This is a genomic window from Mesorhizobium sp. P170090 (assembly GCF_057786115.1).
In genome coordinates this window covers 1,174,421-1,232,091 of the sequence record NZ_JBYNWH010000001.1, presented here as the reverse complement: position 1 = coordinate 1,232,091, position 57,671 = coordinate 1,174,421, and the positions used below count along the sequence as shown (strand labels likewise).

Annotated in this window: 48 protein-coding genes (2 of these 48 running past the window's edge); 28 read left to right on the top strand and 20 right to left on the bottom strand. The window is 63.6% G+C overall.

Going from position 1 to position 57,671, the window contains the following annotated elements:
* From xdhA to xdhC, 3 genes are all read left to right on the top strand, one after another.
* Positions 1–1,285, top strand: the 3' portion of a protein-coding gene (gene xdhA / locus AC3EML_RS06135) for a xanthine dehydrogenase small subunit (protein ID WP_352521760.1). It extends 197 nt beyond the left edge of the window; only the last 1,285 of its 1,482 coding nucleotides appear in the window; its start codon lies beyond the left edge, outside the window; it ends in the stop codon at positions 1,283–1,285.
* Entirely contained in the window at positions 1,285–3,651 is a 2,367-nt protein-coding gene (gene xdhB / locus AC3EML_RS06130) for a xanthine dehydrogenase molybdopterin binding subunit (RefSeq protein ID WP_023671377.1), read from the top strand. The genes xdhA and xdhB overlap by 1 nt, the downstream gene beginning before the upstream one ends.
* 74 nt (positions 3,652–3,725) lie before the next feature.
* The gene (xdhC, locus tag AC3EML_RS06125) at positions 3,726–4,745 is read left to right on the top strand and encodes a xanthine dehydrogenase accessory protein XdhC (protein ID WP_488505169.1); all 1,020 of its coding nucleotides are present in this window, start codon (positions 3,726–3,728) and stop codon (positions 4,743–4,745) included.
* Between the two features lie 12 nt (positions 4,746–4,757).
* On the opposite strand, the gene AC3EML_RS06120 is transcribed toward xdhC, so the two are convergent.
* From AC3EML_RS06120 to AC3EML_RS06110, 3 genes are all read right to left on the bottom strand, one after another.
* Entirely contained in the window at positions 4,758–6,008 is a 1,251-nt protein-coding gene (locus AC3EML_RS06120) for an LLM class flavin-dependent oxidoreductase (RefSeq protein WP_352520573.1), read from the bottom strand.
* Positions 6,005–6,946 carry an LLM class flavin-dependent oxidoreductase gene (locus AC3EML_RS06115; RefSeq protein WP_352520574.1) on the bottom strand — a complete coding sequence of 314 codons (942 nt, stop codon included), beginning with the start codon at positions 6,944–6,946 and terminating at the stop codon, positions 6,005–6,007. The genes AC3EML_RS06120 and AC3EML_RS06115 overlap by 4 nt, the downstream gene beginning before the upstream one ends.
* Positions 6,947–7,053: 107 nt before the next feature.
* The gene (locus tag AC3EML_RS06110) at positions 7,054–7,974 is read right to left on the bottom strand and encodes a LysR family transcriptional regulator (protein ID WP_023671373.1); all 921 of its coding nucleotides are present in this window, start codon (positions 7,972–7,974) and stop codon (positions 7,054–7,056) included.
* A gap of 135 nt (positions 7,975–8,109) precedes the next feature.
* Between AC3EML_RS06110 and AC3EML_RS06105 the strand changes: the two genes are divergently transcribed.
* From AC3EML_RS06105 to AC3EML_RS06090, 4 genes are all read left to right on the top strand, one after another.
* Positions 8,110–9,327 carry a urate hydroxylase PuuD gene (locus tag AC3EML_RS06105; RefSeq protein WP_023742584.1) on the top strand — a complete coding sequence of 406 codons (1,218 nt, stop codon included), beginning with the start codon at positions 8,110–8,112 and terminating at the stop codon, positions 9,325–9,327.
* A 2-nt stretch (positions 9,328–9,329) separates the two neighbouring features.
* Complete coding sequence (gene guaD / locus AC3EML_RS06100; RefSeq protein WP_352520575.1) at positions 9,330–10,646, top strand: guanine deaminase; 1,317 nt, start codon at positions 9,330–9,332, stop codon at positions 10,644–10,646.
* A 312-nt stretch (positions 10,647–10,958) separates the two neighbouring features.
* Positions 10,959–11,465, top strand: coding sequence for a heme-degrading domain-containing protein (locus tag AC3EML_RS06095; protein WP_023671370.1), 507 nt, complete (start codon positions 10,959–10,961; stop codon positions 11,463–11,465).
* Positions 11,466–11,633: 168 nt separating this feature from the next.
* The gene (locus AC3EML_RS06090) at positions 11,634–12,914 is read left to right on the top strand and encodes a glycerate kinase type-2 family protein (protein ID WP_352520869.1); all 1,281 of its coding nucleotides are present in this window, start codon (positions 11,634–11,636) and stop codon (positions 12,912–12,914) included.
* A 266-nt stretch (positions 12,915–13,180) separates the two neighbouring features.
* Here AC3EML_RS06090 and AC3EML_RS06085 read toward each other — a convergent pair whose 3' ends face one another.
* The 4 genes from AC3EML_RS06085 to AC3EML_RS06070 form a co-directional block, all read right to left on the bottom strand.
* Positions 13,181–14,647, bottom strand: a complete 1,467-nt coding sequence (locus tag AC3EML_RS06085) for a UdgX family uracil-DNA binding protein (RefSeq protein ID WP_023700412.1) — start codon at positions 14,645–14,647, stop codon at positions 13,181–13,183.
* Between the two features lie 2 nt (positions 14,648–14,649).
* Complete coding sequence (locus AC3EML_RS06080) at positions 14,650–15,885, bottom strand: putative DNA modification/repair radical SAM protein (RefSeq protein ID WP_352520576.1); 1,236 nt, start codon at positions 15,883–15,885, stop codon at positions 14,650–14,652.
* Positions 15,886–16,004: 119 nt separating this feature from the next.
* On the bottom strand, positions 16,005–17,390 hold the full coding sequence (locus AC3EML_RS06075; RefSeq protein ID WP_352520577.1) for a glutamine synthetase family protein: 1,386 nt from the start codon (positions 17,388–17,390) through the stop codon (positions 16,005–16,007).
* 35 nt (positions 17,391–17,425) lie between these two features.
* Positions 17,426–18,808, bottom strand: a complete 1,383-nt coding sequence (locus AC3EML_RS06070; RefSeq protein ID WP_023806217.1) for an aspartate aminotransferase family protein — start codon at positions 18,806–18,808, stop codon at positions 17,426–17,428.
* A gap of 155 nt (positions 18,809–18,963) precedes the next feature.
* On the opposite strand from AC3EML_RS06070, the gene AC3EML_RS06065 reads away from it, so the two are divergent.
* Positions 18,964–19,416: a hypothetical protein gene (locus tag AC3EML_RS06065; protein ID WP_023806218.1), complete on the top strand. Its 453-nt coding sequence runs from the start codon at positions 18,964–18,966 to the stop codon at positions 19,414–19,416.
* A gap of 1 nt (position 19,417) precedes the next feature.
* On the opposite strand, the gene AC3EML_RS06060 is transcribed toward AC3EML_RS06065, so the two are convergent.
* A complete protein-coding gene (locus tag AC3EML_RS06060; protein WP_023711331.1) occupies positions 19,418–20,392 on the bottom strand; it encodes a WD40 repeat domain-containing protein in 975 nt (324 codons plus the stop codon).
* Positions 20,393–20,641: 249 nt separating this feature from the next.
* Positions 20,642–21,697: a CobW family GTP-binding protein gene (locus AC3EML_RS06055; RefSeq protein ID WP_352520578.1), complete on the bottom strand. Its 1,056-nt coding sequence runs from the start codon at positions 21,695–21,697 to the stop codon at positions 20,642–20,644.
* 421 nt (positions 21,698–22,118) lie between these two features.
* Here AC3EML_RS06055 and AC3EML_RS06050 point away from each other — a divergent pair, with 421 nt between their 5' ends.
* A complete protein-coding gene (locus tag AC3EML_RS06050; protein ID WP_023671361.1) occupies positions 22,119–22,589 on the top strand; it encodes a MarR family winged helix-turn-helix transcriptional regulator in 471 nt (156 codons plus the stop codon).
* A 10-nt stretch (positions 22,590–22,599) separates the two neighbouring features.
* On the opposite strand, the gene AC3EML_RS06045 is transcribed toward AC3EML_RS06050, so the two are convergent.
* The gene (locus tag AC3EML_RS06045; protein WP_023714566.1) at positions 22,600–23,463 is read right to left on the bottom strand and encodes an AraC family transcriptional regulator; all 864 of its coding nucleotides are present in this window, start codon (positions 23,461–23,463) and stop codon (positions 22,600–22,602) included.
* 46 nt (positions 23,464–23,509) lie between these two features.
* Between AC3EML_RS06045 and AC3EML_RS06040 the strand changes: the two genes are divergently transcribed.
* Positions 23,510–23,917 carry a DUF2000 family protein gene (locus AC3EML_RS06040; protein ID WP_023714565.1) on the top strand — a complete coding sequence of 136 codons (408 nt, stop codon included), beginning with the start codon at positions 23,510–23,512 and terminating at the stop codon, positions 23,915–23,917.
* Here AC3EML_RS06040 and AC3EML_RS06035 read toward each other — a convergent pair.
* A complete protein-coding gene (locus AC3EML_RS06035; protein WP_023689240.1) occupies positions 23,914–24,702 on the bottom strand; it encodes an alpha/beta fold hydrolase in 789 nt (262 codons plus the stop codon). The genes AC3EML_RS06040 and AC3EML_RS06035 overlap by 4 nt on opposite strands.
* A 128-nt stretch (positions 24,703–24,830) precedes the next feature.
* Between AC3EML_RS06035 and AC3EML_RS06030 the strand changes: the two genes are divergently transcribed.
* From AC3EML_RS06030 to AC3EML_RS06010, 5 genes are all read left to right on the top strand, one after another.
* Positions 24,831–25,733, top strand: a complete 903-nt coding sequence (locus tag AC3EML_RS06030; RefSeq protein ID WP_023694713.1) for a LysR family transcriptional regulator — start codon at positions 24,831–24,833, stop codon at positions 25,731–25,733.
* Positions 25,734–25,914: 181 nt separating this feature from the next.
* Positions 25,915–26,799 carry a DMT family transporter gene (locus AC3EML_RS06025; RefSeq protein WP_033003853.1) on the top strand — a complete coding sequence of 295 codons (885 nt, stop codon included), beginning with the start codon at positions 25,915–25,917 and terminating at the stop codon, positions 26,797–26,799.
* A gap of 65 nt (positions 26,800–26,864) precedes the next feature.
* A complete protein-coding gene (locus AC3EML_RS06020) occupies positions 26,865–27,887 on the top strand; it encodes a LacI family DNA-binding transcriptional regulator (protein WP_023671355.1) in 1,023 nt (340 codons plus the stop codon).
* Complete coding sequence (locus AC3EML_RS06015) at positions 27,884–28,867, top strand: 2-hydroxyacid dehydrogenase (RefSeq protein WP_023834803.1); 984 nt, start codon at positions 27,884–27,886, stop codon at positions 28,865–28,867. The genes AC3EML_RS06020 and AC3EML_RS06015 overlap by 4 nt, the downstream gene beginning before the upstream one ends.
* 82 nt (positions 28,868–28,949) lie before the next feature.
* Positions 28,950–29,360, top strand: coding sequence for a hypothetical protein (locus tag AC3EML_RS06010; protein ID WP_023671353.1), 411 nt, complete (start codon positions 28,950–28,952; stop codon positions 29,358–29,360).
* 10 nt (positions 29,361–29,370) lie between these two features.
* On the opposite strand, the gene AC3EML_RS06005 is transcribed toward AC3EML_RS06010, so the two are convergent.
* Positions 29,371–30,144 carry a gamma-glutamyl-gamma-aminobutyrate hydrolase family protein gene (locus AC3EML_RS06005; RefSeq protein ID WP_023834802.1) on the bottom strand — a complete coding sequence of 258 codons (774 nt, stop codon included), beginning with the start codon at positions 30,142–30,144 and terminating at the stop codon, positions 29,371–29,373.
* Positions 30,145–30,438: 294 nt separating this feature from the next.
* On the opposite strand from AC3EML_RS06005, the gene AC3EML_RS06000 reads away from it, so the two are divergent.
* Entirely contained in the window at positions 30,439–31,548 is a 1,110-nt protein-coding gene (locus AC3EML_RS06000) for a TRAP transporter substrate-binding protein (RefSeq protein WP_023671351.1), read from the top strand.
* 251 nt (positions 31,549–31,799) lie between these two features.
* On the opposite strand, the gene AC3EML_RS05995 is transcribed toward AC3EML_RS06000, so the two are convergent.
* The 4 genes from AC3EML_RS05995 to AC3EML_RS05980 form a co-directional block, all read right to left on the bottom strand.
* Positions 31,800–32,828 (bottom strand): zinc-dependent alcohol dehydrogenase family protein, encoded by a 1,029-nt coding sequence (locus AC3EML_RS05995; protein WP_023683515.1) that lies wholly within the window; start codon positions 32,826–32,828, stop codon positions 31,800–31,802.
* A gap of 33 nt (positions 32,829–32,861) precedes the next feature.
* Positions 32,862–34,640, bottom strand: a complete 1,779-nt coding sequence (locus AC3EML_RS05990) for a TRAP transporter large permease (protein WP_352557151.1) — start codon at positions 34,638–34,640, stop codon at positions 32,862–32,864.
* Positions 34,637–35,242: a TRAP transporter small permease subunit gene (locus AC3EML_RS05985; protein WP_352520580.1), complete on the bottom strand. Its 606-nt coding sequence runs from the start codon at positions 35,240–35,242 to the stop codon at positions 34,637–34,639. The genes AC3EML_RS05990 and AC3EML_RS05985 overlap by 4 nt, the downstream gene beginning before the upstream one ends.
* Positions 35,243–35,439: 197 nt before the next feature.
* On the bottom strand, positions 35,440–36,345 hold the full coding sequence (locus AC3EML_RS05980) for a branched-chain amino acid ABC transporter permease (RefSeq protein WP_352520581.1): 906 nt from the start codon (positions 36,343–36,345) through the stop codon (positions 35,440–35,442).
* An 89-nt stretch (positions 36,346–36,434) separates the two neighbouring features.
* On the opposite strand from AC3EML_RS05980, the gene AC3EML_RS05975 reads away from it, so the two are divergent.
* The 10 genes from AC3EML_RS05975 to AC3EML_RS05930 all read left to right on the top strand — a co-directional run bounded on the left by AC3EML_RS05975 (position 36,435) and on the right by AC3EML_RS05930 (position 48,503).
* Positions 36,435–37,046: a CGNR zinc finger domain-containing protein gene (locus AC3EML_RS05975; protein WP_352520582.1), complete on the top strand. Its 612-nt coding sequence runs from the start codon at positions 36,435–36,437 to the stop codon at positions 37,044–37,046.
* Complete coding sequence (locus AC3EML_RS05970) at positions 37,039–37,569, top strand: hypothetical protein (protein ID WP_023671345.1); 531 nt, start codon at positions 37,039–37,041, stop codon at positions 37,567–37,569. The genes AC3EML_RS05975 and AC3EML_RS05970 overlap by 8 nt, the downstream gene beginning before the upstream one ends.
* Positions 37,570–37,790: 221 nt before the next feature.
* Positions 37,791–41,261, top strand: a complete 3,471-nt coding sequence (locus AC3EML_RS05965) for an indolepyruvate ferredoxin oxidoreductase family protein (protein ID WP_352520583.1) — start codon at positions 37,791–37,793, stop codon at positions 41,259–41,261.
* Positions 41,262–41,403: 142 nt separating this feature from the next.
* Entirely contained in the window at positions 41,404–43,716 is a 2,313-nt protein-coding gene (locus AC3EML_RS05960) for a putative bifunctional diguanylate cyclase/phosphodiesterase (RefSeq protein ID WP_352500132.1), read from the top strand.
* A gap of 167 nt (positions 43,717–43,883) precedes the next feature.
* Complete coding sequence (locus AC3EML_RS05955; RefSeq protein ID WP_023671342.1) at positions 43,884–44,651, top strand: N-acyl amino acid synthase FeeM domain-containing protein; 768 nt, start codon at positions 43,884–43,886, stop codon at positions 44,649–44,651.
* Positions 44,652–44,755: 104 nt separating this feature from the next.
* Positions 44,756–44,905, top strand: coding sequence for a DUF3096 domain-containing protein (locus AC3EML_RS05950; protein WP_023671341.1), 150 nt, complete (start codon positions 44,756–44,758; stop codon positions 44,903–44,905).
* Between the two features lie 164 nt (positions 44,906–45,069).
* Positions 45,070–45,294: an aa3-type cytochrome c oxidase subunit IV gene (locus AC3EML_RS05945; protein ID WP_023671340.1), complete on the top strand. Its 225-nt coding sequence runs from the start codon at positions 45,070–45,072 to the stop codon at positions 45,292–45,294.
* 102 nt (positions 45,295–45,396) lie between these two features.
* On the top strand, positions 45,397–46,674 hold the full coding sequence (locus tag AC3EML_RS05940; protein WP_352500072.1) for a Re/Si-specific NAD(P)(+) transhydrogenase subunit alpha: 1,278 nt from the start codon (positions 45,397–45,399) through the stop codon (positions 46,672–46,674).
* Positions 46,674–47,099 (top strand): proton-translocating transhydrogenase family protein, encoded by a 426-nt coding sequence (locus AC3EML_RS05935; RefSeq protein ID WP_032885960.1) that lies wholly within the window; start codon positions 46,674–46,676, stop codon positions 47,097–47,099. Before AC3EML_RS05940 ends, AC3EML_RS05935 begins: the two co-directional genes overlap by 1 nt.
* A 6-nt stretch (positions 47,100–47,105) precedes the next feature.
* On the top strand, positions 47,106–48,503 hold the full coding sequence (locus tag AC3EML_RS05930) for an NAD(P)(+) transhydrogenase (Re/Si-specific) subunit beta (RefSeq protein WP_352520584.1): 1,398 nt from the start codon (positions 47,106–47,108) through the stop codon (positions 48,501–48,503).
* Positions 48,504–48,593: 90 nt separating this feature from the next.
* Here AC3EML_RS05930 and AC3EML_RS05925 read toward each other — a convergent pair whose 3' ends face one another.
* Entirely contained in the window at positions 48,594–49,511 is a 918-nt protein-coding gene (locus tag AC3EML_RS05925) for a membrane protein (RefSeq protein ID WP_023700421.1), read from the bottom strand.
* A 331-nt stretch (positions 49,512–49,842) separates the two neighbouring features.
* Here AC3EML_RS05925 and AC3EML_RS05920 point away from each other — a divergent pair, with 331 nt between their 5' ends.
* Positions 49,843–51,288, top strand: coding sequence for a hypothetical protein (locus tag AC3EML_RS05920; protein WP_352520585.1), 1,446 nt, complete (start codon positions 49,843–49,845; stop codon positions 51,286–51,288).
* Positions 51,289–51,324: 36 nt separating this feature from the next.
* Here AC3EML_RS05920 and gyrB read toward each other — a convergent pair whose 3' ends face one another.
* The 3 genes from gyrB to AC3EML_RS05905 form a co-directional block, all read right to left on the bottom strand.
* Entirely contained in the window at positions 51,325–53,796 is a 2,472-nt protein-coding gene (gene gyrB, locus AC3EML_RS05915) for a DNA topoisomerase (ATP-hydrolyzing) subunit B (protein ID WP_023671333.1), read from the bottom strand.
* Positions 53,797–53,941: 145 nt separating this feature from the next.
* A complete protein-coding gene (locus tag AC3EML_RS05910; protein WP_023683525.1) occupies positions 53,942–56,572 on the bottom strand; it encodes a caspase family protein in 2,631 nt (876 codons plus the stop codon).
* A gap of 76 nt (positions 56,573–56,648) precedes the next feature.
* Complete coding sequence (locus AC3EML_RS05905) at positions 56,649–57,218, bottom strand: NADPH-dependent FMN reductase (RefSeq protein WP_023683526.1); 570 nt, start codon at positions 57,216–57,218, stop codon at positions 56,649–56,651.
* Positions 57,219–57,435: 217 nt separating this feature from the next.
* Here AC3EML_RS05905 and AC3EML_RS05900 point away from each other — a divergent pair, with 217 nt between their 5' ends.
* Positions 57,436–57,671: the beginning of a cytochrome P450 gene (locus tag AC3EML_RS05900; RefSeq protein WP_023671330.1), read on the top strand. Its footprint extends 1,135 nt past the window's final position; only the first 236 of its 1,371 coding nucleotides appear in the window; it begins with the start codon at positions 57,436–57,438; its stop codon lies off the right edge, out of view.

Sequence of the window (57,671 nt, the reverse complement as noted above, 5' to 3'; positions counted from 1 at the left end):
GCTGGTTTATGAAAGCGTCAACGCCTGCATCCGTTTCCTCGGTTCGCTCGACGGCACCCATGTCGTCACCGTCGAGCATCTGCGCGGCGCGCCTGGCCAATTGCATCCGGTGCAGCAGGCGATGGTCGATTTCCACGCTTCGCAATGCGGCTTCTGCACGCCGGGCTTCGTCATGTCGCTCTACGGCTTGTGGATGAAGTCGCCGGACCCGTCGAATGCGGCGATCGAGAAGGCCTTGCAAGGCAATCTTTGCCGCTGCACCGGCTATGAGGCAATCATGCGCGCCGCGCGTGCCATCTCCAGCTACGGCAAGGCGGCGAAGGATCCGCTGGCGGCCGAGCGCAAGGCGATCACCGCCAGGCTCGAGGCTATGCATGACGGTGCCCGCGTCGAAATCGGCGCCGGCAAGCTGAGGTTGATCGTCCCGGCCAACGCCGATGATTTCGCCGCTGTACTGGATAAGGAACCCGACGCCACTGTTGTCGCCGGCTCGACCGACGTCGGCCTGTGGGTCACCAAGCACATGCGCGACATCTCACCGGTAGTCTTCATCGGCAATCTCGAGGGGCTGTGCGCGATCTCCGAAGACAATGACGTCATCACCATCGGCGCCGGCGTTACCTACACCGACGCCTTCGCGACACTGGCCAAGCGCATCCCCGCGCTCGGGCCATTGTTCGACCGCATCGGCGGCGAACAGGTACGAAACATGGGCACCATCGGCGGCAACATCGCCAATGGCTCGCCGATCGGCGACACGCCGCCGCCCCTGATCGCGCTTGGTGCGCAACTGACGCTGCGCCGCGGCAAGAAGCGGCGCACCATCGCGCTCGAGGATTTCTTCATCGCCTATGGCAAGCAGGACCGGCAGCCAGGCGAATTCGTCGAGGCCGTGCACGTTCCCGTGCCGGCCAAGGGCACGAAGTTTGCCGTCTACAAGATCACCAAGCGCCGCGACGAGGACATCACCGCAGCCCTTGGCGCCTTTTTCCTCGACTTGGCCAAGGACGGAACCGTGGCCGATATATGCATCGCCTATGGCGGCATGGCGGCCACCCCGAAGCGGGCTTTCGGTGTCGAAAAAGCGCTGCTCGGCAAGCCGTGGACGGAGACAACGGTGGAAGCGGCCATGGCTGGATATGCCGGCGATTTCACCCCGCTGACCGATATGCGGGCATCGGCCGAGTACCGGGCGCTGGCGGCCAGGAACCTGCTGCTGCGCTTTTTTGCCGAAACCAGCGGCAGCAAGGCGCCGTTCCAGGTGTCACGCAACGAGGCGGCCTGATGAACAAGCACGCCTCTCCAGATCTCAAGGCGCAGAAGATTTCCGGTGGCGTCGCCGCCGACCAGCGCCACGATTCCGCGCACAAGCATGTCAGCGGCAGCGCGGTCTATATCGACGATATGCCGGAACCGGCGGGCATGCTGCATGGCTGCCTCGGCCTGTCCACGGCGACGCATGCGACGATCAGCAAAATGGATCTGTCGGCGGTGCGCGCGGCGCCGGGCGTCGTCGATGTGCTGACGGCCAAGGACGTTCCGGGCGAAAATGACATTTCGCCGACCGGTCGACACGACGAGCCGGTGCTGGCCGACGACAAGGTGCAGTTTTATGGTCAGCCGATCTTCTGCGTTATTGCCAAGACGCGCGAACAGGCGCGCCGCGCCACCCGGCTGGCCAAGGTCGAATACAGTCCATTGCCTTTCGTCACCGACATTGGCGATCTCGACCCCCGCAAGGACAAGCTGGTCACGCCGCCGCTCACGCTGAAGCGTGGCGATGCCGCTGCCGCGATCAAGGCGGCGCCCCGCCGGCTGAAGGGCAAGATGCGCATCGGCGGCCAAGAGCATTTCTATCTCGAAGGCCATATCGCAGTGGCCATTCCTGGCGAGGACCAGGACGTCACCATCTATTCCTCGACCCAGCATCCGAGCGAAGTCCAGCATATGGTCAGCCATGCGCTGGGCGTGCCGAGCAACGCCATCACAGTGGAAATCCGCCGCATGGGTGGCGGCTTCGGCGGGAAGGAGACGCAAGGCAACCAGTTTGCGGCATTGGCTGCGATCGCCGCCAAGAAACACCATCGCGCGGTCAAGATCCGGCCCGACCGTGACGACGACATGATTGCCACCGGCAAGCGCCATGACTTCCTCGTCGACTACGAAGTAGGTTTCGACGACGCCGGCAACATTCTTGGCGTCGACTTCATGTTCGCGGCGCGTTGCGGCTTTTCCTCGGACCTGTCCGGCCCGGTCACCGACCGCGCGCTGTTCCATTGCGACAACACCTATTTCTGGCCGGCGGTGCATGCGCAATCGGCGCCGCTTTACACCAACACCGTGTCGAACACGGCGTTTCGCGGCTTCGGCGGCCCGCAGGGCATGGTCGGCGCCGAACGCGTCATCGACGAGGTTGCCTTTGCCGTCGGCAAGGACCCGCTCGAAATCCGCAAGCAGAATTTTTATGGCACCAGTGGTGATAAAGACGGGGGCCGCAACGTCACCCCTTATCACCAGACGGTCGAGGACAACATCATCCACCGCATCGTCGCCGAGCTGGAGGCGAGCGCCGACTATGCGGGGCGCCGCCGCATCATCCAGGCCTTCAACGCCAACAGCCGCTTCATCAAGCGCGGCCTGGCGCTGACGCCGGTCAAATTCGGCATCTCTTTCACAGCCACCCACTACAACCAGGCCGGCGCGCTGGTGCATGTCTACACCGATGGTTCGGTGCATCTGAATCACGGCGGCACCGAGATGGGGCAAGGCCTCTACGTCAAGGTGGCGCAGGTGGTGGCGGAAGAGTTCCAGATCGACCTCGACCAGGTCAAGATCACCGCGACGACCACCGGCAAGGTGCCCAACACTTCGGCCACCGCGGCGTCGTCCGGCACCGACCTCAACGGCATGGCGGCGCAGAACGGCGCCCGCCAGATCAAGGAACGGCTGACCGACTTCGCCGCCGAAAAATACCAGGTGCCGCGCGAGCAGGTGCTTTTCCTGCCCAACCGGGTGCGCATCGGCAACCAGGAGATCGCCTTCACCGACCTTGTCAAGCAGGCCTATATGGCCCGCATCCAACTGTCGGCGGCGGGTTTTTACAAGACGCCGAAAATCCACTGGAACCGTGACAAGGGCGAGGGCCGTCCGTTCTATTATTTCGCCTATGGCGCCTCGTGCTCGGAAGTCTCGGTCGACACGCTGACCGGCGAATATGTCGTCGAGCGCACCGACATATTGCATGAAACCGGCCGCTCGCTGAACCGCGCCATCGATCTCGGCCAGATCGAGGGCGGCTTCATCCAGGGCATGGGCTGGCTGACGACGGAGGAGCTGTGGTGGGACGACAAGGGCCGGCTGCGCACGCATGCGCCGTCGACCTATAAGATCCCGCTCGCGTCCGACCGGCCGAAGATATTCAACGTCACGCTGGCCGACTGGCCGGAGGCCAACGAGCCGACGGTGCACCGTTCCAAGGCGGTCGGCGAACCGCCCTTCCCGCTCGGCATGTCTGTGCTGCATGCGCTGTCGGACGCGGTGGCAAGTGTGGCCGATCATAAGGTCTGTCCGCGTCTCGACGCTCCTGCAACACCAGAACGGGTGCTGATGGCGATCGAACGGCTGAAGGGTGAAGCCAAGAATAGCGCCTGACTCTGACCTGGATTCTGGCAAAACGTGCAATTCAGACTGAAAAACCCTATATTTCCCGTACGGGAATGCGAAATATGAAGTCGAAAGTGCAAAGCCTCAGAGCTTTTCTCGCCAGCGCCGGCCGGCTTGCTCTGGTCGAAGTGGCCGGCACCAAAGGCTCGACTCCGCGCGAGAAGGGCGCCTTCATGCTCGTATCGCAGGCGGCGATTTTTGGCACGATCGGCGGCGGTCAGCTCGAGTACATGGCGATCGACAAGGCGAGGCAGATGGTGGGGTCTTCACCCTCCCCCTTGTGGGGAGGGTCGGCCGGCGAAGCCGGCCGGGGTGGGGGTGCGGATGATCGTGCCAAGCCACCCCGTTTCGCGGACGCCGCCACGCGGCGTCCGCTCACCGACCCTCCCCACAAGGGGGAGGGTAAAGAAGCCCGCATCGCGGTCGATGAAGTCCGCGCCACGCTTGACGTGCCGCTAGGTCCCGAGATCGGCCAGTGCTGCGGCGGGCGCGTCGAAGTCTTGATCCGTATCGTCGATGCCGCGCTTACTGCCGAGCTGATCGCGGCCGCAGAAGCCGAGGAAGCCCACCTGCCGCATGTCTATATCTTCGGCGGCGGCCATGTCGGCCAGGCGCTGGCCTCGACCGTTGCACTTCTTCCCGTGCGTGGTGTCGTCATCGAGACGCGGGCCGAAGCGCTGGAAGGCATGCCGGAAACCGTCGAGACGCTGCTGACGCCGATGCCCGAGGCCGAGGTGCGAAACGCCCCCGCCGGCACCGCCTTCGCCATCCTCACCCACGACCATGCGCTGGATTTCCTCATCGTCGCCGAGGCGCTGAAGCGCGACGACGCGGCCTATGTCGGCATGATCGGCTCGAAAACCAAGAGAGCGACGTTCAGGAACTGGTTCCTGAAATCGGCGGATGGCACGGAGGCTGAGTTGGCCCGCCTCGTCTCCCCGATCGGCGGCGACGCCGTCAGGGACAAGCGCCCGCCGGTGATCGCGGCGCTCGCGGCAGCCGAGATCATGACGGCACTGGTCGTTCACAACACCGCGCCGAATGCCGACCATCAAGTCCAGCATAAGATGATGGCCGGCTAAGCTTCGGCGCGGCTAAGCAGGCCGCTTCAGGCCGAGATGATCTCGCAAGGTGCTGCCTTCGTATTCCCGACGGAATAGTCCGCGTCGCTGCAGTTCCGGCACCACCAGCGTGGCAAAGGCATCGAGCTCGCCGGGGAAGTATGACGGCATGACGTTGAAGCCGTCCGCGCCGCCGCCCTCGAACCGCGCCTGCAATTCGTCAGCGATCCGCGCCGGCGTGCCGACGATACGCCAATGGCCACGTGCGCCGGCGAAATGGCGCGCAAGCTGGCGGATCGACAGGCCGTCGCGGCGCGATTGTTGGATGACCAGCGCCTGGCGGCTTTTCATGCCCTCGGTCTCCGGCAGTTCGGGCATCGGTCCGTCGATCGGATAGCTCCCGAGATCGGAGATGCTGAGATAGCTGGACAGTAGCGCCACGCCGACATCGTCGGGGATCAGCGCCTGCAATTCCTCCTGTTTCTCCCGCGCTTCGGCCTCGGTGTCTGCCACCACCGGGGAGACGCCGGGCATGATCTTGATGTCGTCGGGTTCCCGCCCATAGCCCGCCATACGGCCCTTGAGGTCGTCGTAAAAGGCCTTGGCTTCCTCGAGGGTCTGCGCCGCCGTGAACACGACGTCGGCGGTGCGGGCGGCAAGGTCGCGGCCGACATCCGAGGCGCCGGCCTGCACCATCACCGGCGCGCCCTGCGGCGAGCGCGGCAGGTCGAGCGAGTCGCGCACCGAAAAGCTCTGGCCGTTGTGACCGTGAAAGCCGCTGCCTTGCCAAAGTCCTGATACCACCTCGGCGAATTCGCGCGCCCGCTCGTAGCGGTCGGCATGCGGTTTCAGGCCCGTCGCGCCGAAATTGGCGGCTTCGATGGGACTGGCCGACGTCACCAGGTTCCAGCCAGCCCGGCCACCACTCAGATGATCGATCGAGAGAAAGGTGCGCGCCAGCCCATAGGGCTCGTTGTAGCTGGTCGAGGCCGTCGAAACGAGGCCGATGCGGCTGGTCTGGACGGCGAGCGCGGACAGCAGGCTGATCGGCTCGAAGCCGATCGAGCGTGAGGTCTGGCTGGCGATGCCGACATTGGCTTCGCGCAGGCCGGCGGCGTCCTCGCAGAACACCATGTCGAACTTCGCCGCTTCCGCCGTGCGCGCCAGCCGGATGTAATGATCGATGTCGATGCCTGCCGTGACATGCGCCTTGGGGTGACGCCAGGCGGCGATGTGGTGGCCCGTCGCCCACAGGAAGGCGCCAAGCTTCATCTGGCGGGTCATTGCGCTCCTCCGGCAAGTCTGAGATGCGAACGCAAGGTGGTGCCGGGATAATCCGGTCGGACGAGGCTGCGGCGCTGCAATTCCGGCAGCACGCGGCCGATGAAACCGTCAATCGCGGCAGGCGGTATTGCGATGTTGAACCCGTCGCAGCTTTGCGAGCTGAACAATGTTTCGAGCGCGTTGGCAGCGACATCTGCGCCAACGTTCAGCAGCAGCTTGACCGCACCCGGATCGCGTCCGCAGGCCACAACGCGGCGCTTGAGATCGTCATGGCGCGCCTTGGCGTCCTCTGTGGGTCTGTCCAGCAGGACGACATCGGCGGTGCGGGCGGCGATATCTAGGTCGGCCTCGGACAGGCCGGACAGCACCAGCACCGGCGTATCCTGCGGCGAGCGCGCGACGTTCAGCGGCCCGCGCACGGAGAAAAATTCGCCCTTGTGGTCGAGCAGGTGCATTTTTTCGGGATCGTGGAAGCGGCCGCCGGCCTTGTCGAACAGCAGCGCGTCGGAATCCCAGCCCTGCCACAGGCGCTGAACGATGCCGATGTATTCCTGCGTGCGGCGGCGGAACACATCGTCGGAAAATCCATCCGGCCGGCTGAAATTGGCGGCTTCCCCTGGCGCCTGCGCCATGGTCGCGTGCCAGCCGGCGCGGCCATGGCTGATGATGTCGAGCGAAGCAAAACGGCGCGCCAGATTGTACGGCTGGTGAGCGACCGTCGAGGCTGCAGCGACAAGGCCGATCCGACTTGTCACCGTCGGCAGCGCCGCCAGCAAGGTCGTCGCTTCGAAAAAACTCGACCCGGCGCTGTTCGGCGCGGAATCATCGAGGACAATCATGTCCAGCCCCGCCGCTTCCGCTTGCTTGGCAAAGCCGGCCAGGTCGCTAAACCCGAGCGGCTGCCCGGAAGTAATGTTGAGCGAAACGGCAAGATGCATTGTGGCTTGCTGGTCAGTCGGCATGGGACCATCGATCATAGGGCGGCGTATGCGAACCTAAGGTCACCTGCTTGTAAGACAACCCTGGCGACTGGGCCAACAGCCCCTCACTTGCCGGCCAGCAAATCCTTGATCAGCCGCTGGCAACGCTCGGCCATGAAGTCGAGCAACAGCCGCACCTTTGGATCCTGCAGCTTCTTGTGCGGATAGACGGCGGCGAACTGCACCGGCGTTGGCGGCGTGCTGGCCAGGATGACCTGCAGCCGCCGGTCGCGGATGAAGGGTTCGACCTCGAAGCGCGGCTTGTTGATGATGCCGCGGCCCGACAGCGCCCAGCCGGTCAGCACATCGCCATCGTCGGTGTCGTAGGGGCCGTGCACCTCGAATTTCTGCGGGCCGGACGGCGTCTGCAGCGTCCAGACATATTCGCGCGCCCCGGAATAGCGCAGCATCAGGCAGTCGTGCTTCTTGCCGATCAGCTCCTGTGGCTCCACCGGCTCGCCGCGCGCTTCGAGATATTTCGGTGCCGCCACCAGCACGCGTTCACATTCCATGATGCCGCGCATCCGCAGGCTGGAATCCTCGATGATGCCGAGCTTGAAGGCGACGTCGATGCCTTCCTTCATGATGTCGATATTGTGGTCGGAGAGCCTCAGCCGCACCTCGATATCGGGGTATTTGTCGTGGAAATCCGGAATGCCCGACGCCACCAGCCGCCGTCCGAGGCCGAGCGGTGCGGTCACCTTGATGGTGCCGCGCGGTTGGCCGGAAAGCGCCGAAACCGCGGCTTCCGCCTCGGTGATAGCCTCCAGCACCTGCTTGGCGCCGGAGTAGAACACCGTGCCATGCTCCGTCGGCATCAATTGCCGTGTCGTGCGGTTGAACAGCCGCACGCCGAGGTGTTTTTCCAGCTCCTTGATGCGGTTGGAGGCGACCGCCGGCGAAATGCGCATGTCGCGGCCTGCCGCCGAGAGATTACCAAGCTCGACGACGCGGACGAAGACGGCGATGTTGTCGAGATAGGCCATTCGTGGCTCTTTATGTGGCGGCGTACGTGGTCAGCCTAGTATTTTCCATTTTTTTTTGAAAGTCATCGTACACCTCGCCTCTTTTCGTTTGCGCCCCACACCGTAAAGTCAGCCGATCGGCAGGGACGATTTCACATGATGGATTTCGCGATTTTCTGGGACTGGCTGAGTTTCGCCGTGCGCTGGCTGCACGTCGTCACCGGCATCGCCTGGATCGGCTCGTCCTTCTATTTCGTCGCGCTCGACCTTGGCCTGCGCCAGCGCCCCGGCATGCCGGTCGGCGCATTCGGCGAGGAATGGCAGGTGCATGGCGGCGGCTTCTACCACGTCCAGAAATATCTGGTGGCGCCGGCCGAAATGCCGGAACACCTGACCTGGTTCAAGTGGGAATCCTACGCCACCTGGCTGTCCGGCTTCGCCATGCTGTGCGTGGTCTACTATGCCGGCGCCGATTTGTTCCTGATCGACCCCAATGTGCTGCCGATGTCGGTGCCGGTCGGCATCCTTTTGTCGATGGCCACCATCGGCGTCGGCTGGGTAGTCTACGATCTGCTCTGCCGCTCGCCGCTCGGCAAAAGTGACACCGGACTGATGCTGGTGCTCTATGGCGTGCTGGTGTTCATCGCCTGGGGTCTGACGCATCTGTTCACCGGCCGCGCCGCTTTCCTGCATCTCGGCGCCATCACCGCCACGATCATGTCGGCCAATGTCTTCATGGTGATCATTCCAAACCAGAAGATCGTCGTCGCCGACCTGATTGCCGGCCGCAAGCCCGACCCGAAATACGGCAAGATCGCCAAGCAGCGCTCGCTGCACAACAATTACCTGACGCTGCCCGTGCTGTTCCTGATGCTGTCGAACCACTATCCGCTGGCGTTTGCGACGGAGTTCAACTGGGTCATCGCCTCGCTGGTGTTCATCATCGGCGTCTTGATCCGGCACTATTTCAACACCGTGCATAAGCGTGCCGGCAACCCCCACTGGACCTGGATGGCGGCTGCGGTGCTATTCGTCATCATCATGTGGCTGTCGACAGCGCCGAAAATACTGACCGGCGAGCCCAAGGCATCCGCCGCGGCCGAAGTCTATATCGCCTCGTCGCATTTCCCGGCGGTGCGCGACACCGTGCTTGGCCGCTGCTCGATGTGCCATACGGCCGAGCCGGTCTATGAAGGCATCTACCATGCGCCGAAGGGCGTGATGCTCGACACCGACGCCGGCATTGCCGAGCATGCGCGTGAAATCTATTTGCAGGCCGGGCGCAGCCACGCCATGCCGCCCGCCAACGTCACCCAGATCAGCGACAAGGAACGGGCGCTGCTGGTCGCCTGGTTCGAAGGCGCAGGGAAATAAGCATGACTTCGACACTTCTGCGCGGCCGCACGCTGAGCTTTTTGCGCTTGCCCGAAGCCATCACCGACCATGCCGCCTGGCGCTATGAGGAGGATGGCGGCCTGCTGATCCGCGATGGCCGAATCGTTGCCGCCGGCGCCTACGCTGATGTGGAAAGGCAGGCTGGCGACGGTGCGAAAAAGATCGATCATCGGCCGCATCTGTTGCTGCCAGGCTTCATCGACGCGCACGCGCATTTTCCGCAGATGCAGGTCATCGCCTCCTATGGCGCCGAACTGCTCGACTGGCTGAACACCTACACCTTTCCCGAAGAGACCAAATTCGCAAATGCCCAGCACGGCCGCCGCATCGCGCGGCTGTTTTTGGATGAAATGGTGCGCCACGGCACGACGACGGTCGCCGCGTATTGCTCGGTGCACAAGGCCTCGGCCGAGGCGTTCTTTGCCGAATCGCACGCGCGCGGCATGCTCAACATTGCCGGCAAGGTGATGATGGACCGCAACGCGCCGGCAGGCGTGCTCGACACACCGCAATCGGGCTATGACGACACCAAGGCGCTGATTGCGGAATGGCACGGCAAGGGCCGCCAGCTTTATGCGATCACGCCGCGCTTCGCCATCACCTCTTCGCCCGAACAGTTGGAGATGGCCGGCGCGCTCTGCCGCGAGCATCCCGATCTGCATATGCAGACGCATCTGTCGGAAAACCACGCCGAAATCGCCTTCACGCAAAAACTCTATCCGCAGGCGCGCGACTACACCGATGTCTACGAGCAGTATGGCCTGCTGGGGCCAAAGAGCCTGTTCGGCCACTGCATCCATCTCTCGGAACGCGAGGCCGATGCGCTGTCGGACAGCGGCTCGGTGGCGGTGTTCTGCCCGACCTCGAACCTGTTCCTCGGCTCCGGCCTGTTCGATTACCAGCGCTTTCGGCGCCGCGACAAGCCGCTGCGCATCGCCGCGGCCAGCGATGTCGGCGGCGGCACCAACTATTCGATGCTGCGCACCATGGACGAGGGCTACAAGGTGATCGCGCTGACTGGCGAAAAGCTGAACCCGTTCCAGTCCTTCTGGCAATTAACGCGTGGCAATGCCGAGGCGCTGTCTATGGCGGACAAGGTCGGCACGCTGGATGAAGGCACCGATGCCGACATCACCGTGCTCGACGCCCGCGCCACGCCGGCGATGCGGCTGAGGATGGCGACTGTGGAGACGCTGGCGGAGGAGCTGTTCCTGCTGCAGACGCTGGGCGACGACCGTGCCGTGCGCGAGGTCTATGTCGCGGGGCGGCCGGCCAAGAGTGATATGATCGCGGGTTAGGACTTATCATCCGCGCGGGACAAGATGATGATTGCGCCTGGTTGCCAAGAGGTTCCCCCACTCCGTCGCCGCTTCGCGGCGCCACCTATCCCCCTCCGGAGGGAGAGGAAGGGAGCCTTTGCTTCGGAGGACGGGCGCCGGTTCGGACAGCTTTGCGCCCTTCCTCTACCCCGTCGATCGGGGGAGAGGTGTCGAGAGAAGCTCGACGGAGTGGGGGGGCGATCCTGGCGGGGCAAGACCACCACCGCGACGAGACCTTGACCGGGCGGAGCTTGTCGTACACACGATTTGTGACGATTTCGGAGAACAAAAATGGCCGCCGCAGACGACATCGCTCTGATCCAGAAACAGGAAGAGACGCTGGTCTTCCCGGCCTTCGACGAGGCCGTCGCGTTCAAGGTCGGCGCGGCGATCCGCGAGCGGGCGCTGGCCGAAAAGCTGCCCATCATCATCGATATCAGGCTGTGGGATCGGCCGCTGTTTTATGCCGCGATGCCCGGTTCAAACGCCTCCAACCCCGACTGGGCACGACGCAAGATCAATGTGGTCAAGCGCTACCTCAGGAGCACCTATCGTCTGGTGCTGGAACAGCAGCGACCGGACCGCACCTTCAAGGTCGGCGAGGGGCTGGATATTGCTGATTACGTACTGGCCGGCGGCGGGTTTCCGGTGACTGTAAAGGGTGCCGGCGTCATCGGCGTCATCGCCGTCTCCGGCCTGCCGGAACGCCAGGATCATGGCGTCGTCGTCGATGCACTGTGCGATCATCTCGGCGTCGATCGGACACAATTGGCGCTGCCGCCGGAAGGTAAATCGTGACGTTGGCGCTGCCCCTCATCCGCCTGCCGGCACCTTCTCCCCGTATAGTGACGGGGAGAAAGGACAAGCTCGAGCGCTGGCGATCCCCTCTCCCCGTCTTTCACGGGGTGAGGGTGAGGGGCAGCGCCAACGTTTGCTCATTTTGAAAACCGCCAGTTACGGCCAAGGATAACCGTGCTCGATCCCAAACCCTTTCTCATCTCGATCTTCAATGCCGCTGTTGCCGCTGCCGATCCTGAACGGACCATCAGGGATCATCTGCCGGCCAGGCCCAAGGGCCGCACCATCGTCATCGGCGCCGGCAAGGGCTCGGCGCAGATGGCGGCGGCATTCGAGAAGGTGTGGGATGGCCCGATCGAAGGGCTGGTCGTCACCCGCTACGGCTATGGCGCCAGATGCGAGCGCATCGAAATCATCGAGGCGGCACATCCGGTGCCGGACGCTGCCGGTCTTGAGGCGTCGCGGCGCCTGCTCGAAAAGGTGCAAGGGCTGACTGCGGACGACCTGGTAGTGGCGCTGATATCGGGCGGAGGATCGGCGCTGCTGCCGTCGCCTGCCGCCGGCCTGACGCTCGCCGACGAAATCGCCGTCAACGAGGCGCTGCTTGCCTCCGGCGCGCCGATCGCGGCGATGAACACAATCCGCAAGCATCTCTCGACCATCAAGGGCGGCCGGCTGGCAGCTGCCGCCTGGCCGGCCAAACTGGTATCACTGGTTGTCTCTGACATTCCCGGCGACAACCCGGCGCTGGTGGCCTCCGGCCCGACCGTGCCCGACTCCGGCAACCGCGCCGATGCGCTGGCCTCGATAGCGGCCTACGGCATGAAACTGCCCGACGCCGTCATGGCGCACATCAACTCGCCAGAGGCCGATGCGCCAGATCTGGATGACCAGCGCTTTTCACGCAATGAAGTGCACCTGATCGCCTCGGCTGGCGTGTCGCTGGAAGCGGCAGCCGCTGAGGCAAAACGGCAGGGCATCGAAGCCGTCATCCTCTCCGATTCCATCGAGGGCGAGGCGCGCGAGGTCGGTGGCGTGCATGCAGCCATTGCGCGCGAAGTGGCGACGCGCAACCGGCCGTTCAAAAAGCCGGTGCTGATCCTGTCCGGCGGCGAGACGACCGTGACCTTGCGGGCCCCTGTTGACGGAAAAAGGGGCAAGGGCGGCCGCAACTCCGAATTCCTGCTCGCCTTTGCCATCGGCATCAGCGGCGCGGAAGGTATTCATGCACTGGCCGCCGATACCGACGGCATCGATGGCTCGGAAGACAATGCCGGCGCCTTTGCCGATGGCTCGACTGTCTCGCGCATGCGTGCCGCCGGCATCGACGCCAAGGCGATGCTGGCCGGCAACAATGCCTGGACGGCGTTCAACGCGATCGGCGATCTGTTCGTGCCGGGGCCGACGGGTACGAATGTGAACGATCTGAGGGCAATCCTAATCAGTTAATCTGGCCGTGGCGGCCGAAGTTTTCCAACGTTGGATTCACGACCGTGAAGCCACCCAGCTTCGTCATCCCTGGGCGAAGCAGGAGCGAAGCTCCGTCGCGAAGACCCCTGGGATCCATTCCGTGATGTTAGCCGTCGAGCGCAACGGCATAATTCTGCACCGTAGCAGCGTGCAAACGTCGCGGCATGGATCCTCGGGTCTGCGCTGCGTCGCTTCACTCCTTGCTCCGCCCGCGGATGACGATGTCGCTGAGGCTTTCGCTCATCTCACGACCCCATCAGCCGCTTCACCTCTTTCATATCCTTTAGGAACCGCTCGCGCTCAGCCTCCTTGTCCGTCGGCTCGTGAATGCGCAGGATAAAGGAGGGGTGGATGGTGATGAACACGCGCAAGCCATCCTCGCGTTCGATCAACTGGCCGCGCATTTTCGTCACGGCAATGGCCTTGCCCAGCAGCGACAACGCCGCCGTTGCCCCAAGCGCCACGGCGAGGTCCGGCTTGATCAGCTCAAGCTCCCGGCCGATCCACCAGCGGCAGGCCTGGACTTCGCCGGCATTTGGCTTCGAATGGATGCGGCGCTTGCCGCGCGGCTCGAACTTGAAATGCTTGACGGCGTTGGTGACGTAGACTTTTTGCCGGTCGACGCCTGCGTCATCGAGAATTGCATCGAACACTTTGCCCGCTGGCCCGACAAAAGGTTTGCCGGCGAGATCTTCCTGATCGCCCGGTTGTTCGCCGACGAAGACCACTTTGGCATCATCCGGCCCCTCGCCGAACACGGTCTGTGTCGCGTCGCGCCACAACGGGCAGCGGCGGCAGCCTTTCGCGGCTTCGCGTAGCTCGGAAATGGTGTTGGCGTCATCGTCCGGCGCCTCGGCCGGCTCGCGCTTCGGCCAATGTTTCGCCTGCAGCTTGGCGTGGTGCGGCGCCGGCGTTGTCGGCAGTCTGGCAATCATATCCCTGGCGGCCTCGTCCGCTCCTGCGATCAGATCTGGAATGAGCGAGGCCTCGGGAAGGTTCCGCCAATATTTCTTCGGCATCTCCTTCTGCATCGCCTTCACCTTGAGCCGCGCCGGGTTGAAGATGTTTTCGAAATAGGTCAGCCACAACGCCTCGGTGTCGTCCTGATCGGGTGCATCGCCCTTGGCCGCACCCGGCCCGATCGCCAGCCTTTCGCCGTTCCAGTCGGCGGAGGCATAGGGCGTCAGGATGGTCCAGCGCATGCCGGTGAACCGCCGGACGAAGAAATCCGCGTTGCGCTCGACAATGAAATGCTCCGGCTCGAACCAGGCGACGTAGCGCTCGTTCTCGCCGTCGCCGATCTTCCGGAAGCGTACGAAGGCATGCATCTTATGGCTGTCGCGCCGCACCGCCTTTTCCATGGCTTCGAGCCGCCTGGTGTCGGGATCGGATGCGATCGCCAGCAGTTTCGGCTCGGTGCGCAGGCGCCAAAGCATCCAGTAGAGAAAGGCAAACCGGCCGGGGTCGGAGTGGCAGAAGGCCGTTTCGGCATGGGCGATGAACTCGCGCGGGACGGTAAGCTGCGCGCCCTCTGGCACCGCCGGCAAGGCATCTTGAGTATCATTGGCGTCGGACCCGACACCCCAACTAATATCCTCAGGTCGGACCTCATTCAGCGCCAGACGCCGTGCCGCATCGCGCCAACCGGCGAAATCGGTCTGGCTCGCTAGCCGGACAGTGTATCGGGCAAGGTCGAGCTGGGCCGGCTGCATGGTCAAAACAGAGACAGTTGTTCGCAGGACTTTACGATCGTGTCGCGCAAGCCGGTCTTGTCCGTTAGTCCACCCGGCGACCAGCCTTCGGCGATCATGAAGGGCCTCAGCTTGGCGATCGAATGGCAGATCCGTCCGACATCTTCCAGCCGCATGTGTCGGTGGCGGCGGGTTTCAAGGATCTTCGCCACCACCTTGGTGCCCAGACCCGGAACCCGCAGCAGCGCTTCCCGATCGGCGCGGTTGATGTCGACGGGAAACCTCGCCCGATTGCGCAAAGCCCAGGCGAGCTTGGGGTCAATGGCGAGATCGAGCATGCCGTCGCTGCTGCCGGCGAGGATTTCCGGCTGCGAAAAGCCGTAGAAGCGCATCAGCCAGTCGGCCTGATAGAGCCGGTGCTCGCGCATCAGCGGCGGTTTCTGCAGCGGCAGCGACGATGACGAATCCGGGATCGGGCTGAAGGCGGAGTAATAGACGCGCCGCAGATGGTAGCTGCCATAGAGCCGCGCACTGGTGTGCAAGATGCCGTCGTCGGATGTCTTGTCGGCGCCGACGATCATCTGCGTCGACTGACCTCCGGGCGCAAAGCGTTCGCGCTTCTTGGTCCTCAGCGTCGGCTCGGCTTTTTCCTCCATCTTCCGGCGCAGGTTCGCCATGGAAAGGCGGATCGTTTCCGGCTTCTTCTCCGGCGCCAGTTTCTTGACGCCCTCATCGGTCGGCAGTTCGACGTTGATAGACAGCCGGTCGGCGTAGAGCCCGGCCTGCTCGACCAGTTCGGCCGAGCTTTCCGGAATGGTCTTCAGATGAATATAGCCGGAGAATTTTTCGTCCAGCCGCAGCCGCCGCGCCACCTCCACCATCTCGGCCATGGTCTCGTCGGGCGAACGGATGACGCCGGAGGACAGGAAGAGGCCCTCGATGTAGTTGCGCCGGTAGAAATCCATGGTCAGCTTCACCACCTCGTCGATGCTAAAGCGGGCGCGGCGCACATTCGATGACGAGCGGTTGATGCAGTAGCTGCAATCGTAAATGCAGAAATTGGTGAGCAGGATTTTCAGGAGCGAAATGCAGCGGCCATCCGGCGCGTAGGAATGGCAGATGCCCATGCCTTCTGTGGAGCCGATACCGCCGGATTGGAGCGAATCCTTCTTCGCCCAGCCGGACGAGGCGCAGGAAGCATCGTATTTGGCGGCGTCAGACAGGATTGCCAGCTTTTCACGGACGGTAGGTGCGCTCATCCGTTCATGATATGTTCTTGAAGGCTGCAGCGCCACCTCATTTGATGCAGGCGGCGAAAAAGTAATCGCCGCCTGATCGTCGGGCTAGCAGGACGACTGCCCGAGTTCCAGGCGGTCTCTCAGACCTCATGGAGGTAGAGGTGGTAATCCAGCTCGCTGACGGTGCGGGCGACGCGCAGATACTCCGACTGCTTGATCGCCACGAAGGTGCGATGCAGATCCTCGCCAAGCGCCTCTTTCAGGAAGCTCGATGCCCGCGCCGCCTCGATCGCAGCGCGCCAGTCGACCGGCATGGTCGTGCGCGTGATGGCGGCTTCATAGCCATTCCCAGTGGTTTCGGGGCCGGGGTCGAGGCCTTCATCCAGACCCTTGATGATGCCGGCCAGCACCGTTGCCGCGATCAGGTAGGGATTGGCGTCGACACCCGACGGCCGGTGCTCGATGCGCCGGTTCTTGGCGTCGCCCGCCGGGATGCGCAGCGCCACCGAACGGTTGTTGACGCCCCAGGTCGGCGCCACCGGCGCATAGGACTGCGAGACGAAGCGCCGCCAGGAATTGGCGTGCGGCGCAAACACCAGCATCGATTCGGCCATGGTCTGGATCAGCCCGCCGAGCCCCTGCAGCAGCGGCAGCGACCAGCTTTCGCCGCCAGCCTCGGCAAAAACGTTACGGCCGTTCTTGTCCTGCAACGAAACATGGAAATGCATGCCGGAGCCGGCGTATTTTTCGATCGGCTTGGCCATGAAGCAGGCGGTGACACCATGGCGGCGCGCCTGCGCCCGCACCAGCCGCTTCAACATGACGAGGTCGTCGGCCGCCCGCATGACATCCTTGCGATAGTTCAGCGTCAGCTCGTACTGGCCGGGCGCGTATTCGGAAATCACCGTTTCGGCCGGAATGCCTTGCGCCTTAGCCGCGGCATAGATGTCGGAAAACAGCGGCTCCATGCCGTGCAGATGGTCGACGGAATAGACTTCCGTCTTGGCCGAGCGGCGGCCGTCGAGCACGGCGTCCGCTGGCTTTACCTTGCCGTCGGCGTCACGCTCATTGGCAAGCAGGAAAAATTCGAGTTCGAAGGCGCCGGCGGGATAGAGGCCCTTGGCCGCCAATATGTCGACCTGCCTGGCCAGCGCCAGCCGTGGGTCCGACGACATAGGCTGTCCCTCGAGATGGTACATCGCCATCAGCAACTGGCCGCGCGGCGGGTTCGTGCCGTAAAGCGGCACCAGCGTGCCGGGGATCGGCCATGCCCTGAGATCGCCGTCTCCAGTCGTCCAGATCAGCCCGGTTTCGTGCACATCCTCGCCGGTGATGTCGAGGCCGAGGATCGAGATCGGCATGTGGCGGCCGCCCTCGAAGATGCTTTTCAGCTCATGCCGGCGCACGATCTTGCCGCGGCCGACGCCGTTGGCGTCGGTCAAGACGATATCGAAGGCTTCGATTTCGGGATGGGCGTCGAGAAAGGCTTGCGCCTCGACGGGCGTCGAGCCCGAAGGTGAACTCATGATTAGTGTACTCGAGTTTGGCTTGGCAGCTTGTCTCATGCCGTCAGCCTTGCCGCAACCGTGGCGAAGGCGGTGATCAGCCGGTTGACCTGGGCGCCGGTGGTGGCCGGTGAGATCAGCATCATGTTGTGAAAGGGCGCGATCAGCACGCCCTGGTTGACCAGCGCGACATGGATAGCCGCCTCAAGCTCCGGCGCATGGGCAGTCTCGGCTTCGGCGCCGTTCCTGAGCGGGCCAGGGGCGCAGATGAACTCGACGCGGGCGCCGACGCGGGCGACATGCCAGGGCAGATTGTAGCGATCGATGACGCCGGTCAGCCCGGCATCGAGCCGCAGGGCGAGGCGATCCATCCGGGCATAATTCTCCTGCGTCATCACCTCTTCGAGCGTTGCGCGCATGGCTGCGAACTGCAGCGGGTTCGCCGACAGCGTCGTGCCCATGCCGGAATAGCCCGGCTCCTTGGTTCGATTGTAGTCGGCATAGCGCGAGGCGACCTCGTCGCTCATGCCCCACACGCTTGCCGGCACGCCGCCGGCGATCGGCTTGCCCAGCACGAACAGGTCGGGCTGTAGTCCGAATTTCCTGGTGTAGCCGCCGGGTCCAGTCGAAATCGTGTGCGTCTCGTCTATCAGAAGCAGCGTTCCGGCCGCGCGCGTCAGTTTGCGCAAGGCGTCGTGAAAACCCGGATCGGGCAGCACCATGCAGGAATTGGTCAGCACCGGCTCAGCAATGACGCAGGCGACATCCTTGTCCTTGAGCGCTGCTTGCAGCGCGGCGACATCGTTGAATTCAATGACCTTCGCCGTCTTGGTCAGGTCGCGAAACTCACCCGCCAGCCCCGGCCGATTCACGGGCTTGCCGTCGACCATCCGGACCATCGTCTCGTCGACCGAGCCGTGATAGCAGCCGTTGAAGACCAGTATCTTTTCGCGGCCGGTGACGGCGCGGGCGACGCGCAGCGCGAAGCGGTTGGCGTCGGTGGCGGTGGTGGCGATCTGCCAGAACGGCAGACCGAAACGCTGTATGAGCAGCGGCCCGATGGCCAGCGCATCTTCCGAAGGCAGCATATAGGTCAGGCCGCGCCCGGCCTGGCGGCGGATGGCGCGCGCCACCGGCGGCGGCGAATGGCCGAACATCGAACCGGTGTCGCCGAGGCAGAAATCGTCCAGCCTGTTGCCGTCGATATCCGTGATGGCGGCGCCCTTGGCGCTTTCGACCAGGATCGGGAATGGCGTCGGCCAGTCGTTCATCCAGTGCATCGGCACACCGCCGAAGAAGCCTGGCAGGCCGTTACCGACCTTGGCCTGCGATTTCGGCCGCGCCTTGCGGAAGGTGTTCGCCTCGCTTGTCCGCAATGCAGCGATGCGGTCACGGCTGATACCGCCAATGGACGCCTTTGAACTGTTCGTGCTGTACATGAAATCCCTCTCGGCCGGCACACTACCCAATTGGCGACGGCAACCGCAATTGGCCGTGTTGGTGCGCTGCATTGGGTCAGCAGCAAGTTCGGCAGACTTGACCTTCCGGCGCAGTCGGGCGCCAATGCGATCGGGTCTGTGGTTTGGGGAGAAAAATGCGGACGATCATCTGCGCTATTGCGCTACTCTTGTCGGCCGCTGCGGCTTCCGCATCGGGCGGCGTCTGGTGTTCCGTCGATGACAAAGCGGTGCAATTCGAGGTCGGCGCCGGGGTCACCAGAGGTATGGGCGGCCCGACCTTCAATTTTCGCGGCGATCTCGAGATACTTGGCCGGCCGGAAGGCGACAGTCTGCGCAAGACCATCTTCGAGGATTCCGACCTCACCCAGTACTGGCTGGACGACAAGGAGTTGCGGCTGAACGTCTACCACGAGCATCAGCTCGGAGATAAATTCAACTCTGTCGAACTGACGATCCTGACCAAGACCAGTGACGAGGGCGTCTATGACGGCCGGTACACGCTTGCCGTCTACGACAACGCCGCCGACACGGAACAGGACGGCAAGCCGAAAGAATTGACCGGCAAGGTGTCGTGCGGAGCCGAATAGGTCACGCCGAGATATCGATGACGCCGCAGTCGCCGGCGGCACTGCCGAAGGCGACCCGGCGCTCTTCCTTGTCCCACATCATCGCGGTGATGGCGCCCATGCCCGGGCGGCGCAACAGCACCTCTTTGGCATCGGTAAAGCGCACCGCCATGACCATGCCGTCATCATAGCCGACGGCGACGACATCCTGGCTCGGATGGCAGGCAACCGATGTCACCATGGCGTTGCCGCGCGTGCCGAGCTCCAGCGGCGCCTTGCCCATCGGGCCGTCCTTGCCCGAAAACGGCCAGACGATCGCCGCCGGCGCGCCGGAACTCGCCAGCCACTTGCCCTTCACGCTCCACGACAGGCTTTTGACCTTGCCGGGATAGCCGGTCATGCGCATGTGCTTGCCGTCGGCGAGCTTCCAACCATGCAGCGCGTTTTCCTGCATGGTGGTGACGAGGAAGGCGCCATCCGGCGAGAAGGTGACGCCGGTATGGGCGCCGGCCCATTCCAGCTCCACCGGTCTGCCCTCGGCGGCCGGGAAATGCAGCGTCGCGCCATTGTAGCGGGCGACGCCGAAGCGCATGCCCTTGGGGGAGAAGGCCAGCCCCTCGACCGAACGTGGATGGGCAAACTCTTTGGTCTTGCCGTCGGCAAAGCGCACGAACGCAGTCTTGCCTGTGGCATAGGCGATAGCGCCTTGCGGCCCGGCGGCGACGCTGGTGATCCACTTCTTGCCGGCGCTGGCGAGTTCGCTGACATTGCCGCCGGCGGCAACGGCAAAAATCTTGCCGTCCTCGCCGCCGGTGATCAGGCGGTCGTTGGCGGCGTCATGGAACGTGGAGAGCAGGCCGTCATTGGCCTGAATTGTCTTGTGGCCGTTGTCGAGCCTATGAACTGTCCCATCGGCGAGCGCAAAATGCGGCACGTTGTCGAGGAAGACGGCGGCAAGGCAGTGACCTTCCAGGTCGAGGGGAGCAACTGTGGGCATCAGGACCATTCCAATGAAGCTGTCACCACTCCCGGGAAGCCACTGAGGCGGCCAGGCCTGGCGTCAACCTTCTCCCCTTGTGGGAGAAGGTGGATCGGCGCGCAGCGCCGAGACGGATGAGGGGTGTTGAACGGATCGCCGTCGGTGCCGAGCTGGAGCACCCCTCATCCGACCTCGCTTCGCGAGGCCACCTTCTCCCACAAGGGGAGAAGGAAGAGCGGGCAGCGCTAGCGCCATAGAGTCCGGAAATCAAGCCGCCTGGCAGGCGTCAAAGCTCTTCTTCAGCCGTTCGGCGTCAAGCTCGCGGCCGATGAACACCAGCCGGCTCTCATGCTTTTCGCCGTCTTTCCAAGCGCGCTGGTGGTCGCCTTCGATGATCATGTGCACGCCTTGGATGACATAGCGCTCGTCGTCGCCCTTGAGCGCGATGATGCCTTTCAGCCGCAGGATGTTGGGACCTTCCATCTGGGTGATCTTCTCGATCCACGGGAAGAATTTCTTCGGGTCCATCTCGCCGCCGCGCAGCGACACCGACTGCACGCTCACGTCATGGATGTCGGAGGGATGCGCGTGATCGTGATGATGATGGTCGTGATCATGGTCGTGGTGATCGTGCCCGTCATGGTCATGATGGTCGTGATCATGATCGTGCGCCTCGAGGAAATGCGGGTCGTTTTCCAATGCGCGCGACAGGTCGAAGGCGCCGCGGTCGAGCACTTCGGACAGCGCCACGCCGGCGCGCGTGGTGCGGTGGATCCTGGCCGCCGGGTTGATGGCGCGGATGGTCGCTTCGACCTTGGCCAGCTCTTCGGGCGTCACCAGGTCGGTCTTGTTGAGCACGACGACATCGGCGAAGGCGATCTGGTCCTCGGCTTCCTTGGAATCCTTCAACCTGAGCGGCAGGTGCTTGGCGTCGACCAGGGCCACGACAGCGTCGAGCTTGGTCTTGGAGCGCACGTCGTCATCCATGAAGAAGGTCTGCGCCACCGGCACCGGATCGGCGAGGCCGGTGGTCTCGACGACGATGGCGTCGAAGCGGCCGGGACGGCGCATCAGGCCTTCGACGACGCGGATCAGGTCGCCGCGCACCGTGCAGCAGACGCAGCCATTGTTCATTTCGTAGATTTCCTCGTCGGATTCCACGATCAAATCATTGTCGATGCCGATCTCGCCGAATTCATTGACGATGACGGCATAACGCTTGCCATGGTTTTCCGACAGGATGCGGTTGAGCAGCGTCGTCTTGCCGGCGCCGAGATAGCCGGTGAGAACGGTCACGGGGATTTGCGTCTGTGCTTCGCTCATATCTTGCCTCGAAATGGCTGGGCCACGGAATTGCGGGCCGCAAGAAGGGATTGTTGGCCTGATATAGGATGTGTGCCGGCCTTTTGCACGAGGCAAACCGCCTGGGTGTTTGACCCAGGATTGACGAAGCGGATGGGTAGACCCGAGAGGCCGAGTGCGAGGGATGCCGACCATCAACGTGTCGCTGGAAACGCCTCTTCGTTGATCTGTGCTAAGCCGCGCCGCGTCAAACCGTTGCAATCGCCTTGGCGGAAACTCGTTTGTCATCTAACTGAAATAAACATCTGGCATCACCATTTCGAGCACCACAAATGCTTGCCGGCAAAGCTGTTTCGAAAGCCGGAATCTTTTTGATCGTCGATTGCCAACCGGCCGGCTGCGTCTATGCTGCACGCACCGGTACGGCCGAAGAGGGATCACCATGGCCAAGGCGGACAAGACTGCAACGATGAGCCGGCTGCATTCGGCGGCAAGGCTGGCAAGGACCGCGCTGGCGGCGCGGCTTCTGGCGCACGGCTTCTATGCCGGCCAGGACCAGATCATGCTGACGCTCGACCGCGAGGACGGCCAGACGCCCGGCAATCTCGCCGGCCGCCTCGGCGTTCGCCCGCCGACCATCACCAAGACCATCAACCGGCTGCAGGCCCAGGGCTTTTTGGAAAAGCGCGCCTCTTCCGCGGATGCACGCCAGGCGCATATCTTTCTCACCGACACCGGCCGCGAGATCATCCACGCCATCGAGAAGTCGGTGAAGAAGACCGAGAAGCAGGCGTTGAAGGGCCTCGACAAGAAAGAACAGAAGACGCTGTTCAAGCTGCTCGCCCGCATCGAGGCCAATTTGTCGAACGAGGAGCTGGTGCTTGTCGACGACGATGGCGACATCGACGATTGATCTTCCTGGCCTAGGCGGCTACCGAAGGCCCGCGCACCAGGGTCGACCAGCGGCCGGGCGTCAAGCCGAATGCTTTCTTGAAATGCCTGTTGAAATGGCTCTGGTCGCTGAAGCCGGCGCCAACGGCAATCTCGGCCAGCGGCTCGCCCACCTCGATCATCCGTCTTGCCTTTTGCAGCCGGCGCATCAGCAGGAACCGATGCGGGCTGGTGGAATAGGTCGCGCGAAAATGGCGTGACAGCGCATAGCGGTCGAGCCCGGTGACGGCTTCCAGCTCATCGGAACGAACGGACCGCTCGGCATTCTCCTCGAGATAGCCGCGCGCCAGCGCTGCCGCACGCGAGGCCGACTTCCCCATCGGCTTTGCTTTCTGTCCCGCATGACGCCCCAGATGCTGCGCCAGCTCCGCAACGAAATCGGCGACGAACAGCTCGTCCAGTTCCTCATAGAGCGGCGACAGGGCCGAAAGCAGCGTGCCACGCAAGGCAGGATCGCTGACCACAGCATCCCTGACGAAAGGCAGCGGCGCGCCGTCGAGGCAGTCGAGCAGCAGTGAGGGTTCCAGATAGAGGATCCGGTAGCGCAGACCATCCTCGGTCCCGGCGCCGCCATCGTGCACTTCGTCGGGATGCAGCACGATAACCTGGCCGGGCAGGCTGTGGTTGACAGTGCCCCTGTAGTGGAAGCGCTGCACACCGGAAAGCGTCACGCCGACGGCAAGCGTATCATGACGGTGCAGGTCGAAGGCTTTGCCATGGAAATGCGCCTCGATGCGCTCGATGCCGGTCCTGCCTGGCGCCGAGACGATCCGGTCTTCATCCGCGCACGAACGTCCAAGACCCTGTGTCGCCTCACCGTCTAGATCGTGCGTCATCACCTATCCCTGCCCTTCATGGGCGTGCTCCGGAGTCCTCATTTTGGTGTTCGATACGAAATTTGCAATCGTGCTGCGGGACGATCTCGCCGTCTGGCAAAAGCTCAACGTCACGGCCTTCCTGAGCAGCGGCGTCGTCGCGCAATTCCCCGACATTATCGGCGAACCCTACCGCGACCGCGCCGGCAACCTTTACAATCCTCTGTCGATCCAGCCGGTCATCGTGCTTTCGGCCGATGGGCCGACGCTCAACTCCATCCACCGGAAGGCGCTGGAGCGGGGCGTGACGGCGTCAGCCTATGTCGAGGAGATGTTTGCCACCGGCTTCGATGCGGCCAACCGCGCCGTCTTCGCCGAGTTCGGCCCTGAGGACGCCAAGATCGTCGGCATCGCGCTGCGTGCCGACAAGAAACTCGTCGACAAGATCACCAAGGGCGCCCGCATGCACGCCTAATTCAGCAGGAAGCGTGTAACGGCGCTCATGAATTCAGTCGGCCGCTCGACGTTCAGCATATGGACGCCCGGAAGCAGTGTAAGCGTGGCGCCGGGGATGCTGGCTGCGATCGCCTCGCTGTGGCTTGCCAGCGTTACCTTGTCGTCTTCTCCACCGATCACCAGGGTGGGGGCGGTAATGAGGGAGACAGTCCGGCGCAGATCGCAATCGCGTACGGCGGCGAAGCATCCCGCGAGACCTTGGGGCGGCGTCGCCAGGACCATCGCGCGGAACGCGTCGACGGTTTCGTTTGGGCCGGCAAGCATCGAGGCGGGAAACCAGTTGTGCATGAACATGTCCGCGGCGGCCGACATGTTGCTCGCAGCAAGGACAGTACGGATCTGCTCGTCAAAGTAAGAAGCCGGCCCGAGATGTGGCGAGGTGTTGGAAAGGATGAGACGCTCGATGCGGTCCGGGGCATGGATACCCAGCCACTGCCCTACGAAGCCGCCCAGCGACAGCCCGCAGAAATGCACGCGGGCGATCTGAAGCGCATCCAGCAGCTCAAGGACGTCGCGGCCCAGCCGATCGAGCGAATAGGCTCCGGCCGGAGCATCGGAACTGCCGTGGCCGCGCAGATCATAGCGCAGCACCCGGAAAGATCCGGCAAATTCCGCAAGCTGCCGGTCCCACATATGCAGGTTCGTCGCAATGGAATTCGAGAGCACAAGCACAGGGCCGGCCCCCGCCAGCTGATAGGCGATCCGGCAGCCGTCGCCCGTCGTAAAATAAAGCGTGTCAGTCATCTGGTCCTCATCTCACCCTGGCGAAAGGAGTTCGATGCTCCCGCCGCCCTTTGAATGAGCCACCCTAGGCCTCGTAATTATCCAGGAAAATTACTATGATTGGACAATCTCAGTAGGTTTTGGCGATAATGAATGGTCTGAAACTCCACGACCTACGGTGCTTTGACGCCGTGGCAAGCGAGGGCAGCTTCCAGGCGGCCGCCCTTGCCTTGAACCGATCGCATCCATCCGTCTTCGCCGCTGTCGCACGCCTCGAGCAGTTGCTCGGGCTCACACTTCTCGACCGCAGCGGATATCGGGTGGGGCTGACGGAGGCGGGCCGCGAGTTTCACGCGCGAGCGCAGCTGACATTGCGCGAGCTCGACCATCTGCGAACCTATGCGGGCCAGTTGGCGAGTGGCGAGGAGACGGTCCTGCGTGTGGTCGTGGGTGATCTGTGCCCGCGACCGCAAATCCTGCCTATGCTCAGCGGCTTCTTTGCCGAACGCACCGGGACACGCCTGCACCTGGAGTACGAGGCGGTCGGCGGTCCGCTCGAACGGTTGATGGAAGGCGAGGCTGACCTCATCTTCCATCGCGCGGATCCTTCCGATCCGCATCTCGAGCGGATCCATCTCTGCGCGGTGCCCCTCGTGCCGGTGGTGGCGCCTGGGTTCCTTCCGTTCGCGCCTGGCCGCGAGATTGCGCCGGAGCAGATGCGGCCCTTCACCCAGTGCGTGATCCGCGACACGGCGCGGCGGCCGTCGCCGGAGAGCTATTTCCTCGTCGACGGTGCGCATCAGTGCTCGGTGCCGGATCATCTGATGAAGAAGGAACTGATCCTTCACGGATTGGCCTGGGGCCATCTGCCGGCATGGCTGATCGAGGACGAACTGCGGGATAGGAGGCTGATCTCGATCGCTGGTGCACATCTGCCCGGCCGGACGGAGACCCTGGCGGCGGTGCGCCGGCGCGACCGACCGCATGGACCCGTCGCCCAGGCGTTGTGGCTTCATCTCCAGGCGCAAGTGGCATCCGGCGAGGCGCTTTAGCCGGCATAGGATCGGCCCGCGCTGAGCCTGCGCGCGGCTCCTGTTGTGCCAGTCGCTTTTGGCTTGCCGGGCGCAGGCGATTGCCGCAAAGGTTAAGCGTTGCTCCTCCCTGCCCGGCCTGACATTGAACGTTCCCGCAAAAGCAGACGAAAGCGCAACGCCGCCCGCGGCGATGCTGTTCATGCTTTCCACCTATGTCTTTTTCACCTTTCTCGACACATCGAGCAAATATCTGGTCCTGGCCGGCGTCTCGGCGCTGATCGTCGCCTGGGCCCGCTTCACCGTCCATGTCCTGCTTGTCGGCGTCTTCCTGCGCGGCTGGCGCGAGCCGTCGCGCTTCCGCGCCAACAATTTGCCGGCCCACATCCTGCGCGGCGGTCTGCTGTTCGGCTCGACGATGTGCAACGTCATGGCGCTCAAAACGCTTCAACTGGCCGAGACCACCTCGATCTACTTCTTCGGGCCGATGGTGATCACCGCCCTTGCCGGGCCGCTGCTTGGTGAATGGGCCGGCTGGCGGCGCTGGCTGGCAATCCTGTCGGGCTTTGTCGGCGTGCTCGTCATTACAAGGCCGGGCATCGGCGTGTTCGGCATCGGCCATCTTTTCGCGCTCGGCTCGATGCTGTCGAACAGTTTTTACGTCATCATGACGCGGCGGATGTCAGCCAGCGAAACCTCGGAAAGCCTGATCCTGTTTTCGGCGCTGGCGCCGGCCGTGCTGCTTCTGCCGATGCTGCCGTTCTCGCATGGGCTGCCGCAGGATAGCTGGCACTGGTTCATCCTGGTGATGCTGGGCGTGTTCGGCGCCGGCGGCCACTGGCTGCTGGTGCAGGCCTACCGCCTGGCGACCACCACGGCGCTGGCGCCGTACCCCTATTCGCAGATGGTCTGGATGATCCTGTCCGGCTGGATCATCTTCCACCAGTTCCCCGACCGCTGGACGCTGGTGGGTGCAGCCATCATCGTCGCCAGCGGCCTTTACATCATCCATCGCGAGCACCGTCTGCGGCTGCGCAATCGCACGACCGTCGATGTCGAGGCGGAGGCTCTGGCGAAAAAACTTTGATTTGCGCCGAATCCGATGGCATAACGCCGCATTTAAAAAATTTAAAAGACTCGGGGAGCCAAGGGCTGGCACAAAAGATCAAGCTTTCGACGATCGCGGATGCGCTTGGCGTCTCCACGGCCACCGTCTCCCTCGCCTTGCGCGACAGCCCGCTGGTCGCAGGCGCCACGCGTGACCGCATCAAGGAGCACGCGCGGGCCATCGGTTATATCTACAACCGCCGCGCCGCCTCACTGCGCACCTCGCGCTCGGGCATTGTCGGCGTCGTCGTGCATGACATCATGAACCCGTTCTTCGCCGAGATCCTGCGCTCGATCGAGAGCGAACTCGACCGCAGCCGGCAGACCTTCATCCTGTCCAATCACTACGACCAGTTGGAAAAGCAACGCACCTTCATCGATACGCTGCTGCAGCTCGGCGCCGACGGCGTCATCATGTCCCCGGCCATCGGCACGCCGGCCTCTGACATCGTCATGGCCGAGGAAAACGGCCTGCCGGCGGTGCTGATCGCACGCAGCGTGGAAGGCGCCGACGTGCCGGTGTTTCGCGGCGACGATGCCTATGGCACGGCACTTGCCACCAATCATCTGATCTCGCTCGGGCACAAGCGCATCGCCATGATCGGCGGCACCGACCAGACCTCGACCGGGCGCGACCGCTACCAGGGCTATCTCAACGCCATGGAGGCCGCCGGGCTTGAGGTCAGGCCGTCCTGGCGCATCGCCGGGCCGCGCACCAAGCAGGGCGGATTCGAGGCGGCTGGACAGTTTCTGGCGCTTAAAGACAAGCCAACCGCCGCTTGCTGCTGGAATGATCTGGTCGCCATCGGCCTGATGAACGGCATTGCCCGCGCCGGCCTGGTGCCGGGCGCCGACATCTCGGTGACCGGCTATGACGATCTCGAGGAGGCGGCAATCGCGACACCGGCGCTCACCACAGTCTGGAATGGCCAGCGAGAGGTCGGCCGCCGTGCCGCCAGCGCGCTGCTCGACAAGCTGAACGGACAGGCGGTACGGCCGTCACAGGAACTGATCAAGCCGGAACTGCATGTGCGCCAGTCGACCGGCAAGCCGGTGGAGCGTGCATGACCAAGACTGATGCGTTGCAGACCGTCGCCGTTCTGGTGCCAGGACATTTCAACGACCATGCGGTCGAGCGCATCGACCGCACCTTCAAGCGGGTCAAGATAGAGCGCGCCGATCCCGCCCTGGTCACCGACGAGATGCGCCATGACGTGCGCGCCATTGCGTCCTTCGCCGGCGTCAATGCGGCATTGATGGATGCATTGCCCAACCTCGAACTCATCGCCTCCTTCGGCGTCGGCTATGATTCGGTCGATGCCGGCCATGCGGCCAAGAAAAACATCATGGTCACCAACACCCCCGATGTTTTGACCGAGGAGGTCGCCGACACCACGATCGGCCTTTTGCTCAACACCGTGCGTGAACTTTACAAGGCCGAGAAATGGCTGCGCGACGGCAGTTGGGTGAAGAAGGGCAACTATCCCCTGAGCCGGCTGACCTTGCGCGGTCGGCATGTCGGCATTTTCGGCATGGGCCGCATCGGCCTTGCCATTGCGCGCCGGCTGGAAGCGTTCGGGCTGCCGGTGGCCTACCACAACAGGCGCAGGGTCGAAGGTCTGGCTTATGAATACCACCCGACGCTGAAGGGCCTTGCCGAAGCGGTCGATACGCTGATTTCCGTAGTGCCGGGCGGCGCTTCCACGGAGAAGGCGGTCAATGCCGAAATCCTGGCGGCGCTTGGCGCCAACGGCGTTTTCGTCAACATCGGCCGTGGCAGCACGGTTGACGAGGCAGACCTCGCCGTAGCGCTTGCCAACGGCACCATTGCCGCCGCCGGGCTCGATGTTTTCGCCGATGAACCGAATGTGCCCAAGGCTTTGCTGGAGGCGCCCAACACCTCGTTTTTGCCCCATGTCGGCTCGGCCTCGCACCACACGCGCCGCGCCATGGCGGATCTGTGCGTCGACAATCTGGTATCCTGGTTCAGCGAGCGCCGGCCACTGACCCCGGTGCCGGAGACGGCGCAAGTCAAGCCACGAAGCTGAGCGGCTCTCTGCCACACTCGTTAACGTCGGCTTAACGCTTTGAAATCATTCTGCATCTGCGCCGGGGGGCGCGGAGTGCAAGATGACGAAACTTCCGGCATCGATTGCGGCAGCGGCACTTTTCGCCGGCTTTCAGCTGTTTCACGGCGGCAGCAGTGAAAGTTCGGCCAATGAAGCAAGGCCGGCAACCACCTTCAGGCTGGTCGCCAATGGCGACGAAGGCGACTGCGCGGTTAGCCGCGGCGCCGCGATTGACGATGGCCTGTCGCTGTTGACCGTGGCGCCGAATTGCCGCGGGCTGCTGCCCGGCATCGAGCGGGCAAAATTCTGGCGAGAGGGCGAGGACGGCACGATCGCGTTCAGCGCCGACGGCACCGACCCGATCGTCACCTTCTCGGTTGCGGATGGCGACGGCTACGAATCCTACGCTCCGGCCACGCCACTGCTGTCGCTGGCGACAACCGGCGAACGGGATCAATCCGCCGGCAATTGATCGCCGGGATTTATTCCGCCGCCGCCCGTGCACCGGCCTTCGCCGTCGCATGCAGCCGCACCGCATCGCCGAAGGCGCGGAAGATCTTGGCCGAGTTGTTGTCCGACTTGACCCAGTATTCGGGGTGCCATTGCACGCCGACGGCGAAGGCGCGGGCGTCCTTCACCGAAACTGCCTCCACCGTGCCGTCGCCGGCAACCGCCTCGACCTGCAGCTTCGAGCCGAGCCGGTCGATGCCTTGGCGGTGCAGCGAGTTGACCTTGATGTCGCCGGCGCCAAACACGCCGGCCAGGCAGCTGCCCGGCTTGATCGAAATGGTCTGGTGAATGGCGAAGCGTTCGTCCTGGTTGTCGCTCACCGGCGCGCGATGGTCGAGCGAGCCTTCGCGCTCCTGGATCTCGGTGCCAAGCGTGCCGCCCAGCGCAACGTTCAACTCCTGGATGCCGCGGCAGATGGCAAGCAGCGGCACGCCGCGCTCGATCGCCTTGCGGATCAGCGGCAGCGTGGTGGAATCGCGCGCCGGGTCGTAGGGGCCGTTGGCTTCGCTGGCGTCGCCGCCATAGAGCGATGGATGCACGTTGGACTTCGAGCCGGTGACCATGACACCGTCGACCGAGGACAACAGCTCGTCGAAATCGAGCCGGTCGCCGAAGGACGGCACCAAAAGCGGGAACACGCCGGCGCCGGAAAGTGCTGCCTCGATATATTGCTGCGGGACGGCATGCCAGGTGTAGTTGTCGAACTGACGGACGTCGGTTGATATGGCGACGAGCGGCTGGTGCATTTTGGGTCCGGATTCCATTTGGCGCGAAGCGAATAGCTATTGTGCCTGCAAAATAGGCGATCCGAAGGCGCTTTTCCATGGCAAGTTTCGCCATCTCGCATGGGCCACGCGGCGAACGTTAGACTATAGTTGCAGGCTGGCCGGCCGGCCCGCGGATTTGTCGCCAGCGCCGCCGTCAAATCCCGCCACCATGCTGGACTCGACCTTTTGCCCGTGTATTGTTTCGGGCAAATCGATACCGGACGTGAGGAGATGTCCCTGATATCGGTTGTTGGTCCAATAGGGAGGAACTGCATGGATCGTCGTTCATTCATCCGCAAGGCCGGGGTCACCGGCGTGGGCGCAGCGGCGGCTGCCGCTACGCTAGCCGCACCGGCAATCGCCCAGTCCAATCCGAAAGTGACGTGGCGGTTGGCGTCATCCTTTCCCAAGTCACTCGATACGATCTATGGCGGCGCCGAAGTCTTCTCCAAGATGCTGTCTGAGGCGACGGACGGCAATTTCCAGGTCCAGGTCTTCGCCTCCGGCGAACTCGTGCCCGGCCTGCAGGCCGCCGACGCCACCACTGCCGGCACCGTCGAGGCCTGCCACACGGTGTCATACTATTATTGGGGCAAGGACCCGACATGGGCGCTCGGTGCGGCGGTGCCGTTCTCGCTCAACGCGCGCGGCATGAACGCCTGGCACTATCATGGCGGCGGCATCGACCTGTTCAACGAGTTTCTTGCCACGCAGGGTCTTTTCGGCCTGCCCGGCGGCAACACCGGCGTGCAGATGGGCGGCTGGTTCCGCAAGGAGATCAACACCGTCGCCGACCTGTCCGGCCTCAAGATGCGCATCGGCGGCTTTGCCGGCAAAGTGGTGCAGAAGCTCGGCGTCGTGCCGCAGCAGATCGCCGGTGGCGACATCTATCCGGCGCTGGAAAAAGGCACGATCGACGCCGCCGAATGGGTCGGCCCCTATGACGACGAGAAGCTCGGCTTCTACAAGGTCGCGCCCTACTACTATTATCCCGGCTGGTGGGAAGGCGGCCCGACCGTCCATCTCTTGTTCAACAAGGCCAAGTACGAGGAGCTGTCGCCCGCCTACAAGTCGCTTGTGCACACCGCCGCGCAGGCGGCGGACGCCAACATGCTGCAGAAATACGATTTTCTCAATCCTGCGGCGGTGAAGCGGCTGGTGGCCGGCGGCGCGAAATTGCGCCCGTTCAGCCAGGACATCATGGCCGCCTGTTTCGAGAAGGCCAATGAGGTCTACACCGAAATGGAAGCCACCAACGCACCGTTCAAGAAGATCTGGGACTCGATCAAGGGCTTCCGCAAGGAGCACTATCTGTGGGCGCAGGTGGCCGAGTACAATTACGACACCTTCATGATGGTCCAGCAGCGCAACGGCAAACTGTAGGCTGGGATCTGTCCCTTCTCCCCGTCACTATACGGGGAGAAGGTCCCGGCAGGTGGATGAGGGGCGGCGCAAACTTCGGCGATCGATCGCCTTGGGCTTGGTAGCCGCCCCGAAATTATAGCTTATTTTTCCGAGCGTTGACGCTACCCCTCACCTGCCTGCCGGCATCCTGTCCCCGTATAGTGACGGGGAGAGGGGCGCGGTCATCGCCGTTTCGCCAATCGCCAACGCCGCAGGATTGAGGCTGCCCTTCATTCCATGCCCGGCACCACCAACACCTTGACCTCGCCGGGCGCTGCCGGATTGGCGATCACCGAGGCGGCTTCCTCCAGGCCGACCTGCCTTGAGATGAGCTTGTCGATCTCGATTGCGCCGGACGCGACAAGGTCCGCCGCCCGCCTGTGGGTGAAGGGGTTGATGAACGAGCCGAGAACCTTCAGTTCGCGAAACAGGATGTCGAACGGTTCGAAGGGCACTTTCACGCCTTGCGGCATCACGCCGACGATCACCACCGAGCCGCCGGACTTCGCCAGCCGCATCGATTGTTCGACGGTATCGGGGACACCGGCGCATTCGAGCACCACGTCGGCCCCGCCGGGCACAAGGCCGGTTGGGCCGGCGATCGCCTCGATCGGGTCGACCGCGTTTGGGTCGACCGTCGCCGTTGCACCGAGCTCTTCGGCGAGCGCACGGCGGGAGGCCTGCCGCGTCGACAGGATGATGGTCGCCGCTCCTGCGAGCCTCGCCAATTGCACGGTAAGCAGGCCGATGACGCCGCCACCAAGCACCACCACGGCAGCGCCGGGTCTGATTCCGGCGAGGTCGACAGCGTGCAGGCAGCAGGCCAGCGGCTCGCAGAAGGCGCCATGCGTTGGCTTGAGGTTCGCAGGCAGAAGAAAGGCCTGGCTCTGCGGCATCACGACGTAGTCGGCGAAGCCGCCGTCGCGATGGATGCCGATGGCCCTGAGATTGCTGCACAGATTGACGCGGCCGGCTCGGCAATGACTGCAGCGTCCGCAGAAGATGTTGGGATCGCCGGTAACACGGTCACCGATGGCGATGCCGGAAACCGCATCGCCGACAGCCTCCACGATGCCGCAGAATTCGTGACCAAGCGTCACCGGCGGGCTCGAAGGGAATTCGCCGTGGAGGAGGTGACGGTCGGTGCCGCAAACGCCGCAGGCTTCGACGCGCACCAGAACGTCCTGCGGTCCCGCAACAGGCTTGTCGACCTCCCGTAGCGCAATGCTGCCCACCGCTTCCAGGCGCACGGCTCTCATGACATCCTCACTCAGGTTCTCAGTGTTCACACATCAGTTGAAGTTCGGCGGCTGCGACAGGTCAGTCGCCGGCGCCGCCGGCTTGGCGGGCGGCGTCTCGCCGAAATTCGGCGGCTGCGAGAGATCGTTCGACGGTGGCGCCGCAGGTGATGGACCACCGTTGGCTGGTGGTGGTGTGCCGAGAGGCGCAAGGCCTGGCATATCAGGCAAGTTGATCTCGATCGTACCCGGATCGACGGCCGCACCCTTGTAGCGCATGACCATTTGCGGGAAGGCGATGGTCAGCCCGATCATGATCACCTGGATGCAGACGAAGGGCACGGCGCCCCAATAGATCTGGCCGGTGGTCACCGGCGCGATCTGCTTGCCGGTGAGGCGATCGAGATAGGGCACGCGCGCGGCGACTGAGCGCAGGTAGAACAGCGCAAAGCCGAAAGGCGGATGCATGAAGGAGGTCTGCATGTTGACGCCGAGCAGCACGCCGAACCAGATCAGGTCGATGCCGAGCTTATCGGCAGCCGGCGCCAAAAGCGGTACGATGATGAAGGCGAGCTCGAAGAAGTCGAGGAAGAAGGCGAGCACGAAGACCAGGATGTTGACGCCGATCAGGAAGCCGACTTCGCCGCCCGGCAGCGACGTCAACAAATGCTCGACCCAGACGTGGCCGTTGACGCCGTAGAAGGTCAGCGAGAACACCCGCGCGCCGATCAGGATGAACAGCACGAAGGAGGAAAGCCTCGTGGTCGACGCGAGCGCCTGTTTGATGACATCCAGCGACAACCGCCCCTTCATTGCCGCCATCGCCAGGGCGCCAACCGCGCCCATGGCGCCGCCCTCCGTCGGGGTGGCGATGCCGAGGAAGATGGTGCCCAGCACCAGGAAGATCAGCGCCAGAGGCGGGATCAAAACGATGATCACCTGCTGCGCCAACCTGGACATCATGTTGATGTTCAGGCCCTTGTCGGCGATCGCCACGATATAGATCAGGATCACCCCGATGCTGGCGCCAAGGATATCGGCATTGTCGCCATGCGCCGGCGCAAGGTAGCGATAGGCCGCATAGGAAGCCGCGACTGCCACCAGCAGTGCCGCGAGCAGCGACAGCACGCCGTGGCCAAGCGTGCGGGCCGCCAGCGGCAACGCCGGCATCGAGTTCGGCCGGACGATCGACATGATCAGGATGTAGAGCGTGTAAAGGCCGGTCAGCACCAGGCCGGGGATCAGCGCGCCGGCATACATGTCGCCGACCGAACGGCCGAGCTGGTCGGCCAGAACGATCAGCACCAGCGACGGCGGGATGATCTGGGCGAGTGTGCCGGATGCCGCGATGACGCCCGACGCCAGTCGTCGGTCATAGCCGTAGCGCAGCATGATCGGCAGCGAGATCAGGCCCATGGCGATGACCGAAGCCGCGACCACGCCAGTGGTCGCGGCAAGCAGCGCACCGACGAAGATCACCGCATAGGCAAGGCCGCCGCGAACCGGGCCGAACAGCTGGCCGATCGTGTCGAGCAGGTCCTCGGCCATGCCCGATCGTTCCAGCACGATGCCCATGAAGGTGAAGAACGGGATTGCCAAGAGCGTGTCGTTCGACATCACCCGGCTGCCGTAGAAATTGTCGGGCAGCGCATGCAGCAGCGGCCACGCCAAGTTGATCGAGCCGCCCGAATAGGGCGACAGCACGACGCCGATGAAGAAGAACATCAGGCCGTTTGCGGCGAGTGAAAAAGCGACGGGATAGCCGATCAGCAGGAAGACGATCAGCGAAGCGAACATGATCGGCGCCATGTTCTGGGCGATGAACTCGATCATGGGCGCGCCTCCTGGACGAGCGCCTTGGCTTCTTCGGCAAGGGCTTTCGCCTCGAGCTCGGCCTGTTCGTGCACCGAGATGAACGGATTGGGATCGTCCATGTCGCCGCGCATGATGGCGATCTTCTTGATGATCTCGGAGATGCCCTGCAGCGCCAGCAGAAAGAAGCCGACGAGCAGGATCGCCTTGGCCGGCCAGATGATCAGGCCGCCGGAATTGTTCGACATTTCGCCGCTGCGGAACGACAGCGACACGTAGGGTACAAAATAGATCACCATCAGCGTCACGAACGGCATCAGGAAGAAGACATGGCCGAGCAGGTCGATCCAGTGCTGCACGCGGCGCGACCACATGCCGTAGACGATGTCGATGCGGATATGGTCATTCTGCTTCAGCGTATAGGCGGCGGCCAGCATGAAGGCGGCGCCGAACAGGTACCACTGCAGTTCCAGCCAGGCATTCGACGAGACGTCGAAGACCTTGCGGATGATGGCATTGGCGGCGCTGACCAGGATTGCCAGCAGGATCAGCCACGATATCCACCGGCCGATGAACTCGTTCATACGGTCGATCGTTCTGGATAGAGCGAGCAGCCCTGCCATGCATTTCCTCCCTGAGGTCGAAGGCGCGCCGGCTCCCCTATTTTCCGTCGCGCCGCTGTGGCCCAACGGTATGCCGTGCGTGGTTCGGCGGGTCAACATGGCATGGGCGCGATCAACGCCGTCGTGACGGGAGGCAGGGGATAAGTGCCGACCGGCTGCTGCGTCATGCAACCAAAGTCTGACAGCGGATGCGGCGATCAGGCGATCTTCTGCTGGTCGCGGCCGGGACCGATCAGCACAAGTGCCGCGACTAGGAACAGATACATCCAGCCATCGCGCCATTCGATCGGGAAATAGCCGGCCCATAGCGATTCGGCCATGCCGAAGGCGGCCGCACCGAGCGCGGCCCGAGGCGGCGAGAGATAGCCGCCCACCGCCGTCACGAACAGGATTTTCAGCCCGTAAACGAGGCCCGAGCCGAAGCTGACATTGCCGTAGTAAAGGGCGGCCATGATTCCGGCCAGCGCGGCGCAGAAACCGCCAAACAACACCGCATGCCGGAACACTGCGCGCACGTCCACGCCGCACATGGCAGCCGCTTTGGGATCGTCGGAGACGGCCCGCCAGCGGCGGCCGAAGCCTGAGCTGGCGAACGCCCATGCGGCGAGCATGATTGCCACCAGAACCACCGCGCAATCGATGAGCTGGATCAGCGTCAGCGTCGCCTGGAAGCCGGCATCCTGAGCGAAGACAATGGGTTGCGCCAGCATAGGCGGCAGCCACCAGTCATGCGTGTCGGCGGCGATACGGCTTGCTTCCGACAGCACCAGCAGGATGCCGAGCGTCGTCACCACAATGGCATTGGGCGTGCGGTCGGCCAGCGGTTCGAAGACGCTGCGCGACAGCACGTGGCCGATCAGCGCGGCATAAAGGAAAGCCGTGACGACGCCGAGCACCACTGCCGCCAGCAAGGTCAGCCACAATACCTGATAGCCGAAGGCCACGGTCAGGATCATCGTCTGGCCGCAAAAGGCGAACAGCGCGCCATAGGCGAGATTGGTCCGGTGCAGGATGCCATTGGTCAGCACGTAGCCGAAGGCAAGCAGCGCATAGAGCGCGCCGGAATGCAGCCCGTTCAGCACCTGCTGGAAGAAATAGAGCATAGACAGCTTTCCGGGCGCCGGAGCCCGCGCCAAGGTTTGCATCGTAAAATCTAACTTGTCAAACGCGATTTATCGGTTAGATTTCTGATATGACAGTATCTTGGAGCCCACATCGCTTCACCGGCGGCATTCTTGCGCTCGATACGGCCAACACCGTGGTGTTGCGCAACGATCCGGAAAAGACCTTCGACCGTTTTGCCGATCCGGCCGAGATCGCGCGCTTCGCCAACGCCGCAACCGGCTTTCGCGGTGCCGAGCTTGGCGGCAGACCGCTGGAGGCGACGTCGCCGGACAGCATCGCTCCGGTGGTGCTGGCGATCCGCGAGACGACCGACTGCCTGTTTCGCGGCGCGGTGTCGAAAGGTGCGCTTGCCGCCGGCGACCTCTCCGCTTTTCTCAAGGCCTGCGCCAACGGCCTCGATCGGGGCCCGGCCGAAATCGGCGCCCCGGGCAGACCGTTCGGCGATCCGGCGACGCCGATCGCGTTCGAGGCGGCGCTGGCGGTTTCGGCCTTGTCGCTGCTGCGCGACGACGCGGTCGCCAGGCTCAGGATCTGTCCCAATTGCAGCTGGCTGTTTCTCGACAGGAGCCGCAATTCCAGCCGCCTTTGGTGCGATATGGCTGTGTGCGGCAACCGCCAGAAAGCAAGCCGTCACTATCGCCGCCGCCGCACGGCGGCCCATGAGGTCAACAATGCCTAGGGTTGTTTTTCGTTCGATCCTTGTCGGTGCAGCGCTTATCGCAGCCGTTGCGCTTGGCGCCTGCCGCGACACCGGCGGCGACGGCAAGCTGTTCGAGGTTTCCGGCAAGGTCGTCGTCTTCAACTACCGTCTCGCCCGGGCGACCTATGTCGTGACGCTGCGGCCCCTGCAGCCGATGGGCGAAGGCCAGGTTGCGGTCGCCAGCTTCCAGAATCCGGCTGGCGGTCCTCCCCTGGTGATCGAGCAGAAGGTCTGGCCGAAGCTCGACAAGGTCAGCCTGGAAAGCCCGGCGCTGACCTGTATCGTCAAGGACAAGCCCTATGCGATTTCGATCAGCATCAGGGGTCCTGACGGCACGTTCCTGCAGAAGATCGACACGACGCTGATGTCGAGCGAGGACCAGTCGATCCTTCCCGACCGGCCGCTGGTGGTCGACCAGCTCTATACGGCCAATCCCGATCTTGCCGGCCATCCCGACGGCAAGCTGCCGGGTGAGCCGAAGCCGGATTGCTCGAAAGGCTGACGCGTCTTTGCCCGGCGCGACTGCGTGGAAATTTCTGGTCGCCGGACAACCGCCGCGGACCGATTTCGTGCCGAATACGCGACGGCAGCGGATCGTTCGTTGCGCTTTGCCTGGCACTTTCGATTTCGTTTGACCTGCCTTGCAAGCGGAGAAAGACTGCGCCATCTCACTCCTACGTTGGCTGCGCGCCCCCGGTGCTGTCTCCGCAGAGGAAATGCCTGATGACGCTGCACGACGTCGCGCTCGACGACAAGTTCGATCTTGGCAAGGAGCGCATCTTCCTGTCCGGCGCACAGGCGGTCATCCGCATGCTTTTGATGCAACGCGAGCGCGACCGCCGGGCCGGCCTCAACACGGCCGGCTTCGTGTCCGGTTATCGCGGCTCGCCGCTCGGCGGCCTCGACATGCAGCTGTGGCGGGCGAAAAAGCAGCTGGCGCAGGCCGACATCGTCTTCCAGCCCGGCCTCAACGAGGAGCTTGCCGCCACCGCCTGCTGGGGCTCTCAGCAGACGGAATTAATGGGCGAAGGCAAGCATGACGGGGTGTTTTCGGTCTGGTACGGCAAGGGACCGGGCGTCGACCGCTCCGGCGACGTTTTCCGCCACGCCAACCTCGCGGGATCGTCGAAGTATGGCGGCGTGCTTGCGCTGATGGGCGACGACCATATGGCCGAATCATCGACCAATGCGCACGCCACCGAATTCCTGTTCGTCGACACCATGGTGCCGATCCTCAACCCGGCCGGCGTTCAGGAGATCATCGACTACGGCCTCTACGGCTTTGCCATGTCGCGCTTCGCCGGCACCTGGGCGGCTATCAAATGCGTCAAGGACAACATCGAATCCACGGCCTCCGTCGATGCCGCGCTCGAGCGCCTGAACATCGTCGTGCCGGAGTTCGATATGCCGCCCGGCGGCCTCAACATCCGCGATGAGATCGACATGCTCGGCCAGGAGGAGCGGCTGCATGAATACAAGCGCGCCGCTGCATCCGCCTTCATCCATGCCAACGGCCTGAACCGCATCGTCTATTCGGGCGGCCGCGCGCCGAAGCTCGGTATCATCACGCTCGGCAAGAGCTATCTCGATGTCCGCCAGGCGCTGGAAGACATCGGCATCGACGAGGCCGCCGCCGGCCGCATCGGCATCCGCCTGTTCAAGGTCGGTTGCCCATGGCCGCTCGACCTGCAGCATATCGCCGAATTCGCCCGCGGCCTCGACACCATCGTCGTCGTCGAGGAGAAGCGCTCGCTGATCGAGGTGCAACTGCGCGAAAACCTCTACGGCACCGCCACCCAGCCGATGATCGTCGGCAAGAAGGACGAGCGCGGCGACTGGCTGTTCCCGGCCAAGGGCGCGCTCGACCCCAACGAGATCGCCATTGCGCTGGGCGAGCGCATCCTGCGCACAATCGGCCCTTCGGAAGAGATCACTGCAAAGGTGGCAAAGCTGCGCCAGTTCCAGGCGATGCTTGCCGACACCAGCGATATCGGTTCGCGCACGCCGTTCTTCTGCTCCGGCTGCCCGCACAATTCCTCGACCAAGGTGCCGGACGGCTCGATCGCCGCCGCCGGTATCGGCTGCCATTTCATGGCGCTGTGGATGGACCGCAACACGGTCGGCTTCACCGCCATGGGCGGCGAGGGCGCACAATGGGTCGGCCAGGCGCCATTCTCCAAGCGCGGCCACATTTTCCAGAATCTCGGCGACGGGACCTACAATCACTCCGGCACGCTGGCGATCCGCTTCGCGCTGTCGACCGATGCCAACATCACCTACAAGATCCTCTACAACGACGCCGTCGCCATGACCGGCGGCCAGCCGCATGAGGGCGGCCTGACTGTCGACATGATCGCCAGGCAGGTGCGCGCCGAAGGCGTCGAGCGCATCGCCATCGTCACCGACGAGCCGGACAAATATGCGGGGAAGGCCGAATTCCCCTTCGGCGCCACCATCCACCACCGCGACGACCTCGACCTCGTTCAGCGCGAGCTGCGCGACGTCAAGGGCGTCTCGGTGCTGCTCTACGACCAGACCTGCGCCGCCGAAAAGCGCCGCCGCCGCAAGCGCGGCACCTTCCCGGATCCCGACAAGCGGGTCTTCATCAACGAACTGGTCTGCGAGGGCTGCGGCGATTGCGGGGTGCAATCGAACTGCGTCTCGATCCAGCCGGTCGAAACCGAGTTCGGCCGCAAGCGCAGAATAGACCAGTCGAGCTGCAACAAGGACTTCTCCTGCGTCAACGGCTTCTGCCCGTCCTTCGTCACCGTGCACGGCGCCAAGATCAGGAAGGCCGAAGGCATTGCCGGGCGCTCCGACCCGCTTGACGGCGTGCCGGTGCCAGCCGAATTCCCGCTCGGTAGCGAGGGTTGGGCGGCGATCATCGACGGCGTCGGCGGCACCGGCGTCGTCACCATAGGTGCTGTGCTCGGTATGGCCGCCCATCTCGAGGACAAGGGCTGCGGCATGATCGACATGGCCGGCCTCGCCCAGAAGGGCGGTTCGGTGTTCACTCATGTCCGCATCGCCCGCACGCCGGACGACATCCACGCGATCCGCGTTTCGGCCGGCAAGGCCGACCTGGTACTCGGCTGCGACCTTGTCGTGTCCGGCGCCAAGAAGGTGCTTGGCGCGGTGCACGAAGGCCATACCATCTTCCTTGCCAACACCGCCGAGATCATGCCTGGCGAGTTCGCCCGCTCGGCCGATTTCTCGCTGCCCATCGAGCGCCTGAAGAAGGCGATCCGCGCTGCCGCTGGCGACGACAAGACGCATTTCTTCGACGCGACGGGCACCGCCACCCAATTGTTCGGCAATTCGCTCGGCGCCAACATGTTCATGCTCGGCTTCGCCTTCCAGCATGGCGGGCTGCCGCTGTCGGCGCAAGCCGTTGAAAAAGCAATCGAATTGAACGGCGAGGCGGTGGCGATGAACATCGCCGCCTTCCGCTGGGGCCGGCGCGCCGCGCATCAGCCGGAGTTTGTGCGCGGCCTGGTCGCCCAGCCGGGCAAGGCCACTGAGATCGCCAAGACGCTGGACGATATCATCGCCCGCCGCGTCGCTTTCCTCTCTGCCTATCAGAATGCCGCCTATGGCAGGCGCTACGCCGAGAAGCTGGCGGTTTTGCGTGCTGCCGAGGCCAAGGCCGTGCCTGGCTCGACCGCGGTGACCGAGGCCGCCGCCAGAAACCTGTTCAAGCTGATGGCGATCAAGGACGAATATGAGGTGGCGCGGCTCTACACCGACGGCTCCTTCGCTATGGAGCTCTCAAAACAGTTCCAGAGCTACGAAAAGCTCGAATTTCATCTGGCGCCGCCGATCATGGGCAGGCGCGGCAATGACGGCAAGCCGAGGAAATCGAGCTTCGGCCCGTGGATGATGAAGGGATTTCGCCTGCTGGCGGCGCTGAAAGGCCTGCGCGGCACGGCCTTCGACGTGTTCGGCTACAGCACTGAGCGGCGCATGGAGCGGCAGCTTCTGGCCGGCTATGAGGCCGATCTGGAGCTTGTCGCCAAAGCACTTGCGCCAGGCAGGATCGAGGCCGCCATCGCCCTTGCCTCGGTGCCGGCGCTCATTCGCGGCTACGGCCATGTGAGGCAGGGCAGCGCCGAAAAGGCCGAGGGCGAGCGCACAAGGCTTGTCGAGCGGCTGGCCAACACGCCGGCGCGGCCTGAACTTCAGGCCGCCGAGTGATCGATACGCCTTGTTTACCTGAACACGAATTTTCGCGGTTTACGCCGGTGGAGCCGACTTGACGCCAAGCGTCGAAACGGCATCTCTAAACCTTTCTTAAGGCGAATGTGACATGACTGCGGTTCGTGCGACACCGCAGGCCATGCAAGAAAACAAAGCCGCAGAGATAGGTGAGGACGTCTATGCTGGGTTCGTGCGATCGTTGTTCAACGATCCCGGGATCCTGCTGATTGGCGCATTTTGCCATGGCCTCATCGGCATTCTGGTTTATTTTACCTCGGGGCATCCGGCCTATCTTGCATTGGCCGGGCTTATGCTTGGGGCGGGGCTTTACCGTTACTACGGCATCCGCAAAGGCCTGCGCATAGGCAGTTTCGAAACTTATGAACAAGCCAAGAAGTGGGAACGCTACTACCTGGTTGGCGGCACCATCCAGGCTTTCTTCATGGGGCTTTTCTGCTTCACCTCAATCTATCTCATTCCCGATGTCTTCGGGGAAAGCGCCGCCATCGCCGTCATAATGGGCTCGACGGTGACCATTGTCGGCCGCAATTACGGCTCCAAGACCATGGTTGCGGTGCAGGCCTTCACGGTCGTGCTGCCGATCGCGGTCGGGCTGATGCTCAAGGGACATCTCGGCGATTTCATCCTCGGCCTCTACATCGTGCCGTTCATCTTCATCATCACCCGGATGGCCAGCCACGTCCGCACCGTGCTGTTCAACGCCATTTCGGAGCGCAAGACGGCCGCCAGGCTCGCCGAGCGCTTCAACCGCGCGCTCAACACCATGTCGCATGGCCTGGTCATGCTCGGCCCCGACGGCAAGGTCGTGGTCGGCAATGCCGAAGCCGCGCATCTGATGTCGCTGCGCTCGCCTGACCAACTGCTCGGGCGGTCGATCCATTCGCTGCTCCTGCGCGGCGTCGCCGGAGGCATGCTGGCGCCGAAAGACTGTCGTTATGTCGAAGCGCAGCTGACGCGCGCCTTGCGCGAGGGCCGCGACCGCAAGGTGCTGGTCTCCTTCTCCAATGGCCAGCACTATGAGTTCTCGGCCCGCGAAGGCAATCAGGATCTCGGTGTCATCACCTTCGAGGACGTCACCGCCCGCGTCGAGGCTGAGGAAAAAATCCGCTTCATGGCGCGCTATGACAGCCTTACCGGCCTGCCGAACCGCGCGTATTTCCATGAGCTGGTCGGTGAAGCCATGGCGTCGGGCAGCCGCGACCGCCTGTGCGCCCTGGCGGTGCTCGATCTCGACGATTTCAAGAGCGTCAACGACACCCTCGGCCATCCGGTCGGCGACGGACTTATCTATGCCGTTGCCGAGCGGCTGGCGGCCGTCGCCGGGCAAGGCGTCAATGTCAGCCGTTTCGGCGGCGACGAGTTCATGATCTTCTTCGACCGCGTCGAGGATGAAAGCCATCTGACGGGCCTGCTCGACCAGATCTTTGCCGATCTGCAGGGCGAGGTCGACGTCGCAGGCCACGGTCTGCGCATCCAGGCAAGCGCGGGCGCCGTGCTGTCCAGGGTCGACGACACCGATGTCGACGCCATGATCGTCAAGGCCGATCTGGCGCTCTACAAGGCCAAGGAACTCGGCAAGAACAACTGGCGGCTGTTCGAGGCGGCGATGGATGCGGCGTTCCGCAACCGCCAGCTGATGAAGGCCGACCTGCGCACGGCGGTCGAAGGCAAGGCGCTGCGGGTGGTCTATCAGCCGATCGTGGCGATGAACACCATGCGCATCGCCAGCTGCGAGGCCCTGTGCCGCTGGGATCATCCCGATCTCGGGCCGGTTTCGCCCAGCATCTTCATTCCGCTGGCCGAAGAAATGGGCATCATCTCCGAGATCAGCACCTTCGTGCTCGCGGCTGCCTGCGCCGAATGCGCCAAATGGCCGGGCCAGACCAGCGTCTCGGTCAACCTTTCGGCCAAGGATTTCCGCAACCGCGACGTCGTCCAGAAGGTTCGCGACGCGCTTGCCACTTCGGGGCTCGCCGCTGGCCGCCTCGAGATCGAAGTCACCGAAACCGCGCTGCTCGACGACAAATCGCTGACGCGCCAGTATATCGAGGAACTGAAGCAGCTTGGCGTGCGCATTGCGCTCGACGATTTCGGCACCGGCTATTCAAGCCTGAGCTACCTCCACAAGCTGCCGCTCGACAAGATCAAGATCGACCGTTCGTTCCTGATGGACGTGACCCAGAACAAGCGTTCGCTCGACTTGTTGAAGGGCATCGTCGACCTGACTCGCGTGCTCGGGCTGACCGTCACCATCGAAGGTGTGGAAACCTTCGAACAGCTGAAGATCCTGGTGCATTCGGTCAAGCCGGACCTCGTCCAGGGCTTCCTGTTTGGCGCAGCACTCAGTGCCTCGGGCATTGAGACCATGTCCAACGTGACCTGGCCTTTCGCCGCCGAGCTGCGGCCGGCGGCAAAACTCGCCACGCCCTGACCCGTCATTAAATTGCGCTTGAAAAGCCCGTCTAAAAAGCGTTGTATTGTCTAGACGTTAACTGATTGTTAAGGTTAATGATCGGTAAACACAGACGATTAGAGTTTCATCTTCTTGTTCCTTCGGTCGTCCGGTATTGTTCTCCTGCGGCGGTACGAGGGGAAGTAATGGACACGCATCAGTCAGGTGTGCTTTCGGGTGCGGCAGTCAAATCTGGCCCGCCTTCCCTGTTCGCCCGCAACGTCCTCGACGTCCTCGAGCGTGTCGAATACCGGCGCTGCGAAAGCGGCGAGGATCTCGAAGCGGTCTACCGGCTGCGCTACAAGGCCTTTCATACACACGGCCTGCTTGACACCATTACCGAACAGAAGCTCGTCGATCACCTTGACGAAGTGCGCAATTGCTACTGTTTCGGCGTCTTCATGGATGGCGAGCTGGTCAGCACCGTCAGGCTCCACCATTTGACCCGTGAGACCCCCGAAGCGCCGATCATGACCGTTTTCGGCGACCGGCTGCTGCTGCGGCTGGCGCGCGGTGAAACCTTCATCGACCCGAGCCGGTTGGCGATCGATCCGCAAATGTCGTCGGCCAACCGCGCCCTGCCCTATGTCACGCTGCGGCTCGCGGTTATCGCCAACACCTTCTTCAACGCCACCAGCTGCATTTCGATGATCCGCGAGGAGCACACGGCCTTCTACCATCGCATCTTCGGATCGGTGCAGGTCGGCGAGCCGCGCCTCTACCCGCCCTTCACCATGCCGATCTTCTTCTATGAATCGATCTGCGAGCAGAACATGGCCCCGACGCTGGAGCGCTTTCCCTTCTTCCAGTCGACGGCGCTGGAGCGGCGTATGCTGTTTGCCAAGGCGCCGGCCGGCGAGCTCGCGCCGCTGACCATCCTGCCCACCGCCAAATATTTTCGCGAAGCAGCGTAATGTCGGCAAAGCCGGCGCACTTTAGCGCCCGGTGCGAGGAGCTTTCCGGCCGCTTCGGCGTTCTGGACGTCACGACCCCGATGCGGCCATAGAAAGGAACCGACATGCATATTCCCGAGCTAGCACTGACCCCGCTGATCTCGCTGATTGCCGGCGTGCTGATCCTGGTGATGCCGCGGCTGCTCAACTACATCGTCGCGCTCTATCTGATCGTCATTGGGCTGCTCGGGCTGTTTCCGCATTTAGCCGGTTGAAACGCAAAACCCTCAACGTTCGACGTTAGGCCGGCGACAAGCCCTACTGCCGGCTTTCAACATTCCTTTGAGGCTGTTGTCACTGGTCGTGCGGCAATAGCGCCATTGCTCTTGGCCCGGCTTTTCGCTATGTGCCTCAAAGATGTCTTCGAAGGGGTATTCCTATGGCTGATCACACGCCGACCGGTCCTGTCGAACTGGGCGCGAAGATGGACTATGCCGAACATGACCGCACCTATCATGGCTTTCTGGCGCTGGCCAAATACGGCTCGCTGTTCTGCGGCGCCCTGCTCCTGGCCATGGCTTTCGGCTTCTTCGCAGGCGGCTTCTTCTCCGCGACCATCCTGTTCGTGCTGATCCTCGCCCTCGGCGCCTTCATTCTCCGATAGTCTCTTCAGACCCTTGCCAGGGGGTGTAGCCGGACATCCGGCCGCACTCTTTCGCAAAGCCGCACTCTTGCGCAAACAGGTTCCAGCCGAAAGGATCATGCGGTGGGACAGACGGTTTTCATCCCTCGCGAGCTCGATGCCAGCGAGCCTCGTGTGGCGGCCTCGCCCGATACCGTGAAGCGGCTGGCGGCGCTGGGCTTCGACGTCACCGTCGAGACAGGCGCCGGCACCAGGTCGCGCATTCCAGATGAGGAGTTCGCCAAGGCGGGCGCCGCGATCGGCAAGGCTTCGGATGCGAGCCGGGCGGATGTGGTGCTGAAGGTGCGCCGGCCGATCGACGCCGAGCTGAAGGGCTACAAATCGGGTGCGGCGGTCATCGCCATCATGGATCCCTACGGCAATGACGCCGCGGTCGCGGCGCTTGCCGAGGCTGGGGTCACCGCCTTCTCGATGGAATTCATGCCGCGCATCACCCGCGCCCAGTCGATGGACGTGCTGTCGTCGCAGGCCAATCTCGCCGGCTACCAGGCCGTGATCGACGGCGCATCGGAGTATGACCGCGCGCTGCCGATGATGATGACGGCGGCCGGCACCGTGCCGGCGGCGAAGATCTTCATCATGGGCGTCGGCGTTGCCGGCCTGCAGGCGATCGCCACGGCGCGCCGTCTCGGCGCCGTCGTCACCGCCACCGACGTTCGTCCCGCCGCCAAGGAACAGGTGGCGTCGCTCGGCGCAAAGTTCCTCGCCGTCGAGGACGAGGAGTTCAAGGCGGCCGAGACCGCCGGCGGCTACGCCAAGGAAATGTCGAAGGAGTACCAGGCCAAGCAGGCAGCGCTCACCGCTGAGCACATCGCCAAGCAGGACATCGTCATCACCACGGCGCTGATCCCCGGCCGTCCGGCGCCGAAGCTGGTGTCGGCGGCGATGGTCGCCTCGATGAAGCCGGGCTCGGTGATCGTCGACCTCGCCGTCGAGCGCGGCGGCAATGTCGAAGGCGCAGTTGCAGGCCAGGTGGTGACCACGGCCAATGGCGTGAAAATCGTCGGCCACCTCAACGTGCCCGGCCGCGTCGCCGCATCGGCCTCGCTGCTCTACGCCAGGAACCTGTTCGCCTTCCTCGAGACGCTGGTCGACAAGACCAGCAAGACGCTCGCCATCAACCGCGAAGACGATCTGGTCAAGGCGACGATGCTGACCGACGCTGGCCGCGTGGTGCATCCGGCCTTCGCCAAGGCGGCGGAACAGCCCCATGTCGAACCGGCGGCCATTCCGGCGGAGACCATGGTGGCTGATGCCACGCCGAAGAAGGCTGCACCGAAAAAGGCGTCCGACAAAGCCACTGCCGGCAAGTCCGCCGCCAAGCCGAAGGGGATCGCGTGATGGATCAGACCTTGCAGAAAGCCCTCGATCAGCTCGACCAGGCAAGTGCCGCCGTCCGGCTGGCTGTGCAGAACCTGGCCAACGCGCCCGGTGGCGCCGATGCGGCGGGCGATGCCGCGCACGCACTGTCCGGCGGCGCCATCGATCCCTTCGTCTTCCGCTTCGCCATCTTCGTACTTGCGATATTCGTCGGATACTACGTCGTCTGGTCGGTGACGCCGGCGCTGCACACGCCGCTGATGGCGGTCACCAACGCCATCTCCTCGGTCATCGTCGTCGGCGCGCTGCTGGCCGTCGGCATCTCGGCCTCCGGCATTGCCACCGGCTTCGGCTTCGTCGCGCTGATGCTGGTCTCGGTCAACATCTTTGGCGGCTTCCTGGTCACCCAGCGCATGCTGGCCATGTACAAGAAGAAGGACCGGTAGAGAGCCATGAACGCCAACTTCGCGTCCTTCCTCTACCTGGTCTCCGGCGTCCTGTTCATCATGGCGCTGCGCGGCCTGTCGCATCCGACCACCAGCCGCCAAGGCAATCTCTACGGCATGATCGGCATGGGCATTGCCATTGCCACCACGCTGGCGCTGGCGACTCCGTCCGCCGGGCGCTTCGGCCTGATCGTGCTTGGTCTGGCCATCGGCGGCGGCGTCGGCGCCGTTACAGCGCGCCGCATCGCCATGACTTCGATGCCGCAGCTGGTCGCCGCCTTCCACTCGCTGGTCGGCCTTGCCGCCGTCATGGTAGCGGCAGCCGCCATCTACGCGCCGGAAAGTTTCGGCATCGGCACGAATGGCGACATCCACGCCCAGGCGTTGATCGAGATGAGCCTTGGCGTTGCCATCGGCGCCATCACCTTCACCGGCTCCGTCATCGCCTTCCTCAAGCTCGATGGCCGCATGTCGGGCAAGCCGATCATGATCGGCGGCCGTCACATCATCAACGCGGTCCTCGGCATCGCGCTGATCGTGCTGATCGTGCTTCTGGTCACCACCGAGGCCAAGCTGGTGTTCTGGCTGATCGTCGCGGCTTCGCTGGCGCTCGGCGTCCTCTTGATCATCCCGATCGGCGGCGCCGACATGCCGGTCGTCGTCTCGATGCTGAATTCCTATTCCGGCTGGGCCGCCGCGGCACTCGGCTTCACGCTTGGCAATCTGGCGTTGATCATCACCGGCGCGCTGGTCGGCTCGTCCGGCGCCATCCTGTCCTACATCATGTGCAAGGGCATGAACCGGTCGTTCATCTCGGTCATCCTCGGCGGCTTCGGCGGCGAGACCGTGGCGGTTGCCGATGACGGCATCGAACGCACGGTCAAGCAGGGCTCGGCCGACGACGCTGCCTATCTGATGATGAACGCACAGAAGGTCATCATCGTGCCGGGCTACGGCATGGCGGTCGCCCAGGCCCAGCACGCGCTGCGCGAAATGGCCGACAAGCTCAAGGCCAATGGCGTGGATGTCAAATACGCCATCCACCCCGTGGCCGGCCGCATGCCCGGCCACATGAACGTGCTGCTCGCCGAAGCCAATGTTCCCTATGACGAAGTGTTCGAACTGGAAGACATCAACTCCGAGTTCGCGCAGGCCGATGTCGCCTATGTCATCGGCGCCAATGACGTCACCAATCCGTCCGCCCGCGACGACAAGTCGTCGCCGATCTACGGTATGCCGATCCTCGACGTCGACAAGGCCCGCACCTGCCTGTTCGTCAAGCGCTCGCTCGGCTCGGGCTACGCCGGCATCGACAACACGCTGTTCTACAAGGACGGCACCATGATGCTGCTCGGCGACGCCAAGAAGATGACCGAGGAAATCGTCAAGGCCATGGATCACTGACCCCGCCGCAACCTTCCACTGGAAGGTTGTCGGTCCATCATCGGAAACAAAAAGCCCGGTTCGACCGGACTTTTCTATGTTGAAGACCGGTTAGCGGCTGGTCAGGAAAACCGCTTCCTCGTCGTCGCGCTGCCTGCCGCCCAGTGCTGCCGCAGCGCTGGCGATGAAGGCGCCGATAACCAGCGACAGGGCGCCAAGCAGGGCGAAGGTGGCGCTGCCTTTCCGCGCGGCGTCGGCGGCCTGCTTTGCCTTGACCTTGGCGTCCTCGACCCTGGCCACCAGGGCGTCGACACGCGCCTTGGCGTCGGCCTCGGAAAGCCCGGTGCGGGCGGCGACCAGCTGCGACAGATAGGTCTTGTCGTCAGCCGAAACTTCGCCTGCCGCCGCACTGGCGATGAGGATGCGCGAAGCCTGCCCGGCCGCAGCCGCATCGCTGTCCGGATTGGCCGCCGCGAGCCTGGCGGCATCAGCCGGACGGAACAGCGTATCCACGAGATAGGACGTTGCATTGTCGGCCGGTGCGCTGCCGGCATTGGCGGACGCGCCGGCCGAAGCACCCATGGCGGCGCCTGAGGCAACAGTAGAAGCCGCCTGCACGCCTGAACCAAGCACTGCCGACAGCGCCGACCCGAGAATGCCGACGACCAGCAATGTCGCCAGCGCCCAGGCGAGGAGGCCGTGCGCGGTGTCACGGAAATAGACCTCGTCGGTGTGGATGCCGACCCATTTGGTGCGCAGGCGTCCGGCAAGATAGCCACCGACCCCGGAGGACAGCCATTGCACGATGATGAGCCAGATGGCGCCGGACACCGCGAAGGTGGTCAGCGAGGCACTGGCGCCGGACCACGGCGAGACCATGGTCAGCCCCAGCCCCGAACCGAGCAGCATGAGGATGAAGGTCAGCGTCGAGGCCGCGAAGGCGCCGGCGATGATCGGACCCCAGCTGACGGCCGGGGCGGAGGATTCCGTTGAGGCGGATACGTCGACAGCCGATACGGTGGACTGCATCGACGCCTCCTACCGTACGAACAGCATGATGAGAATGATGATCGGGATCGGAATACCGAGCAACCAGAGCAAAATACCGCGTCCCATAAAGAGCCTCCCTGCGAGAAATTGATCGATGTCGTCACAATGTTCCTGAGCGATTTCCGTTCCGAAGGGCAATGAAATGATTTGCTTGCCGGGAACGGAACTATTTTCCGCGCGGCCCGAGGCACAACTGCGAAACTGTGGATTGGTTCACGGAGTTCCACATGGGCTGCCGTGTATTGTTGGCTCGGTGAGCCGGGGGTAGCATGAGCGATCCCGCCGTCGGATGTCGTCAACGGAGACGCTGATGCCCAAGACTGTCGCATCGCTGGCTTACAAAAAGGCGCAGCCCGGCCAGGCGGTGGTGATCGTGCACGGCATGGGCGAGCAGCGGCCGATGGGTACGCTGAGGGGATTCGTCCAGGCGGTCTGGAGCAGCGATCCCACCCGTGCTCCACCCTACGCCCAGATTCCCGATCCGGCCGTTTCCGGCGCCACGATCAACCAGAGCTGGATCACGCCCGACAGCCGGACCAAGTCACACGAGCTGCGCCGCATCACCACGCCCTACGACGTCGATGGCCGCCGTACCGATTTCTACGAGCTTTATTGGGCCGACATCACGCAAGGCACGACGCGCGGCCGGCTGGCCGCCTGGGTGACGAACCTGTTGTGGCGCAAGCCCGCCGACATTCCGCTCGACGCCCGCAAGCTTTACGTCGCCACACTTCTGATCGTTATCGTCATTCTGGGCGCAGCACTCGTGCTGGCAACATCGGTCTGGCAACAGGCCGTTACCTTGACGACCGGCCTGATGATCACCACCCTCGCTTCTTTTGTCATCTGGGCGGTGGATCAGTTCGCCCTGCCCTATTTCGGTGACGTCGCCGCTTATGTGCGCGCCGAGGCGGCGACGATCGAGAAGCGTGCGCTGATCCGCGACAGAGGCCTGACGTTGCTCAAGACGCTGATGAAGGACGATGCTTACGACCGCATCGTGCTGGTCTCGCACAGCCTTGGGTCGATCATCGCCTATGATTTGCTGCAGATCCTGTGGGCCGAGTTCCGGCCGCGAAGGCTGGAAGCGGTCCGCGACAAGGCCAAACTGGCGGCGGTCGAGGCCATCGACAAGGCAACGCTCGGCTCTGATGGGTCAGCGTGGCCAAACAATCTTGAAGACCTCGCCGGGTTCCGGCGCGGCCAATGGGCGCTCTACCAGCAGCTTCGGACCAAGGACGCCGACCACCCGCTGCCCTGGAAGATCAGCGATTTCGTCACGCTTGGCAGTCCGCTCTCCCACAGCGAATTCCTGGTGACCTACAATCTCGCGGAATTCAGGCGTGGCCTTGCCGAGCGCCTGTTCTCGGCTTGCCCGCCGATTGCCGATGACGGGCGCCCCGGCGGCACCGTGCTTTACCGGGAAGGACACAGCCAAGGCAAGGCGCAGCGCGCGGTGCATCATGGCGCGGTGTTTGCGGCAACGCGCTGGACGAACGTCTACGACCGCGGCAATGGCTGGGCGACAGGCGATCCGATTTCCGGTCCGATGACGGAAAACTTCGGCCCCGGTGTGGAGAACATCCAGATCGAGCTTCGCAGCTCACTTGGCCGTATCTTCACCCACACGCTTTATTGGTCATCGACGGCAAACGGCGTCGAAATCGCCCTGCCGGCGGGCACCGCGCCGCGCTCGCATCTGCAAGTGCTGCGCGACGCGGTGGACCTTGGTCGGAAGCTGGAGCCAAAGGCCTGACCCGGAGTGGAGCTCCGGCGGCAAGGCCCCCAGCCCTCAAATGTCCAGATTGGCAACTGACAGCGCGTTGTCCTGGATGAATTCGCGCCGCGGTTCGACCTCGTCGCCCATCAGCCGCGAAAACAGCGAATCCGCATCGGTGGCGTCATTGACCTTGACCTGCAGCAGCGAACGCACATTCGGGTCGAGCGTGGTTTCCCAGAGCTGCTCGGCATTCATCTCGCCGAGGCCCTTGTAGCGCTGCATGGTCAGGCCCTTGCGGCCGGTCGCAAACACCGCGTTGAGCAGCGCCAGCGGCCCCGAAATGGTTTCGGAGACATCCTTGCGGCGCAGCACCGGCGGCTCGCCATAGACTTCCATGAGGCGCGGGGCATAGCGGTCGAGCTGGCGTGCGTCGGCCGAATTTATCAGCCCGGCATCGAGCTGCGCGAATTCCTTGACGCTGCGCACCGTGCGTTCGAACACATAGCCGCCGACGCCTTCATTGGAGGTCGACAGCCGGCCGGTCCAGCCGCGCTCGGTGTCCTCGGCAATGATGTCAAGGCGCTGGGCGACGCGTTCGGCCATGGCATTGGCGCGGCCGAGGTCGTTTAGCACATCGGCGTTGAGCGCGCCGGCGATCGCCGCCTGTTCGACCACGCCCCTGTTGTAGCGCGTGTGCAGCCCGTTGATGAGCTGGCGCACGGCCAGTGCATCATCGATCGAGCCGCGCAGATCCTGTCCGGCCCGCGCCTCGCCGGAGGCAAGCGTCAGCGACGCCTCCTCCAGCCCGGAGCCGATCAGGAACTCCTCGAAGGCGCTCTCGTCCTTGATGTATTGCGAGCTTTTTCCGCGCGTCACTTTGTAGAGCGGCGGCTGGGCGATGTAGAGATGGCCGCGCTCGATCAGCTCCGGCATCTGGCGGAAGAAGAAGGTGAGCAGCAAGGTCCTGATATGGGCGCCGTCGACGTCGGCGTCGGTCATCAGGATGATCTTGTGGTAGCGCAATTTGTCGGCGTTGAACTCGTCCTTGCCGATCGAGGTGCCGAGCGCGGTGATCAGCGTGCCGATCATCTCGGAGCCGAGCATGCGGTCGAAGCGCGCCCGCTCGACATTGAGTATCTTGCCGCGCAACGGCAGGATTGCCTGGTTCTGGCGCGAACGGCCGCCCTTGGCAGAGCCGCCGGCCGAGTCACCCTCGACGATGAAGATTTCGGATTTCGCCGGGTCGCGTTCCTGGCAGTCGGCAAGCTTGCCAGGCAGAGAGGTGACGCCGAGCGAGCTTTTGCGGGTGATGTCTCGGGCCTTGCGCGCGGCTTCGCGCGCCGCGGCCGCCTGGATCACCTTGTCGATGACCACCTTGCCCTCGGTCGGGTGTTCTTCCAGCCAGGTGCCAAGCGCCTCGTTGACCAGGCCTTCGACCACCGGGCGGACTTCCGACGAGACCAGCTTGTCCTTGGTCTGGGAGGAGAATTTCGGGTCGGGAACCTTGACCGACAGCACCGCCGTCAGGCCTTCGCGGCAGTCGTCGCCGATCAGCGCCACCTTTTCCTTCTTGGTCAGGCCCGACGATTCGCCATAGCCGGTGATCTGGCGCGTCAGCGCGCCACGGAAGCCGGCCAGATGGGTGCCGCCATCGCGCTGCGGGATGTTGTTGGTGAAGGCCAGCACGTTCTCGTGGTAGCTGTCGTTCCACCACATCGCCACTTCGACGGTGATGCCGTCGCGCTCGGCCTTGATGGCGATCGGCTTGTCGATCAGCGGTTTCTTGACCCGGTCGAGATATTTGACGAACTCTTCCAGGCCGCCATCATAGTGCAACTCGTGGCGCACGAGATCGGCATGGCGGGCATCGGTCAAAATGATGCGCACGCCGGAATTCAGGAAGGCGAGCTCGCGCAGCCGGTGCTCCAGCGTGCCGAAGTCGAACTCGACCATGGTGAAGGTTTCGGACGACGGAAAGAAGGTGATCTCGGAACCGCTGCGGCCCTCATAGGTGCCGGGCTGCTTGTTCTGCTCATAGCTGCCGGTCGCCTTGAGCGGCGCATCGGCATTGCCATGCGTGAAGCTCATCTCGAAAATCTGGCCGTTGCGGCGGATTTTCAGCTTCAGCCAGGCCGACAACGCGTTGACCACCGAGACGCCGACGCCGTGCAGGCCGCCAGACACCTTGTAGGAATTCTGGTCGAATTTGCCGCCGGCATGCAGCTGCGTCATGATCACTTCGGCCGCCGAAATGCCTTCGCCAGTGTGAATATCGGTCGGAATCCCGCGGCCATTGTCGATAACGGTGACCGAACCGTCGGGATTGAGCGTCACCGTGACCAGATCGGCATGGCCGGCCAGCGCCTCGTCGATGGCGTTGTCGACCACCTCATAGACCATGTGATGCAGGCCCGAGCCGTCGTCGGTGTCGCCGATATACATGCCCGGCCGCTTGCGGACAGCGTCCAACCCCTTCAAAACCTTGATGGAATCGGCGCCGTATTCGGCCTCAGCGCCGTTGGCGTTGTCGCTTTGATCGCTCATGAAAACCTGTCTGATTGATGCCGCATGCTCAGCGCGAAAAAATGGCTTCGAATCACGCCGCTTTGATGTCCTAGATATAGGCGCAAAAGGCGGTTTTTCCAAGGTTTGCGGGCATTTCAGGGCTGAATCCCGAGCTGGCAGCCGGCTATTTTTTCGCGGCTTTCAATTTGGCCAGAAGACGGCGCAGATATTTGATCGTGGGTTTGTCCCTCGGCGCCAGTTTGCCTGTGCGGTCAAGCTCCAGCGTCAGGTCTAGCGCCTGCGACAACACAGCCTTCGGATTCTTCGCCACATAGGCATAGTTGATATAGGCCTGTACCAGATCGAATTGCCAGATCGCATTGTCCGGATCGGACAGGGCCAACCGCTGGCGGATGGCCAGGCTGGCTTCGAAGGCCTTCTTCGAGCCCTCATAGTGGCGCTGCTTGGTCTCCAGCAGGCCTATTTCCTCGAACGTGATCGACAGGTCGCGCTGCCAGTCGGAATTGCCCGGGTCGAGATTTGCCAACCGGTCGGCAATGACGAGACTGTCCTGGTAGTTCTGCAAAGCACCGGCGATATCGCCCTGGGCATCAAACACGCCGGCAATTTTTTCCAGACAGACCGACAGGTCGCGCTGCCAATCGGTGTTGCCTGGGTCGCTGGCGGCAAGGTCTCGCGCCGTGGCCAGCGCCTGCTGGTAGGCCTCCAACGCGAATGGCCAGTCCTTCTGGTCGCCGTAAGCATTGCCGATCTTGGCGTAACCGACCGACAGGTCGCGCTTCAAATCGGTGTCGTTTGAGTCGCGGCGCACCAGCGCTTCGGCGATTATTTGGCTCTTGTTGTAGGCGTCGAGCGCGCCCGCAGCGTCGCCACGCTCGCGCAGGACGTCGCCGATCCTGGTGTAGCTGACGGAGACGGCGCGCTGATGCCTGGGGTCGTCGGGGTTGTTCTGCGCCAGCGCCAGCCGAATTCTCAGGCTCTCTTCGAATGCAGTCTGGGCGCCATCCAGCTGGCCGGCGGTACGGGCAAGACCGCCGATTTCGTCGTAGGTAATGGTCAGGTCGCGCAGCAGATAGACGCTGTTCGGCTCGGCATCGGCCAATTGCTGCTTGATGGACAGGCTTTGCTGGTAGGCCTGGGCTGCCGCACCCAGGTCGCCTTGCGTGGCCAGCACATTGCCGATCTTGTCATTGGCCATGGCGAGATCGCCGAGCCAGTCCTTCTTGTCCGGCACGTCTGTGGTCAGGCCCTGCAACATGTCCCTGGCCGCCTCATAGTTTTGCAGGGAGGCCGGCAGATCGCCTTGCGCCATCTTGATGTTGGCGAACTTGATATGGCCGATGGCGAGGTCGCGCTTGACGCTCGGATCGGTTTCCTGGCGCGCTCGCTGCTCAAGATTGGCGACCAGCGCCGCAAAGGCGCGGCCGGCGGCGTCGGTGTTGCCGACCGTTGTGTAGAGGATGCCGAGCTCTTCCAGCGTGCGGCTTTGGCGGTCGGCCTGTTCCAGGCTGAGCGAGGTCTGCCCGGCTTCGCCATAGAGCGCCAGCACCGTTTCATAGTCCTTGATGGCGGTTGCATAGTCCAGGGTGGCACGCGCCGCGCCGCCCGAGAGAAATCGCGTCGCGGCTTCGGACAGGGTGCGGCTGACGAAATTGGCCTTCAACGCCTGGCGCGAGACATTGTCGACGTCGGCGGCCTTGGCGAGGATCACGCGTGCACCATCGAAAGCGCCGAGCGCCAACTGTTCCTCGGCCTGGCGGCGCAGTTCGGTCACCTGCGGGTCGTCGGCGGCCAGCGTCTTCATCTCGCCGCGCACCTTGACGAAGGCGTCGGCCGCCTCGCGCAGCTTGGCGTCCAGGCTTTCGCCGGAGAGATGGCTGGTGTCGGAACTGATCAGCGCGCCATAGAGCGGCGCCAGCGGCATGTCGGCATCGCTGGCGACCCGTTCGACCGCGCCGCGCATTTCCGGCGTCACATCGGCCATGGCAAGCAACAGCCGCTCGCGCTCCGGCAGTTGTTCCTTGGCCGCCGAGGCGAAGAACAGCTTCGGCAGCCCGCTCTCGACGTAGGGCAGCTGTTTTCCGCGCGAAAGGTCGTAGACCTCCTGCTGCACCAGCGTCAGCACCGAGCGGATTTCGAGCCCGTCGGTGCCGAGGTATTTGATCAGCGCCGCTGTAAAGGGCGAATTCGCACCGGTACCGTCGGCAGCCGTCTCGCCGGGCGCCGCCGAAAAGGCGAACAGGATGTTTTCCGCCTTGCCGACGCGTCCGAGGCCCGGCTTGATCTTGTCCACCAGGTCCTTGATCAGCGATGTGGCGCCACGCCCGTCGCCGTTGCCGCCTGTGAACGGATCGCTGCGGCAGGCGTCGAGCACGATCAGCCCGACCTTCGCCGTGGCGGCAACCGCATCGCGCACTTCCTCCAACGGCAGGCTGGTCTTCTCCAGCTGGTCGAGCGAGGAGGCATCGGCATCGACCGGCAGAAGACGGTTGTCGCCGGAGATTTCGACGCCATGGCCGGAGAAATACACCAGCGCCACGTCGGCGCCCATGGCGTCCTCGCGAAAATCGTCGAGAGCCCGGCGCATGCGCCTGAGATCACGATTGGTCTCGACCACGACCTCGAAGCCGAGCTTCTTCAGCGCCACTTCCATCACCTCGCCGTCATTGACAGGATTGGCCAGCGGCCGCACCAGCCGGTAGTCGTCCTCGGCAATGACCAACGCCACGCGCCGCTCCGCCACCGCTGTGGCGGTGGTCGCAAGCATCAACAGCAAGGCAAACAACAGGCGCAAATCGAACCGCCCCCGGCTCAGTCACCTGCCGACCATTCCACCTCTTTATGGCATGAGCAAGCCGGGGCCGGCTGCGTTACGTAGCCCGCATCGGCTTCAGCGCCCCGCTCCAGCGCGAGAGCTCGTCCAGCATGGTCTTGGTCCCACCCTCTACCTGCTCACTAGCCTGGAAGGAGCCGTCGCTCTCCAGCAGTTTCTGATACATCGGCAGCGCGACGCCTTCCGAGATGGGCATGACGCCCACCGCGGTCAGCAGCGGCTTCAGCGCCTGCGCGGCGCGCAGGCCTCCGGAAATGCCGCCATAGCTGAAGATGGCGGCTGGCTTGTATTTCCATTCGCGCGCAAGGTAGTCGATGGCGTTGACGATCGCAGGCGCCACGAAATAATTGTACTCCGGCGCCACGAACACGAAGGCGTCGGCGGCATCAATGACCTTCGACCAGGCTTTGGTGTGGTCGTTCTGGTAATTGCCGAGCCTGGGGTGATGCGGCTCGTCCAGAACCGGCAGATGGAACGTGGCAATGTCGGTCAGCACCGGTTCGAATTTGCCGTGCTCGCGGGCAAAATCCTCCAGCCAGTGGGCGAAGACCGGCCCGGCGCGGCCCGGCCGCGTGCTGCCGATTATGATGTTCAGCTTGTGCTTCAAGCGGACTCTCCTGGGCGATTGGCAGTAGCTGTTGGTAACTGTCACCTATGGCAGAGTGTCCAACCGGACAAGCCGCAACCGTTTCACCGGCGGTCACGATCCGATGAACACACCGTCTGTCGGGCACACCGGGCGCTGCAGCGTTTCAGTTTGCCGTTCGGTCACATGGACGCCCGGATTGCCAGCCACTACATCTGAGCTATCAGCGGAGCACCTCATGGACACGCAGCCCGTCCCCTTCGTGCCGCCGGCGCCCAGGCCGCGCACGACGCCGCCTTCGACGCTGGAGATGATGCGGATCGTCTACCGCAATCCGCTCGAACTGTGGGGCGAGCACACCTACAACGAGCCCTGGATTTCGGCGAATGGCGTCGGCGGGCATCTGATCGTCGCCAACGATCCCGGCCTTATCCGCCACGTGCTGATCGACAACGCCAAGAACTACAAGATGGC

Coding starts and splice junctions, on each gene's coding strand:
- xdhB (WP_023671377.1), top strand. CDS start 1,285: ATGAACAAGCACGCCTCTCCAGATCTCAAGGCGCAGAAGATTTCCGGT.
- guaD (WP_352520575.1), top strand. CDS start 9,330: ATGACTTCGACACTTCTGCGCGGCCGCACGCTGAGCTTTTTGCGCTTG.
- AC3EML_RS06015 (WP_023834803.1), top strand. CDS start 27,884: ATGACCAAGACTGATGCGTTGCAGACCGTCGCCGTTCTGGTGCCAGGA.
- AC3EML_RS05965 (WP_352520583.1), top strand. CDS start 37,791: ATGACGCTGCACGACGTCGCGCTCGACGACAAGTTCGATCTTGGCAAG.
- AC3EML_RS05930 (WP_352520584.1), top strand. CDS start 47,106: ATGAACGCCAACTTCGCGTCCTTCCTCTACCTGGTCTCCGGCGTCCTG.
- AC3EML_RS06080 (WP_352520576.1), bottom strand. CDS start 15,885: ATGAGCGCACCTACCGTCCGTGAAAAGCTGGCAATCCTGTCTGACGCC.
- AC3EML_RS05970 (WP_023671345.1), top strand. CDS start 37,039: ATGCCTAGGGTTGTTTTTCGTTCGATCCTTGTCGGTGCAGCGCTTATC.
- AC3EML_RS05945 (WP_023671340.1), top strand. CDS start 45,070: ATGGCTGATCACACGCCGACCGGTCCTGTCGAACTGGGCGCGAAGATG.
- AC3EML_RS05935 (WP_032885960.1), top strand. CDS start 46,674: ATGGATCAGACCTTGCAGAAAGCCCTCGATCAGCTCGACCAGGCAAGT.
- AC3EML_RS06010 (WP_023671353.1), top strand. CDS start 28,950: ATGACGAAACTTCCGGCATCGATTGCGGCAGCGGCACTTTTCGCCGGC.
- AC3EML_RS06085 (WP_023700412.1), bottom strand. CDS start 14,647: ATGCAGCCGGCCCAGCTCGACCTTGCCCGATACACTGTCCGGCTAGCG.
- gyrB (WP_023671333.1), bottom strand. CDS start 53,796: ATGAGCGATCAAAGCGACAACGCCAACGGCGCTGAGGCCGAATACGGC.
- AC3EML_RS06070 (WP_023806217.1), bottom strand. CDS start 18,808: ATGTACAGCACGAACAGTTCAAAGGCGTCCATTGGCGGTATCAGCCGT.
- AC3EML_RS06045 (WP_023714566.1), bottom strand. CDS start 23,463: ATGACGCACGATCTAGACGGTGAGGCGACACAGGGTCTTGGACGTTCG.
- AC3EML_RS06030 (WP_023694713.1), top strand. CDS start 24,831: ATGAATGGTCTGAAACTCCACGACCTACGGTGCTTTGACGCCGTGGCA.
- AC3EML_RS05950 (WP_023671341.1), top strand. CDS start 44,756: ATGCATATTCCCGAGCTAGCACTGACCCCGCTGATCTCGCTGATTGCC.
- AC3EML_RS05955 (WP_023671342.1), top strand. CDS start 43,884: ATGGACACGCATCAGTCAGGTGTGCTTTCGGGTGCGGCAGTCAAATCT.
- AC3EML_RS06000 (WP_023671351.1), top strand. CDS start 30,439: ATGGATCGTCGTTCATTCATCCGCAAGGCCGGGGTCACCGGCGTGGGC.
- AC3EML_RS05995 (WP_023683515.1), bottom strand. CDS start 32,828: ATGAGAGCCGTGCGCCTGGAAGCGGTGGGCAGCATTGCGCTACGGGAG.
- AC3EML_RS06120 (WP_352520573.1), bottom strand. CDS start 6,008: ATGACCCGCCAGATGAAGCTTGGCGCCTTCCTGTGGGCGACGGGCCAC.
- AC3EML_RS06105 (WP_023742584.1), top strand. CDS start 8,110: ATGATGGATTTCGCGATTTTCTGGGACTGGCTGAGTTTCGCCGTGCGC.
- AC3EML_RS06025 (WP_033003853.1), top strand. CDS start 25,915: ATGCTTTCCACCTATGTCTTTTTCACCTTTCTCGACACATCGAGCAAA.
- xdhC (WP_488505169.1), top strand. CDS start 3,726: ATGAAGTCGAAAGTGCAAAGCCTCAGAGCTTTTCTCGCCAGCGCCGGC.
- AC3EML_RS06110 (WP_023671373.1), bottom strand. CDS start 7,974: ATGGCCTATCTCGACAACATCGCCGTCTTCGTCCGCGTCGTCGAGCTT.
- AC3EML_RS06035 (WP_023689240.1), bottom strand. CDS start 24,702: ATGACTGACACGCTTTATTTTACGACGGGCGACGGCTGCCGGATCGCC.
- AC3EML_RS05975 (WP_352520582.1), top strand. CDS start 36,435: ATGACAGTATCTTGGAGCCCACATCGCTTCACCGGCGGCATTCTTGCG.
- AC3EML_RS05990 (WP_352557151.1), bottom strand. CDS start 34,640: ATGATCGAGTTCATCGCCCAGAACATGGCGCCGATCATGTTCGCTTCG.
- AC3EML_RS06060 (WP_023711331.1), bottom strand. CDS start 20,392: ATGCCCACAGTTGCTCCCCTCGACCTGGAAGGTCACTGCCTTGCCGCC.
- AC3EML_RS05960 (WP_352500132.1), top strand. CDS start 41,404: ATGCAAGAAAACAAAGCCGCAGAGATAGGTGAGGACGTCTATGCTGGG.
- AC3EML_RS06050 (WP_023671361.1), top strand. CDS start 22,119: ATGGCCAAGGCGGACAAGACTGCAACGATGAGCCGGCTGCATTCGGCG.
- AC3EML_RS06095 (WP_023671370.1), top strand. CDS start 10,959: ATGGCCGCCGCAGACGACATCGCTCTGATCCAGAAACAGGAAGAGACG.
- AC3EML_RS05925 (WP_023700421.1), bottom strand. CDS start 49,511: ATGCAGTCCACCGTATCGGCTGTCGACGTATCCGCCTCAACGGAATCC.
- AC3EML_RS06055 (WP_352520578.1), bottom strand. CDS start 21,697: ATGAGCGAAGCACAGACGCAAATCCCCGTGACCGTTCTCACCGGCTAT.
- AC3EML_RS06075 (WP_352520577.1), bottom strand. CDS start 17,390: ATGAGTTCACCTTCGGGCTCGACGCCCGTCGAGGCGCAAGCCTTTCTC.
- AC3EML_RS05920 (WP_352520585.1), top strand. CDS start 49,843: ATGCCCAAGACTGTCGCATCGCTGGCTTACAAAAAGGCGCAGCCCGGC.
- AC3EML_RS06065 (WP_023806218.1), top strand. CDS start 18,964: ATGCGGACGATCATCTGCGCTATTGCGCTACTCTTGTCGGCCGCTGCG.
- AC3EML_RS05985 (WP_352520580.1), bottom strand. CDS start 35,242: ATGGCAGGGCTGCTCGCTCTATCCAGAACGATCGACCGTATGAACGAG.
- AC3EML_RS05980 (WP_352520581.1), bottom strand. CDS start 36,345: ATGCTCTATTTCTTCCAGCAGGTGCTGAACGGGCTGCATTCCGGCGCG.
- AC3EML_RS06005 (WP_023834802.1), bottom strand. CDS start 30,144: ATGCACCAGCCGCTCGTCGCCATATCAACCGACGTCCGTCAGTTCGAC.
- AC3EML_RS06115 (WP_352520574.1), bottom strand. CDS start 6,946: ATGCATCTTGCCGTTTCGCTCAACATTACTTCCGGGCAGCCGCTCGGG.